Source organism: Microbacterium sp. GCM10027623 (genome assembly GCF_042666935.1).
Classification (GTDB): Bacteria; Actinomycetota; Actinomycetes; order Actinomycetales; family Microbacteriaceae; genus Microbacterium.
Map to the genome: position 1 here is coordinate 893816 of NZ_JBHTHE010000002.1, position 54323 is coordinate 948138.

A 54323-nucleotide genomic window follows, 5' to 3' on the forward strand; every position below is an offset into this window, starting at 1 on the left:
CGCAATGCACGCCGCGTCGGCACGCTGCTTCTCGCCCTCGAGACCCCGATGGTGCTGGTGACGCACGATCTGGAGCTGGCTGCGCAGTGCGACGAGGCGGTGCTGTTCGAGGGTGGTCGTGTCCGTGCCGTCGGCGCGCCGGATGCGGTGATCGACGAGTACCGGAGGAGTTGCTCATGATCTCGCTCTACCGTCCGGGGACAGGCCCGCTGCATCAGCTCCCGGCGCTCGCGAAACTCGGCGGGCTGGCTGTGATCGCACTCGTGCTGTCGTTCGCACCGATCCAGGCGGCGGGCGCACTGGTGCTGGTGGTCGCTGTATCCGCGCTGTACCCGCTGGGGGCTCTACCGGCAGCGGCGCTCGGCGAGGGCTGGTGGCGGCTGCGGTGGCTCGTGCTCGTACTCGGAGGCGCGCTCTGGGTGTTCACCTCTTGGCAGTCCGCAGTCATCAACACCGGCCGCGTGGTCGCGCTGCTCCTGCTGGCCGATCTCGTGACCCGCACCACGCGGATGGGAGATCTGCTGGACGCCCTGCGACGTGTCGTGCAGCCGCTGCGTCGGGTGGGTGCCGACCCCGAGGCCATCGCGATGACGCTCTCGCTGACGATCGCGATGATCCCGGTGATCGCCGCTCTGGCGGCACAGGTGCGCGACGCGCAGCGGGCTCGGGGGACACGGATGGGCCCTCGATCGGCCCTGCCGCTGCTCGTGCTGACCATGAAGCACGCCGACGACGTCGGCGATGCGCTCGTGGCCAGGGGGATCGCACGATGACCGTGCGGGTCGGCGGGCACCCGGTGCGCGGTGCGGTGGTGGACGGTCTGTCGCGGTGTGTGCACTACCGCACCGACCTCGACGTGGTGGCCCTGCGCTTCCGCTGCTGCGGTGAGTGGTACCCGTGCGTGCACTGTCATGACGAGACCGTCTCTCATCCGCGCGTCGTGTGGGAGCCGGAGGCAGGCGACGTGCATGCGGCGCTGTGCGGCGCCTGCGGGACGACGATGTCGATAGCGCAGTACCGCAGCAGCGCCGCGTGCCCCGCGTGCGGCGCGAGATTCAACCCGGGATGCGCACGACATCACGCGCTGTATTTCGGATGACCGCGGGCACGGGGAGCGGAGTCCTGCGCATCCCCGTGATGCGCAGGGCGAGCAGCCAGAATCCGACGGCGAGCGCCGCCGTCACGGGTGACGTGCCCGCCACGAGCAGGAGGCCGACGGCTGCTGCGCCGACGAGCACGGCCACGGCGGCGCGGGCTGGCGTGGTGTCGATCGGAGCGGCGATGCGCTCCAGACGCGACAGCGGCACGGTCAGCAGTGCAGTGGTGCCGAGCGCGAGCACGAGCCACAGCGGGCGGCTGAGCCACCATTCGCCGGAGGTGGGAACCGGCAGCTGATCGCCCGTGACCATCCCGATCAGAGCGGTGACGCCCGCGAGCGTCAGCAGCACCGGCATGTGCCAGAGGTAGACGGTCATGGCCCGAGCGGACATGAACCGGGTGAACGCGGTGACCGGACGGCGGTCGGCGAACGCCGTCAGCTGCTTCTTGAACAGTGAGAACGCCGCGGTCTGGATCACCCCGACCAGCAGCAGGGCGGTCGTGGGCGGGTTGGTGTTCGCGATGAGGTCGGGGGAGTGGAATCCCGTGCCGAACGACACCAGCAGCAGCCCGAGCGCGACGGCTGCGGCGGCGACGCGCGTGCGGGAGGCGAGCGCGTCGATCCGACCGTCGGCGAGCAGGAAGCCCACCTGCTGAATGGTGAGCCAGACGAAGAGCAGGTTGACGTACCCGATTCCGTCGGCGCCGCTGATCACGCGCGCCACGTCGACCACGAGCGACACGGAAGCCAGCGCGGCGAGGGTCTGCAGCGGCGCCCTCTCGTGCAGACGCACCATCGCGGGCAGCAGGGCCTGGAGCACCAGGAAGACGCCGAGGAACCACAGCGGCTGGCCGTAGCGGTAGCCGGCCATGTCCACGAGATCCGTGTCCAGCCCGGCATCCGCCAGCAGCGCCAGCAGGGATCCCGCGGTCGCGACGGAGGCAATGGTCGGGATCAGCAGGCGACGCACGCGGGAGACCGCGAAGGCGGCGCCGCTCGCGCCGCGTCGGCGCTGTGCGCGCAGAGCGGTGATGCCGGCGAAGCCGCCGACGACGAAGAACATCGGCATGACCTGCATGACCCAGCTGACCGGGACGATCCACCACCCGACATCCCCGGCGTTGGCGAACACGGGCCCGTCCGGCGTGAGCGTCACCCCGACCATGAGGGAGTGCAGGGCCACGACTGCGGCTATGGCCAGGGCGCGGACGAAGTCGACCGCGCTGTCGCGGTGCGAGATGAGGGTGTGCATGGAGTTCTCCCGGTCTGTTGCCAGGAGAATAAGGACGCGGTGGTTCGCCCCGCATCACACCAGGGAGCCGGCCGCTCTCATACCGTGGAGCGGGATCGCGGTCAGGCGGGCTCCACGAGCCCGGCGTCGTAGGCGAGGATGACGGCCTGCACCCGATCGCGCAGGCCCAGCTTGGCGAACACCTTGCCGACGTGCGTCTTGACGGTCTGCTCGGCGATGAACAGTTCTGCTCCGATCTCGGAGTTCGAGCTGCCACGGCCGATCAGGGTGAGCACCTCGAGCTCGCGCTCGGTGAGATCCTGCAGCCGTGCGCGAGCCTGCGGGGTGCGGGGCCGGCGTTCGGCGAAGTGCTCGATCATCCTCCGGGTGACCCGTGGCGCGAGCAGGGCGTCACCGGCGGCGATCACCCGCACGGCCTGCACCAGCTCGTCGGGCAGTGCATCCTTGAGCAGGAAGCCGCTCGCGCCGGCCTGCAGGGCGTCGTACACGTAGTCGTCGATATCGAACGTCGTGAGCATGAGGATCCGGGGGATCTTCGCGGCCGGGTATCCGGGGCCGAGGATGCGCCGCGTCGCCTCGATGCCGTCGAGCTCCGGCATGCGCACGTCCATCAGGATCACGTCGGGATCCAGACGCGCCGACAGCGTCACCGCCTCGAGCCCATCGGCGGCCTGTCCGGTGACGTGGATGCCCTCATGGGCATCCAGGAGCGCGGCGAAGCCCGCACGGACCATGGCCTGATCGTCGGCGATGAGGACCTCGATCGTCACGGTTCTCCTCTCCGGAGATCATCGGTGGGATGGCGGGGGATGCGCGCGACGACGGACCAGCCGCCGTCCTCCGGGCCGGCCTGCAGGTCTCCGCCGAGCAGCGTCGCTCGCTCGGTCATGCCGCGCAGCCCATGACCGGGGGTCTCCGACGGGGAGGCGGGGGCCGGAGTGTTGTGGACGCGGACGCGGACATCGTCGGCGTCCGCGCTGATCCTCACCTCGATCGCGGAGGACGGAGCGTGACGCACGGCGTTGCTGAGGGACTCCTGCACGATCCGGTAGAGGGCGATCTGGGTCGCGGTCGAGACCTCGCCGCTGACGACCTGCGTGAGCGCGACCGAGGCCCCCGCGCGGCGCGTCGTCTCGATCAGCGCGGGGATGTCGTCGACGCCGCGCTGCGGTGCCAGTTCGGCCGCGTGATCCTCGGTGCGCAGCACGCCCAGGATGCGGCGCATCTCGGTCAGCGCGCCGCGCGCGGACGCCGCGATCGACTCGAACTCGGCGACCGCTTCATCGGACAGTTCGGGGGCGCGATACCGCGCAGTGGACGCCTGCACCTGGATGAGCGACATGCTGTGCGCGACCACGTCGTGCAGTTCGCGGGCGATGCGCGTGCGCTCTTCTGCGAGCTCGCGTCGGGACTGCTCGAGAGCGGCGTTCTTGCGCTCGCGGGTGAGTTCCGCACCCAGTCGGATGCGCCCGGCGAGCACCACGCCGACGACGTATGCGGCGCCGGCGAGCGACGCCGTCACGATCAGGTCCGCCCCCGCCGCGTTCGCGCTGGCGGCGTCGGGCAGCAGCAGGGGAGAGGTCAGGGTGACGAGCAGTCCCAGCAGCAGCGCCAGCGCTCCCAGGCGCCAGCCCTGCCGCACCGTGACGGTCAGCACGAAGACGACGAACACGATCAGCGCCGGAACGGACCAGGGCCAGGGCCAGAACTGATCACGATCGGGCGAGACCACGAGCGGCAGAGTGAAGGCGGCGACCGCGAACACCGCGATGCTCGATCGCGCATACCGGAGGGCGAGGGCGGGGGCGGCGCTCAACCCGGCACCCAGCAGGAACGCGACCGGCAGGCTCACCCCGTAGAGCACGGTGTGGATCGGGACCATGATCGCGTACAGCGCGACCAGGACGACCCCGAGCGACCAGAGTGCGAAGCGGCGCCCAGGGCGGCGACGTCGAGAGGCGCTCATGTCCATCATCCTGCCACTGTCGCGTCGAGCCGGGCCGCTTCGGCGTCGGCGACCGCGGTCTCCTGCGTCTCGCGAGCGCGACGACGCCAGGCGATGACCCGGTCGATCAGGAAGCCGATCGCCAGGGCGATGGCGATGCCGAGCAGCACGCTGAAGAAGGGATTGCCCTGCAGCCAGTTCCCGGCGACCATCCCGATGAGCGTGCTGTAGGCGGCCCACGTGAAGCCGCTGATGACCGACAGCGGCAGGAAGCGAGGCCAGGGGTAGTGCACCGCCCCCGCCGTCATGTTCACCGCGACGCGCCCCACCGGGATGTAGCGAGCACCCAGGATGAGTCCGGCGCCGCCGCGCTCGAGTGCCCGAGCGGAGGTGTCGAACGCTCTCACGACCCGTGGCCGATGCATCCATCGGAAGCGGTCGGTGCCGACCGCACGCCCGAGACGATACGCGATGTTGTCTCCGATGGCGGCGCCGAGCCCGCCCACGACCCCGAGGAGGATGACGTTGACATCGCCGCCGGATGCCGCCACCGCGGCCGCGGCGATCAGCACGGTCTCGCTGGGCACAGGGGGGAAGAAGCCGTCGATGACCGCCACGGCGAAGAGCACGAGGTACAGCCACGGAGAGGCGACAGCCTGCGTGATGAGGTCGTTGATGATGTCCACCCGAGAAACCTACGAATCGGGTGCACGAGTGCACATCGCCCTGCGGTATCGACCGTGTCATACCGCAGAGGGGTCTTGCATCGTTCGCGAACTATACTGGGAGGCTGGCCATTCGGCCGACTCCCCCCTGACGAACGGAATACCGCTGTGCTCGCCGTGCATGAACTCGAGATCCGCGTCGGAGCGCGCGTGCTCATGTCGGACGTGTCGTTCCGCGTAGCCGATGGCGACAAGATCGGTCTCGTGGGCCGCAACGGAGCGGGCAAGACCACCCTCACCAAGGTGCTCGCGGGCGACCTGCTCCCGTCGGACGGCAAGGTCACCACCTCCGGCGACCTCGGATACCTGCCCCAGGATCCGCGGACCGGCGATCCCGAGATGCTCGCACGCACCCGCATCCTCGATGCTCGTGGGCTGGGCACCCTGCAGCTCGGCATCGCGCAGGCGTCGCACGACATGGCATCCGACGACCCCAAGATCGCCGAGCGCGCGATGCGGAAGTTCGGCAACCTCACCGAGCGCTTCGAAGCGCAGGGCGGCTACGCCGCCGAGGCGGAGGCGGCATCCATCGCGAACAACCTGTCGCTGCCCGACCGCATCCTCGATCAGCCGCTGAAGACGCTGTCCGGCGGCCAGCGGCGCCGCATCGAGTTGGCGCGCATCCTGTTCTCGGATGCGCGGACCATGATCCTCGACGAACCCACCAACCACCTCGACGCCGACAGCGTCGTGTGGCTGCGGGAGTTCCTCAAGAACTACAAGGGCGGGCTGATCGTGATCAGCCACGATGTCGAGCTGGTCGGAGAGACCGTCAACCGGGTGTTCTATCTGGACGGCAACCGCCAGGTCATCGACATCTACAACATGAACTGGAAGAACTACCTGCGCCAGCGCGTCGCCGATGAGGAGCGACGCAAGAAGGAGCGCGTCAACGCCGAGAAGAAGGCCACTCAGCTGCAGATGCAGGCCGCGCGCTTCGGTGCGAAGGCTTCCAAGGCGGCCGCGGCGCACCAGATGGTTGCGCGGGCCGAGAAGCTGCTGGCGGGTCTGGATGAGGTGCGCGCCGTGGATCGGGTGGCGAAGCTGCGCTTCCCGAAGCCGGCACCGTGCGGAAAGACGCCCCTGATGGCCTCAGGACTCTCGAAGTCCTACGGGTCGCTGGAGATCTTCACCGATGTCGATCTCGCGATCGACCGCGGTTCGAAGGTCGTCGTGCTGGGGCTGAACGGTGCCGGCAAGACGACGCTGCTGCGCATTCTGGCCGGCGTCGACGAGCCCGACACCGGGCAGCTGGAGCCGGGCCACGGGCTGAAGGTGGGCTACTACGCGCAGGAGCATGAGAACCTCGACGTCGACAGGTCTGTGCTGGAGAACATGATGTCGGCAGCCCCGGACATCACCGAGACCGAGGCGCGCAAGGTGCTCGGCTCGTTCCTGTTCACCGGCGACGACGTGCTCAAGCCCGCCGGGGTCCTCTCCGGTGGTGAGAAGACCCGGCTCTCACTGGCGACGCTGGTGGTGTCGTCCGCGAACATGCTGCTGCTCGACGAGCCCACGAACAACCTCGACCCCGCCTCGCGCGAGGAGATCCTCGGCGCGCTCGCGCACTACGAGGGCGCGGTCGTGCTCGTCTCGCACGACCCCGGCGCGGTCGAGTCGCTCAACCCCGAGCGCGTGCTCATCCTGCCCGACGGTGTCGAGGACATCTGGAGCAAGGAGTATCAGGAGCTCATCGAGCTGGCCTGAGCGCCCGCCCGTCGCGCAACCCCGCAGATCTGCACCCCTCCGCAGGGATCGGTGCGATCGCTGCGGAGTTGTGCAGATCTGCGATCCTGCACTGCTGTCCCCAACTGCGCGGGATGACGAGTTGTCCACATCTACCGGGGTGGAGCGGGTTTCGGATGTCAGCGGGAGGGCACTCTCGGATGCATGCGCAGCGGAGAACGGGCTCAACGGGCCATGCTGATGACGCGTGCTCTCGGCGGAGTCGCGAGAGTTCGGACGCTGCAGAGCCGGCGCGTCAGCCGGCATGACATCGGACTCGCGCTCGGGGTGGGGCTCCTGCAGCGAGTGCGACGGGGATGGGTGGCGGAGCCCACGGCGGACCGGATGCTGGTGGATGCGGCACGATACGGGGCCGTGCTCTCATGCGTGACGCAGGCCGGAAGGCTCGGCCTGTGGGTGCACGACGAGATGCCGGGCCTGCACTGGGGTGTCACGCCGGGATCCTCGGGCGGCCAGCCAGCGGAGGTGCACGTGCACTGGGCGAAGCCCCTCATCCCGCGGCACCCAGACGCGCTGGAGGACCCGATCGAGAACGTCCTCGCGCTCGTGGCCGATTGTGCGCCGCACGAGCAGGCGCTCGCGACCTGGGAGTCGGCGCTGAACAAGGGAGTCGTCAGACGGGAGGTTCTGGAGCGACTGCCGTTGAAAAGGGTCGCCAGAGATCTGCTGCTGGAGGCGATTCCCTTCGCCGACTCCGGCCTGGAGACCTATCTGCGCACACGCCTCGCCTGGATGGGACTGCCGCTGACCTTCCAGACATGGATCGCCGGGCACCGTGTCGATCTGCTGATCGGCGATCGCCTCGTCCTCCAGGTCGACGGGGCCACCCACACCGGCGCGCAGCGCAGCGAGGACATCCGGCACGACGCCGAACTGCGGCTGATGGGCTACCACGTCATCCGGGTCGGATACCGCCAGGTGATGGATCAGTGGCACATGATCCAGGACCTCATCATGCGTGCCGTGGCACAGGGGCTGCACCGGATGCCGCGTCGTTGACTCGCAGTTCTGCATGATTCCGCAGAATCTCGATGATTCGCTGCGGGAATGTGCGGATCTGCGGGGTCATGAGGTGTCGCCACGGCGGGCGGTGATGAAGTCCTGCTTGCCGTCGATGTAGGCAAGGCGGTCGGACGGATGCTGAGCCGCAAGGGCGTGTTTGAGCGCTCCGTAAGCGTCGCGGTCGGCAGGATGCGCGCGGAGGTGATCGCGGAAGGCGAGGTAACGGCGCAGGTCATCGGAGTCCGCATCGACGACGTGAATGTTGGCCAAGCGGATCATCGGTTCGAGTTCGAAGCCGTACATGCGGTCCGGGCGGACGTCGTCGCCATCGCCGCGGAGGAGCATGCCGAGGTCCGTCAGCCAGCTGTCCAACGTGGACAGAATCGTGCGGGGCTGCACGGCGATGGCCATGTCCAGGATCGGCTTGGCGTCCAGCCCGGGGACCGAAGTCGATCCGATGTGCTCGATCGCGACGACGGATGCCGGCGCCGTGTCGGCGAGCACCGCCCGCACCTCCGCGAAGGCCGGCCCCCAGGCATCCGAGGCCGGTGCAAGACCCACGACCCCGCGACGCAGACCGAGGTCGGCGTCATGGAACGCCGCGGCGAACCGGGATGCAGGCTTCGGACGCGGCATCCCGCCACGCTATCAATCGACGGACCGGCGGCGTGCGACCGCAGATCTGCGCAATCCCGCAGCAATATGCAATCGGTCTGCGGGATCCGGCCGATCTGCGGAGTTATGCTGCGGCGGGCCGACGGCTCAGCGGGCCACAGCGTCGAGCAGGGCGTCCTCGTCGTCGGCGTCGTGATCGCGGCGGCGCTTCGCACGCCGGGGGCGCTCGCCCGCGTCCTCCTCGGCCTTCACGATCTCCGTCCGGATGATGTATCCGATGAAGGCGAAGCCCATGACCGCGAAGATGATCCACTGGATGGCGTACGACAGGTGCGGACCCGGATCCTCGGTGGGGGAGTCGAAGCCGCCGAGATGCTTGGCCGGTGCGGGATCCTCCGACGCCAGCTGCCCGTAAGCGCCCGTCACGAGCCCCGGGTTCATGAGCTCGGCGATCGTGGGCAGGTTGATGGTCGGCACCTGACCCTCGGGGGCTCCGCGCCCCGAGGCGGGGAGCTGCTCGCCGGGGCGCAGCCGCACGATGACCGTGACCTCGCCGGACGGCGGAGCGGGCACGACACCGGGTGAGGAATCCTCCGCGGGCGGTACCCATCCGCGATCGACGAGCAGCACGTGACCGCTGCGATCCTGGAACGGGACGAGAACCTCGAAAGCACTGGTCCCGCCGTGCGGGCGGTTGCGCGCGAGCAGCTGCTGATCCGACAGGTACTGTCCGCGCAACTCCACGGGGTGCCACTCGGCCGCGTCCGGAAGGCGCCCGTCCGGACCGATCAGATCATCGAGCGGCACCGGGGGCGCGTCGTAATTGCGCTCCACCAGGGCGATCTGCTTCGTGGTCTGCTCGTTGCGGTCGAACTGCCACTGGGACAGCAGAGCGCAGACCACGGCGAACGCGCCGGCGACCAGGAGGTACGCACCCCAGCGCAGCAGACGCTGCCTCACTCCGGCAGCCCATCGTGGACCTCGACGGGAAAGTCCCGCGTCCGCAGGTAGTCGCTGAGGAAGCCGATGTGCTCGTCGCACGCCAACCAGATCTTGCGGCGATCCTCGCTGTGGATCCGAGGGTTGCGCCACACGATGTGATGGGTCGCGGGCGCGCGGCACGAGGCGCGTGCGCATTCGAGAGGAGCGCTCACTGCTGTCCGTTCCCGTCTTCACCGGCGTCCGTCGTGTCGGACCGCTGCTCGTGGATCGTGATCACCGGCGGCGTCTCCGCGGTCGCATCCGGGGCGGACGCGGCGACGTCCAGCTCCAGGACAGGCGACTCCACGGTCATCGGAACGCTGTCGCTGCCGGCGTTCGCAGCGATCACCGCGATGTAAGGCAGGAAGATGGCACCGGCCGCGAACACGAACGTCCACCAGCCCACGGGGTACACGACGGCCATCAGGATGAAGCACACTGTGCGGATGCCCATCGTGATCGCGTAATGGCGCACGCGACTGCGCGCCTCGTCCTGCGGCGACTGCGGGAGCGAGGTGACAGAAGGGGCATTCCTGGTGTGTCTCACGGTGCCTCCAGCCTACGCCGCGCGGGGCTGAGCGGGGTGCCGCCGGGCGGCGAATCCGGGCGCGCGCCCGGGCTCGCCGAGACCTCCGCGACGACGGCGTCGGAGCCAGCCAGGTCGATCGGTAGGATGGCCTGCGACCGTTCCCCCAGGCAGGAGTTCCATGAGCACTGATCGCGTCGTCCTCGTCACCGGTGGAAACCGCGGAATCGGCCGCGCGATCGCCGAGCGCTTCGTGCGCGACGGATACCGGGTCGCCGTGACGGCGCGCAGCGGGGAGGGGCCCGAGGGCACCCTGACCGTCCGAGCTGACGTCACGGATGCGGCGGCCGTGGATGCGGCGTACACCGAGATCGAGCAGAAGCTCGGACCCGTCGAGATCGTCGTGGCCAACGCCGGCATCACCAAGGACACCCTGCTGATGCGCATGAGCGAAGACGACTTCGACAGCGTCGTCGCGACCAACCTCGGCGGCTCGTTCCGGGTGGTCAAGCGCGCCTCGAAGGGGATGCTGCGAGCCCGCTTCGGCCGCGTGATCCTGATCTCCAGCGTGGTGGGACTCTACGGCTCGGCCGGGCAGGTGAACTACGCGGCGTCCAAGAGCGCCCTGGTCGGCTTCGCCCGTTCGCTCACGCGGGAGCTGGGCGGCCGCGGCATCACGGCGAACGTCGTCGCGCCCGGCTTCATCGAGACCGACATGACCGCGGAACTGCCGGAGGAGACTCAGAAGCAGTACCGAGCCAGCATCCCCGCCGGTCGCTTCGCGACCCCCGACGAGGTGGCTGCGGCGGTCACCTGGCTGGCCGGCGACGAGGCGGGATACATCTCCGGAGCGGTGATCCCCGTCGACGGCGGCCTGGGCATGGGTCACTGAGCCAGGCGGACAGCGCGCGCGATTCAGCCGGAGACGGCCTGCGCGATCAGGTCGCCCAGACGGCCGGGCACGGAGAACTGAGGCCAGTGGCCTGAACCGATCGTCGTCACCGCCGCATCGGCGATCGACCGGTACTCGTCACCGTACGGCCCCCACTCGGAGACCTCGGCTTCGAACTCGGACTGACCGTACGAGCCCATCAGCAGCGTGACCGGGACGGTGAAGCGTCGTGCCGAGGTCAGTCGCACAGGATCCGTCGGGACCCGCGCGGGGACGGACCTCGTCAACGGTGCCGTGCGTGCACGGGTGGCGGCGTCGAGGTCGTGGACATCGGATTCGGGGAAGAAATCCCACCCGGGGAAGGGCACGACGCCGTCGACGACCGGGAACTCACTGATGCTGCTTCCCGGTGCCGGAGGGATCGTGTCGATGAGGACCACGCGGGCGACTCGGTCGGGGCGCGCATCCGCCGCCGCCCAGGCGACGTTGCCGCCGCCCGAGTGGCCCACCAGGACGAGCGGCCCGCCGAGCTCATCCATCTTCGCGGTCACGGCCGCCACCCAGTCGGAGAGGCGGATGTCGGAGGGCGGCCCGCCCACGCCGGGCAGGGTGAGCGCGTGCACGTGGTGCCCCGCTCGGGTCAGCGCGGGGGAGACGTCGTCCCAGCTGGAGGCGTCCAGCCACAGTCCCGGGATGAGGATGATGTCCATGTGCACGACGCTAACGAGCGCCTCCGACATCGACAAGGCTCAGCACCGCGCCAGGGCTCAGCACCGCGCCAGGGCTCAGGCACCGCGACAGGGCTCAGGCGCCGCCGACAGCCGACGGCTCTGCGCGGTCAGGGCAGCAGCGGGATGACCTCGGACAGATCCTGCGGCCCCACGACGAGTGCGGCCGCTTCACGGACGGCGGGCTTGGCGTTGAACGCGATGCCGAGGCCGGCGACCGCCATCATCTTCAGGTCGTTGGCGCCGTCGCCGATCGCGATCGTCGCGCGCGGGTCGACGCCGAGCTCGGCCGCCCATTCGCGCAGAGAATCCGCCTTGACCCTGGCGTCCACGATGTCGCCGTCGACTTCGCCGGCCAGCGCGCCGTCCGTGACGCGCAGCCGGTTCGCGCGCCAACGATCCACGCCCAGACCCGGTGCGATCTGATCGAGGATCTCGTGGAATCCGCCGGAGACCACGCCGACGACGCCGCCGCGTCGGTGCACGGCGGCGGTGAGGTCGCGCACGCCGGGCGTCGGCCGGATGCGGGAGATCACCCGGGCGAACGAGTCGGTGGGCACGCCCTTCAGCGCCGCCACCCGGGAGCGCAGGCTCGCAGCGAAGTCGACTTCCCCGCGCATGGCCGCCTCCGTCGCGGCCTGGACCTCGGCGCGCCGACCGGCCTCGTCCGCGAGCAGTTCGATCACCTCGTCGCGGATGAGGGTGGAATCGGCATCGAGGACGACGAGGAAGCGCGCGGAGGTCACCCGACGAGCGTATCGGTCAGGAGCGGCCCGGCACGCCGTGCGTCATCGTGCGATATGCACGCCCTTGCCGACGACCGTGATCCCGGACTCGGTCACCGTGAATCCGCGCGCCAGATCGCGTTCACGATCCACGCCGACGGTGGCGCCGTCGTCGAGGACGACGCTCTTGTCGAGCACGGCCCGGTGCACCCGCGCGCCCAGACCCACCTGCACCTGGTCCAGGAGCACCGAGTCCGTGATCGTGGAGCCGCCCGCAGCCACGGTTCCCAGGCTGACGACGCTGCGTTCGAGGTGCGTGCCGGAGAGCACCGATCCGGCTGACACGATCGAATCGATGGTGTTGCCGATCCGTCCCACCGCGTCGCGGACGAACTTCGCGGGAGGCATGTTCACACTCTGAGTGCGGATCGGCCAGGCCCTGTTGTACAGGTTGAAGATCGGCAGCGTGGAGATCAGGTCCATGTGCGCATCGAAATAGGAGTCGATGGTTCCCACGTCGCGCCAGTAGGAGCGGTCGCGCGGCGACGACCCCGGCACGTCGTTCTGCTTCATGTCGTAGTACCCCGCCTCTCCGCGACCCACGAAATACGGGATGATGTCGCCGCCCATGTCGTGCCCGGAGCTCGCCGCCTCTCCGTCGGCTTCGACGGCGGCGATGAGCGCATCGGTGTTGAAGACGTAGTTGCCCATCGACACCAGAACCTCACCGGGGGAGTCGGCCAGTCCCGTCGGGTTGCTGGGCTTCTCGAGGAAATCGCGGATCCGCCCCGTCTCGGCGTCGGCGTCGATCACGCCGAACTGCGAGGCCAGTGCCAGCGGCTGGCGGATGCCGGCGACGGTGGCCGGTGCGCCGGATTCGACGTGCGCGTCGATCATCTGCTGGAAGTCCATCCGGTACACGTGGTCGGCGCCGATCACGACGACGATGTCGGGCTTCTCGTCGTTGATCAGGTTCAGGCTCTGCAGGATGGCGTCCGCCGAACCGGAGAACCACCGCTTGCCCAGCCGCTGCTGGGCGGGGACGGAGGTCACGTACGAGTCGAGCAGAGCCGACATCCGCCAGTTCTGCGACACGTGCCTGTCGAGGCTGTGCGACTTGTACTGGGTGAGCACCACGACCTGTCTCAGGCCCGAGTTGATGAGGTTCGAGATCGCGAAGTCGATGAGCCGGTACTGGCCTCCGAACGGCACGGCCGGTTTGGCTCGGTCCGCCGTGAGGGGCATCAGACGTTTGCCCTCGCCACCGGCGAGGATGATCCCGAATACCTTCTTGGGTGCCGACATGGATCCACAATAGAGCGCGCATCGTCCGATGTACTACCGTGCAGACATGCGAGTCGACGTCATCACCAGGGAGTATCCGCCGGAGATCTACGGTGGTGCCGGTGTGCATGTCGCCGAGCTCGTCGCAGCCCTGCGTACCAGCATCGACGTGCAGGTCAGGGCCTTCGGCGCGGACCGCGACGAGGCGGGCACCTTCGCCTACCGCACGCCGACGGAGCTGGCCGGGGCGAACGCCGCCATCCAGACACTGGGCACGGATCTCGCGATGGTCGGCGACATCGCCGGAGCGGATGTCGTGCACAGCCACACCTGGTACGCGAACTTCGCGGGACACCTCGCGTCTCAGCTGCACGGCATCCCGCATGTGCTCACCGCCCACAGTCTCGAGCCACTGCGCCCCTGGAAGGCCGAGCAGCTCGGCGGCGGATACGCCGTCTCCAGCGGAATCGAGCGCACCGCGTACGAGAACGCCGCCGCGATCGTCGCTGTGAGCGCCGGGATGCGTGCGGACATCCTGCGCAGCTACCCGCGGGCGGACCCGGAACGCGTGCGCGTGATCCACAACGGCATCGACGTGGAGCGCTGGCGCCCCGTGGAGAACCCGGAGTTCCTGCGCAGCATCGGCATGGACCCGGCCCGTCCGTCGGTGGTGTTCGTCGGTCGCATCACCCGGCAGAAGGGCCTGCCGTACCTGCTGCGCGCAGCGCAGCTGCTGCCTCCCGATGTGCAACTGGTGCTCTGCGCGGGCGCGCCGGACACCCCGGAGATCATGACCGAGGTGCAGGAGCTCGTGCGGCTGCTGCAGCAGAGCAGGCAGGGCGTGATCTGGATCGAGCGGATGCTGCCGCGCGACGAGCTCTCCGCGATCCTGACCGCGGCGACGACCTTCGTGTGCCCGTCCGTGTACGAGCCGCTCGGCATCGTGAACCTCGAGGCGATGGCATGCGGCGCCGCTGTCGTCGGCACCCGCACCGGTGGCATCCCCGAGGTGGTCGAGGACGGCGTCACGGGACGGATCGTGCCGATCGATCAGCTGCAGGACGGCACCGGGACGCCCGTCGATCCGGAGCGGTTCGTCGCCGATCTCGCAGAGACGCTCACCGAGGTCAGCGGCGATCCGCACCGCGCGGCGGAGTACGGCGCCGCAGGGCGCGAGCGTGCGCGGAACGAGTTCAGCTGGGCCGCGATCGCCGACACCACGCGCGCGCTCTACGAGGAGCTGACCGCCTGAGCCGATAGGCTTGAGCACATGTCGAGCGCCCTGGAATTCACCGATGTCGTCGTGCGCCGCGAAGGCCGCGACATCGTCGACCACGTCACCTGGCAGGTCTCCGACGAGCAGCGCTGGGTCGTGCTCGGACCGAACGGGGCGGGCAAGACGACGCTTCTGCAGCTGGCGGACACGCTGATGCACCCGACGTCGGGCGTCGTGTCGATCCTGGGGGAGCGGCTCGGCCGCACCGACGTCTTCGAGATCCGCCCCCGCATCGGCTTCGCCTCCTCGGCGATGGCCCGTCGCATTCCGCGGGACGAGACCGTGCTGAACACGGTCATGACTGCGGCCTACTCGGTTCTCGGTCGCTGGAACGAGGACTACGAGGGCATCGACGAGCGACGGGCGAGGCGCGTGCTGGCGGACTGGAAGCTCGAGCACCTGTCCGAGCGCCTGTTCGGCACACTGAGCGACGGTGAGCAGAAGCGCGTCCAGATCGCGCGCGCCGTGATGACCGACCCGGAGCTGCTGCTGCTGGACGAGCCGACCGCCAGCCTGGATCTGGGCTCGCGTGAAGAGCTCCTTCAGCTGCTGAGCGGGTACGCGGCGTCGCCCACCACGCCGGCGATGGTGATGGTGACGCACCATGTCGAGGAGATCCCGGAGGGCTTCACCCACGTCCTGCTGCTGCGCGAAGGACGCGTGGTCGCCGGCGGCCCCATCGAGGAGACGCTGACGGCGGACGCGTTGAGCGAGGCGTTCGGGATGCCGATCGCGCTCACTGCGGACGGCGGGCGGTACGCGGCACGCGCGGCGTGATCTGCTAAACTCGATCCTCGGTGCTCTCGCACCACAGACTTCCCTCGTTCCTGGCACAATCCAGGGCACCATGTAAGGAATCCCATGAAGACTGACATCCACCCCGACTACCAGGCTGTCGTGTTCCGCGACCTCGGATCGGGAGAGACCTTCCTCACCCGTTCGACCGTCACGAGTGACAAGACCATCGAGCTGGACGGCGTGGAGTACCCCGTCATCGACGTGGAGATCTCCTCGGCTTCGCACCCGTTCTACACGGGCAAGCAGCGCATCATGGACTCGGCGGGTCGCGTCGAGAAGTTCAACCAGCGCTTCAAGGGCTTCGGCGGCTCCAAGTAAGCCGTCTTGCCGAGAGCCCCGCTGCGGCGGGGCTCTCGGCATGTCCGGGGGCGTCACACCTCGATGCGGATGCGCTCTCCGTCGATGGTCCAGGGCGGTTCCTCGGCCGCCCGTGCAGGAGCGGTTCGCCTGGTCATGCGATCGCGTTCGAGACCGGCTTCGTGCGCTGTCGGCGAGAACACCGCTTCGAGGCCGCTGGAGAAGCCGCCGGCGAGCCCTCCTCCTCCTCCTCCGGTGCGGTATCTGCGCTCCAACGGCCTTGCCGAGTACTGGACGATGAGCCCGATGCCGCCGACCGCTGTGGCCGCGGCGATGACCAGCATCGCCATCGTCCAGCCGAGGAGCCCGTCGACGATGTCCATCGTCCCAGGCTAGCTGCGCGCGGCTCGGGGCGCACCGGCCTGAGCCTGCGGATCAGCCGCGTATGGGCCAACTGCCGTCCAGCGTCTCCTCGGCGTCGAGTCGGCCGATCTGGACGAAGTACTCGGTCAGGCTGGCGGCCTGATCCCGGGCCCATCCGATCTGACGGGTGTGCAGCTCCTGCGCCGTCTGGGGAAGAAGGAACCGCTGGGCCAGCGCGAGTGCCACACGACCGGCGGCCACGGCGTCCGCGGACGCCTCATGCGCGTCGTCGAGGGGCACCGCGTAGTGATCCGCCACGACGGTGAGGGTGCGCCTGCCCCGTCGATAGCGGTCGTAGTTCTTGTCGATCACGAGCGGATCGATCACCGGTTGCGGGGTGTGCAGCGCGGGTACCCCGTGCCGACGCGCCTCATGGGCGAGAAGCGAGAAGTCGTACGACGCGTTGTATGCGACGATGGGCAGCCCCTGGGCGAAGAGCGCCGACAGGGCGCGGCTGACCTCGGCGACGACTTCGGCGGCCGGACGACCGTGCGCACGTGCGTGTTCAGTGGTCACCCCGTGCACCGCCGAAGCGCCGTCCGGGATCGGGATGCCGGGGTCGGCGAGCCAGTCACGGGCAGCATTCTCACGGCCGTGCCGATCGAGCACGCCGACATGTGCGGTCACGATGCGGTCGGTACGGACATCCACCCCGGTCGTCTCCAGATCGAAGACGCCCACGCGGGAGAGCCAGTGCGGAAGACGCTCGGCGATGCTCATGACCTCACCGTACGATCGGCCACCGACGCCGGTGCGGGGGCCCGCCGCCCAAGCCCTACACTGTGCTGGTGACATGGACGGTCTGGCTCTCCCTGGTGCTCGCGTGCGTCGTCATCAGCCTCACCCCGGGAGCGGGGGCGATCAACACGATGAGCAATGCGCTCACCCAGGGCTGGCGGCGGTCGCTGTGGGGCGTCCTGGGGCAGCAGGCGGCTCTCGTCCTGCATGTGGTCATCGTGGCGGCCGGGGTCGGACTGCTCGTGTCGCAGTCTCCGCTGCTGTTCGAGATCATCAGATACGCCGGAGCCGCGTATCTGATCTACCTCGGCATCCGGCTGATCCTGGCGCGGCCCGAGGCGGACCAGGGCGCGATCGGCGCTCGTCGGCGTGAGCACGCGTGGTCGTTGTTCCGTCGCGGGTTCTGGGTGAACGTGCTCAACCCGAAGGCCATCGTCTTCTTCCTCGCATTCGTCCCGCAGTTCATCCGGCTCGACCGCGACCCGCTGCCGCAGTACCTGATCCTCGTCGGCACGGTGATGGTCGTGGACGTGCTGGTGATGTGGTTCTTCTTCGCAGCGGCGGCCAAGCCGTTCCGTCGATACACGCGCGGCGCCCGCGGGCAGCGGGTGATGAACAGCGTGTTCGGAGTGCTCTTCGTCGCCGTCGCGGGGCTTCTGCTGTTCGTGCACTGAGCCCGCAGGAGAGCATTCATTCCCCCTGCACAGCGGGAGGTCGCAACGAGTTCTCCACCGCTGCCGGGAATCCTTCCTCAGGCGTCGGATGCCGGCGTGCACGCTGTTGTCAACCCGGGTACGCCCCGGCAACAGAGGAGAACGACATGACCATGACCAACGACGTTGTGACGATCAGCGGCAACATCGGCAACGATCCGACGAAGAACGAGACGCGCGCGGGAAAGGCCGTCATCAACTTCCGCGTGGGATCGTCGCACCGGTACCTCGACCAGCGCACCGGCGAGTGGGTGGACGGCGGGACGAACTGGTACGCCGTCTCGGCCTTCGGCAATCTCGCCGAGCACGCCAAGGCGTCGCTGCACCGCGGCGATGCCGTGATCGTCACCGGACGGCTCAAGGTCCGGGAATGGGAGGCGAACGGCAAGAAGGGCGTCGACGTCGAGATCGTCGCCGATGCCATCGGACACGACCTCAACTGGGGCACCAGCGGATTCGCACGTCGGCAGCGCCCGACGACGACGGAGCCCGGCTCGTCCGGTGATGCGCCGCCGGCCGAGGCCGCGGTGGACGACTCCTCCGGGTACGACGAGCCCACGGTCGAGGACCAGGACGCCTGGCGCGCCGCCGGCCTGTCCGTCTCGGAGACCACCGCCGGAGACGATCCCCAGGTGCCGGAGCCGTCGTACGCGTGAGCGACCCGGTCCAGGCGGCGGACGGCGGCTCGAGGGTGCGCCTAGACTTCTCAGCGTGCACTCAGGGTCATCCGCCTCCGCCGCCCGTGTCCATATGACGGGGATGATCGCGGGAGTGCTCGTCTGCGGCGCGCTCCTCGCCGCCTGCACCCCCGCGCGCGATGCCGGACCGGACCGGGCCGGCACCCCGGCGGCATCCGAAGCGCCCCCGGCATCCCCAGGCGCTCCTGTGCTGATCGCCGACGGCACCGCCGCCGAGAATCTGCCGCTGTTCGAAGCGGTCACCGCCCGTGTCTGGGCGTCGGACGGCCGGGCCGAAGGTCGCGCCTACATCGACGCGCTCGTCGCGGCGGGCTTCGCGAAGGAGCGGATGCAGGTGACGGCGGACCGGACCACCGTCGGGAACCCGGTGGAGAGCCTCCAGTTCTCGGTCGCGTGGGGCGACGAGGACTGCCTGGTGGGGCAGGTGGGCCCCTCGACCGGTGACCCCGTGACCGTGGTCGTGCCGCAGCTGGCCGAGGGACGCTGCCTGATCGGGAAGACGCGGCCGATCGACTGGTGATCGGCGCCCCGTGGACACCGGGACTGGGTCGGCGCTCAGGGGAACACGGGTAGGCTGGATAGTCGGCTCCCGCGAGCCGTTTCGCATGCCTGCCGACAGAAGGAGACCTGCTTCGTGGCCGAGTACATCTATTCCATGGTGCGAGCCCGCAAGGCTGTGGGCGACAAGCTCATCCTCGATGACGTCACCATGTCGTTCCTCCCCGGGGCGAAGATCGGCATGGTCGGCCCGAACGGCGCCGGAAAGTCCACCATCCTCAAGATCATGGCTGGTCTGGACACCCCCTCCAACGGCGAGGCGCGGCTGTCGCCGGGGTACTCCGTCGGCATCCTCATGCAGGAGCCGGAGCTCGACGAGTCCAAGACCGTCATCGAGAACATCCAGGACGGCGTCGCGATCAAGGCGAAGGTCGACCGGTTCAACGAGATCTCGGCGCTGATGGCCGACCCCGACGCCGACTTCGACACGCTGCTCGCCGAGATGGGCGTGCTGCAGGAGGAGATCGACGCGGCCGACGGCTGGGATCTGGATTCGCAGCTCGAGCAGGCCATGGACGCGCTGCGCACCCCGCCGGCCGATGCCGAGATCGGCCCGCTGTCGGGCGGCGAGCGACGTCGCGTCGCGCTTGCGAAGCTGCTGCTGCAGAAGCCCGACCTGCTGCTGCTGGACGAGCCGACCAACCACCTCGACGCGGAGAGCGTCCTCTGGCTCGAGCAGCACCTCAAGGACTACAAGGGCGCCGTCATCGCCGTCACCCACGACCGGTACTTCCTCGACCACGTCGCCGAGTGGATCGCCGAGGTCGACCGCGGACGTCTGCTCGGCTACGAGGGCAACTACTCGACCTATCTGGAGCAGAAGGCGGCACGCCTGGACATCCAGGGCAAGAAGGACGCCAAGCTCGCCAAGCGACTCAAGGACGAGCTGGAGTGGGTCCGCTCCAGCGCCAAGGGCCGGCAGACCAAGTCCAAGGCGCGACTCGCGCGCTACGAGGAGATGGCAGCCGAGGCGGAGCGCACCAGGAAGCTCGACTTCGAAGAGATCCAGATTCCCGCCGGCCCCCGGCTGGGCTCGGTCGTCATCGAGGCGAAGAAGCTCGAGAAGGGCTTCGGCGACCGTATGCTGATCGACGGGCTCAGCTTCAGCCTGCCGCCGAACGGCATCGTCGGCGTCATCGGCCCGAACGGCGTCGGGAAGACCACCCTGTTCAAGACGATCGTGGGACTCGAGCCGCTGGACGGCGGCGACCTGAAGATCGGCGAGACGGTCAAGATCAGCTACGTCGACCAGTCCCGCGCCAACATCGATCCGAACAAGACGCTGTGGGAGGTCGTCTCGGACGGCCTCGATTTCATCACCGTCGGCAAGACGGAGATCCCCTCGCGCGCCTACGTGTCGAAGTTCGGCTTCAAGGGCCCCGACCAGCAGAAGAAGGCCGGCGTCCTCTCGGGTGGGGAGCGCAACCGCCTGAACCTCGCGCTCACGCTCAAGGAAGGCGGCAACCTGCTACTGCTCGACGAGCCGACCAACGACCTGGACGTCGAGACGCTGAGCTCCCTCGAGAACGCGCTGCTCGAGTTCCCCGGCTGCGCGGTGGTCATCACGCACGACCGGTGGTTCCTGGACCGCATCGCCACGCACATCCTCGCGTACGAGGGCACCGACGAGAACCCGTCGCAGTGGCACTGGTTCGAGGGCAACTTCGACGCCTACGAGAAGAACAAGATCGAGCGCCTGGGGCCGGACGCGGCACGCCCCCACCGTACGACCCACCGCAAGCTGACCCGGGACTGACGCCCGTGGGCGTGTCCGCGGGATCGGCCCTCGAGCGCGTGCTCGAGGACGGCCGACTGCACATCCCCATCCAATTGCGCTGGGGAGACCTCGACGCGTTCAACCACGTCAACAACACCTCGATGCTCAAGCTCCTGGAGGAGGCGCGCGTCCGCGCCTTCTGGAAGCCGGCACCCGGGGAGCGTGCCCCGGCCACAGCCATCCTGGACTCCAACCTGGCCTCCGGGCTGCTGACACTGATCGCCCGGCAGGAGATCGAGTACCTCGCGCCGGTGCCGTACCAGCGTCATCCGCTGGACATCCAGATGTGGTTCGGCAAGCTCGGCGGCTCGAGCATCGAGGTCTGCTACGAGGTGCGCAGCGACCCCGCCGTCCAGCAGTCCGCGCTGTACGCGCGAGCGACGACGGTCATCGTCCTCGTCGATGCGCAGTCCGGTCAGCCGGTGCGGCTCTCCGCGGAGATGCGTGCGGCCTGGGAGCCGCTGGTCTCCGAGCCGCTGACGTACCGACGCCGCTGACCCGGCGTCTCCTGCTCAGCGGTCCGCCGGCACGCGGATCATGATCTCCTGCGCCACAGTCGCCATCAGCACGCCGTCGCGCGTGTAGATGCGTCCCTGGGCGAGCCCGCGACCTCCGCGGGCGTTGGGCGACTCCTGCACGTACAGCATCCACTCGTCGACGCGCCCGAACCGGTGCCACCACATCGCGTGGTCGAGACTGGCGACCTTCAACCCGGGGGTCTCCCAGGTGATGCCGTGCCGCCGCAGGATCGACTCCTGAATGGTCATGTCGCTCAGGTACGCGAGCGCCGCCCGGTGCAGACGCGGATCGTCCGGCAGCGGCGCCCTCATACGCATCCACACCGCCTGCTGCGGCACCCGCTCGCCTCCCGCGTCGAGGAAGAGCGGGCCGCTGACGTGGCGGATATCGGCGGGACGCTCGGCGAGGAGACGACCCGTGATGGGGTGCACGCGCCCGATGAGCTCGTCGTCGGACGGCAGGGACTCCGGATCAGGGATGCCGGTGGGCAGCGGCTCGGCATGCTCCAGGCCGGGATCCTCATCCTGGAACGAGGAGATCATGGAGAAGATCGGCACGCCGCCCTGGTACGCCTGTGAACGGCGAGTGGAGAAGGAGCGCCCGTCGTGGATGCGGTCCACCGCGAACGTGATCCCCTGGGACGCGTCGCCCGGTCGCAGGAAGTAGCCGTGCATGGAATGCACGACCCGATCCTCCGGCAGGGTGCGTTCGGCGGCGATCAGCGACTGCGCGAGAACCTGTCCGCCGTAGACCCGCCCGGTCGGCATCAGGTGCGACACGCCCGTGAAGATGTCCTCGGTGGTGCGAGCCGTCGACGCGTCGAGGTCGAGGATCGTGAGAAGGTTCTCGATGGAGCGGAGGGCATTGGTCTCTGCGGTCACCAGCCCAGTCTAGAAGCCGCACCCGGTCCGGACCGGACCGCAGTGCGCCGCAAGCCCGCTTCCGGAAGCAGGGGCTAGTTTAGAAGGAGTGACCAGACCTCTTGTTCTCGCCGACCCGCACACCGCGCGCGATGTGCTGACCTTCTCCGGACGCGCCGAGCGCGCCGGGGCGGACGGGGTGCGCCTGCAGGCTGCGGGAGGGGTGCTCGCCGTCACGTCAGCCGCGCTGGCTCCCCAGGGTCTCTTCGACCAGACGCCGACGATTCTCGCCATGAGGATCGTGCGTGCCGACCCCGAACTGCGGTGCGACCTCGTGGTCGAGTCGCTGACGGAGGGCGCCGCACCGACCGAGCTGGCGCTGCCCGACACCGCGATCGCACCAGCCTGGGCCGGCATCTCGCCTCCCCGCGACGGCTGGGAGCACGTCGCCGACCTGTCATCCGAGGTCCTCGCCGAGCGGGCGCAGTGGGGGATCTCCGCCGTCGCCCACGAAAGCCCGGACGGGGCCGGTGAGGAGGCCGTCCGAGCGCTGCGTGCCCGGATCTGGGGCGAACCGGACGAGGATCTGCACGGGTTGCCGCGTGGTGTCGCCTTCGCCGCTCAGGCGTTCGGCTTCATCACTCCGCCTCGCGAAGCTCGCTCAGCACTTCCTCTCGGTGCGGAGCAGGTGCGCGTGACGCAGTCGGGACGGTGGACGCGCCTCGCGTTCGACCGCGGCCATGTGCTCAGCAGAGGGCCGGCTGTCTCCGGACTCACCCGTGTGCGCGAGACGGGCTCACCGTTGACGGACAGCGCCTGAGTTCCTGCGCGCTCCCGGACCTCATCGGCGGGGCACCGTCGCATCGGGTGCCGCTGTTCCGGCGAGCTCACGGACAGTGTCCAGCAGGGGGGCGATCCGCCGCGGACGACTGAGCGCCGGCCAGGCGAGCACGGTCGTGACGGTGGGCGCGTCTACGACCGGCACCGCTGCGTGCTGCGGCCATTGCCATGCCCGGCTCGACTCCGGGATGATGAGGAGCGCCCTGCCGAGCGCGACCAGCTGCGCCAACTGGGACTGAGTGTGCACTTGCGGCCCAGGACCGTCGGGGTAGCTGCCGTCGCGCCGAGGCCAACGCGCGGCGGGCAGGTCCGGCACCCCGTTCGCCTCGGCGAGGGTCAGTTCTGATCGCTGCGCCAGAGGATGCACTGCCGGCACGATCGCCACCTGCTTTTCCGTGAGGATGTCCTCCGTCTCGAAACCGTCGAGGTCGTCGACCGGCCGGTGCATGATCGCAGCATCCGCAAAGCCCGTGCGCAGTAGACCGGCCTGCTCGCCCACCTCGCAGATCGTGACGTCGATCGGTGGAGCGTCCGGATGCTCACGAGCGTAGGTGTCGAGCAGGCGCGAGAGCAGCAAGTGGGACGCGCCCGCTTTCGTCGCGAGTGTCAGACTCGCTTCGGAATCGGCACGGCGCGTGCGTCGTGCGGCAGCTGTGACCGCGTCCAGCGCCACCTGCGCCTCGTGCAGCAGGACCGATCCGGCGGAGGTGAGCGTCACGCCCCGTCGGTCGCGGTCGAGAAGACGCACGCCCAAGCGGCGCTCGAGCTGCTGAATCGCACGGGACAGCGGCGGTTGGGCCATGCCGAGGGCCGCTGCCGCGCGCCCGAAGTGCAGGTTATTTGCGACAGCCAGGAAGTACCGGAGCTCTCGGGTCTCGATGTCGTCCACTGCCGTCAGTCTACGGCTCATACCGCTGAGCTATCACGAGGTACCCCATCGGTGTTGGACGCGCCCCGCCCTGTACCCGCAGGATCGGAGACATGCAAGAGAAGAAGGTGGCGCTGGTGACCGGCGCCAACAAGGGAATCGGATTCGAGATCGCGCGGGGGCTGGGTGAGCGCGGAATGATGGTCGTGATCGGCGCTCGGGATGAGGCCCGACGTGAGGCGGCCGTCGCACGCCTGCGCTCCGAGGGGCACGATGTGGTCGGCGTGGCGCTCGATGTGACTTCCGATCACAGTGCACGGACGACAGCCGAGGCGGTCGCGGACAGAATCGGCCGGTTGGACGTGCTTGTCAACAACGCGGGAATCGGCGGCCGCGTGAACGACGGTGCGCAGGATCCCACCGAACTCGATCTCGACGTGCTGCGCACGGTGCTCGAGACCAATGTCTTCGGGGTGATCCGCGTCACCAACGCTGTGCTCCCGCTGCTGCGGCGTTCACCTGCACCGCGCATCGTGAACATCTCCAGCAACATGGGATCTCTGACTCTGCAGACCGGACCGCAGCTGGCCGCGTACGCAGCATCGAAGACGATGCTCAACAGCATCACCGTGCAGTACGCGCGCCGCTTCGCCGGGGAACCGATCATCGTCAACGCAGTATGTCCTGGCTACGTCGCGACCGACTTCACCGGACACGACGGCACACGCACTCCTCGGCAGGGTGCCCAGATCGCTCTCCGGCTTGCGACTGTCCACGACGACGGTCCCCGCGGTGGCTTCTTCGACGAAGCGGGCTCGGTGCCCTGGTGAGCAGTACACCGGATGGCGACTGCACAGAACCGATCAGCGGCTCGCCGCGCGCCCCGCTTGACGACCCGAGAACAGGCACCCGCCCAGGAAGGTGCCCTCCAGCGCGCGATAGCCGTGCATGCCGCCGCCGCCGAATCCGCTGGCCTCTCCGGCCGCGTACAGGCCGGGGACGGGCGCTCCGGCGGCGTCCAGCGCGCGTCCGTCGAGATCGGTCCGGATTCCTCCCAGTGACTTCCGGGTCAGCACGTGCAGTTTCACGGCGATCATCGGACCCGCGGCCGGATCCTGCAGGCGGTGCGGAGCGGCGGTGCGGATGAGCCGGTCACCGCGGTAGGCGCGCATGGAGCGCAGCATCGAGATCTGCCCGTCCTTGGTGAAGTCGTTGTCGATCTCCCGATCACGGGCGATGACCTCTCGACGTACGCGGTCCAGGTCGAGAGCCTCGCCGCCCGGCATCCGCTGCATTCCTGCGAGCAACGACTCCAGGTCGTTCTCCACCACGAAATCGGCCCCCTCGTCGAGGAAGGCCTGGACAGGACCGGTCGGCCCCTTGGCGAGCCGCGAGGTCAGCAGGAGCTTGACGTCCTTCCCGGTGAGGTCGGGATTCTGCTCGCTGCCGGACAGGGCGAACTCCTTCTCTACGATCTTCAGCGAGGTGATGAACCAGGAGTGGTCGTGCCCGGTGGTGCGCAGGTGCGCAAGTGTGCCCAGCGTGTCGAAGCCCGGGTACAGGGGGCCGGGCAGGCGGGCGCCGTTGCCGTCGAGCCACAGCGAGGATGGGCCGGGAAGGATCCGGATGCCGTGCGCCGGCCAGACCGGGTCCCAGTTCTCGATGCCCTCCACGTAGTGCCACATGCGGTCGCCGTTGATCAGCTGCGCACCCGCCGACTCGGACACGGCATGCATGGAGCCGTCGACGTAGGCGGGCACGCCGGTGAGCATGTGCTGCGGGGGAGTGCCCAGCCGTGCGGGCCACGCGGCGCGCACCAGGTCGTGGTTGCCGCCGATGCCGCCGGAGGACACGATCGTGGCGTCCGCCGTGATCTCGAACTCACCCGCCGTCTCCCGCGACGAGGACACCCCGCGGGGCGTGGAGCTCGCGACCAGCACGTCGCCGCGGGCCCCCGTCACCGCCCCGGCCTCGACGATCAGCTCGGTGACGCGGTGCCTCGGGACGATCGTCACCCGGCCGGAGGCTTCGCCGGCCTCCACGGCGGCGATGAACGGTGCGACGATGCCGGGACCGGTGCCCCAGGTGATGTGGAAGCGGGGCACGGAGTTCCCGGGACCGATCGCGCCGCTGCCGCCGCGCTCGGCCCAGCCGACGACGGGGAAGAAGCCCACACCCCGCTCACGCAGCCAGCTGCGCTTCTCACCGGCGGCGAACGCGAGATACGCCTCGGCCCAGCGACGCGGCCAGTCGTCCTCCGGACGGTCGAATCCCGCGTTGCCGTACCAGTCCTGGGTGGCGAGTTCCAGAGAGTCGCGGATGCCCATTCGACGCTGCTCGGGGGAGTCGATCAGGAAGATCCCGCCGAAGGACCACCACGCCTGCCCGCCGAGGTCGGCCCGCGGCTCCTGGTCGAGGATCGTGACCCGGCGGCCGGCCGCCACGGCCTCTGCTGCGGCGACGAGCCCCGCCAGTCCCCATCCGATGACGAGGACGTCCGTGTCGAGGGTGCGATCTGCCATGGCGACTCCTTCGTCGGTGTGCGGCTGAGGTGCTGAGGGTGCTGCGGTTCTCCGGCGTGCTGTCAGGTGGTGAGACCGAGATCGGGACGGTTCTGCTGCGCCGGGCCGACCCCCGGTGAGGGCTCGAACGTGTTCACGAGCGAGTGCGCGGCGCGGTCCAGGTAGTCCCAGAACGCGGCGTCGTGCATGGGGGACAGCTCCACCTCGTCCAGGGCGGTGCGCATGTGCCTCAGCCAGCGATCCCTGGCATCCGGGTCGACGTGGAAGGGCACGTGCCGCATCCGCAGCCGTGGATGGCCGCGGCGCTCGCTGTAGGTCGTCGGGCCGCCCCAGTACTGCTCCAGGAACATCGTCAATCGCTCCGCGGCCGGACCGAGATCCTCTTCGGGATACATCGGCTTCAGGACCGGGTCGAGCGCGACCTCCCGGTAGAAGACCTCCACCAGCCGCCGGAACGTCTCGTGTCCACCGATCTCGTCGTAGAAGGTCATTTCGCGCGGCCCTCCTCATCACCGGACTTCTTCCGCCGCCAGATGCCGCGCTCGGGCACCCGGGGTACGCCCGTCACGGCGTTGGGGCGCGTCACGGGCGGATTCGCTCCGCGCACCCGCCGTGCGCCCTCGAAGCCCGTCAGGTTGACGGATGCCAGCTGGGGCACCACCACATCCTTCTCTGCCAGCGCGTCACGCAGCCGGCGGCGCAGCTCCTGAGCGACGTCGTCCATCGCGAGGGCACGCGTCTTCATCACCACACGTACGACGAGAGCATCGCCGTCGATCGTGCGCAGGCCCCAGATCTCCGGCCTCTCGATGATGCGGGTGCGCCATTTCGGGTCCTTGGCCAGCCCCAGGGCAGTGTCCAGCATCGTCGTCTCGACGAGGTCGAGGTCCGAGTCGGGCGCGACGCCGATGTCGATGATCGCGCGGGCCCAGCCCTGCGACATGTTGCCGATGCGGGTGACCTCGCCGTTGCGGACGTACCAGAGCGTGCCGTTGACGTCGCGCACCTGCGTGATGCGCACGCTGACGTGCTCCACGACTCCGGATGCCAGACCCAGGTCGACGACGTCGCCGATGCCGATCTGGTCCTCCGCGACGAGGAAGAGGCCGTTCAGCACGTCCTTGACGATGTTCTGCGCGCCGAAGCCGAGCCCGGCGCCGACCGCGGCCGTCAGCAGGGTGAGCGAGCTGAGCAGTTCCGGCGACAGCACCCAGACGATCAGCAGCAGCGCGATCACCACGATGATGACGTTGACGATGTTCTGCAGGATCGACCCGAGCGTCCTGGTGCGCTGGATCAAGCGCATGTCGGCGAGGGGCGAGCGCTCCAGAGCCTGCGTGTCGTCGACTTTGGCCTTGGACTTGGCGGTGTCCACGATCCTGCGCACGATCCGGCGGATGACCAGACGCAGCAGCAGTGCGAGAACGTACGCGGCGACGAGGATGACGGCGATCAACAGGGCCTTCTGGCCGATGTCGCCCAGCGTCTTCAGGATCGCCGCCCAGCCGTCCTCCGGGGGGACGGGTTCGGTGGCGAAGGGCAGAAGTGGCACGTTCCGATCCTAGCGATCGGGCCTCCGCATCGGCCGTGCTGCCGACGCGGAGGCCTGATCGATTCGTTCCTGCAGACCTAGTCCTCGGCGTCGCGAGCCTGCGCGGCCAGCGCGCGCTCCACGTCGGCGAGGTTCTCGTGCACCAGACGTCGCAGCGCCGGTGCGGCATCCTGATTCGATGCCAGCCAGGCGCGCGTCGCGTCGCGCAGCTCGACGCTCGCCAGAGCGCGAGGGAAGAGCCCGACGATGAGGTAGTCGGCGATCTGATAGGTGCGACCCTCCCAGATCGGCACCAGCATGTCGAAGTACTTCGGGACGAACTCCCCGAGCACGTCGACACCGGAGGGGTGCACGAAGCCGAGCGCCGCCGAGCGGACGATCGTGTTCGGCAGGTCGGTGTTGTCGATCAGCGAGGCCCAGGCAGCCCGCTTCGCCTCGGCGGTGGGGAGTGCCGCGCGCGCCTGGGCTGCGAACTCCGCGCCCTTGGACGTGTTGTCCGCGGACAGGGCCGCGTCGATCGCACTCGCATCCGTCGCGCCCGCCGCCGCCAGTCCGTTCAGCAGCGACCAGGACAGGTCGGCGTCGATCTCCAGACCCGGAAGCGTCTCCTCACCGGAGCGCAGGCGTCCGACGATGCCCGCATGCTCGGGGGTGACGAGCGTGTTGGCGAACGCCGTGACCAGCTGCAGCTGGCTGTCGCTGCCGGACTCGGCCTGCTGCGCGAGGGCCCACAGCCCGTCGGCGACCCGCTCGCGTGCGGCAGCCCGCTTGGCGGGGTCGACGTACGCGGATGCGGCGAGCTGAAGCTGCGCGAGCGTGGTGCGCACGGTGGTCGACTCGGTCTCCCGGCCGATGTTGCCGAGGACCAGGTCGATGTAGTCGGACGCCGCGGTCTCGGCATCCCGGGTCTGATCCCATGCCGCGCCCCAGACCAGCGAGCGGGCGAGGGGGTCATGGATGTCCGACAGATGCTCGATGGCGGTGGCCAGCGACCGGTCGTCCAGCCGGATCTTCGCGTACGCGAGATCCTTGTCGTTCAGCAGCACCATGTCGGGGCGCTGCAGTCCCTGCAGCTCGGGGATCTCGGTGCGGTCTCCGTCGACGTCGACCTCGACGTAGTGCGAACGCACCAGCACGCCCTCTTCGAGGTCGTAGAAGCCGATGCCGAGACGGTGCGGCCTGATCGTGGGGTAATCCGCCGGCGCCGTCTGCGTGACCGCGAACCGGGTGATGACCCCGGAGGCGTCCTCGGCGATGACGGGCGCGAGGGTGTTCACGCCGGCGGTCTCCAGCCACTTCTTCGCCCAGCTGGTCAGCTCGCGGCCGCTCGTGTTCTCGAGCTCGACGAGCAGGTCGGCCAGCTCGGTGTTTCCCCAGGCGTGCTTCTGGAAGTACTGCGAGACGCCGGCGAAGAACGCCTCGATCCCCACCCAGGCGGCGAGCTGCTTGAGCACCGACCCGCCCTTGGCGTACGTGATCCCGTCGAAGTTGACCAGCACATCCTGCAGGTCGTTGATCTCGGCCACGATCGGGTGGGTGGAGGGGAGCTGATCCTGACGGTACGCCCAGGTCTTCTCCATGGCGTTGAACGTCGTCCATGCCTCCGACCACTCGGTGGCCTCGGCCGTGGCGATCGTCGACGCCCATTCGGCGAACGACTCGTTCAGCCACAGGTCGTTCCACCACTTCATGGTGACCAGATCGCCGAACCACATGTGCGCGAGCTCGTGCAGGATCGTGACGACGCGTCGCTCCTTGACCGCATCGGTCACCTTGCTGCGGAAAACGTAGGTCTCGGTGAAGGTCACCGCTCCGGCGTTCTCCATCGCCCCGGCATTGAACTCGGGGACGAACAGCTGGTCGTACTTGGCGAACGGGTAGGGCACGCCGAACTTCGACTCGAAATAGGCGAACCCTTCGCGTGTCTTGTCGAAGATGTAGTCCGCGTCCAGGTGCTGCCACAGGCTCTTGCGGCCGTACACGCCGAGCGGGATCACTCGACCGGATGAGCTGGTGAGCTCCGAGAACGTCGCCTCGTACGGGCCCGCGATGAGCGCCGTGATGTACGACGAGATGCGCGGCGTGGGCTCGAAGCCCCAGGTCGCCGTCTGCTGCGTACCGGAGTCCGTCGACGCATCGTGGACGATCGGCTCGGGGGTGGGCGAGTTCGAGACGACCTTCCATGCCGCGGGGGCCGTGACCGTGAACTGGAAGGTCGCCTTCAGGTCGGGCTGCTCGAACACCGCGAAGACGCGGCGGGAGTCGGGCACCTCGAACTGCGAGTACAGATAGACCTCGCCGTCGACCGGGTCGACGAAGCGATGCAGACCCTCGCCGGTGTTCGTGTAGAGGCAGTCGGCATCGACGATCAGCACGTTCTCGGACTGCAGGTCGCTCAGAGCGATCCGCGAGTCGGCGAACGCCACGTTCGGGTCGATCTGCTCGCCGTTGAGTGAGATCTCGCGCACATCGCGCGCGATCAGGTCGATGAAGGTGGCGCTGCCCGGCGTCGCGGTGAAGCGCACCACGCTGCGGGAGCCGAAGACCTCGGGGCCCTTGGTGAGGTCGATCGACACCTCGTAGGACTGCGTGTCGATGAGGCCGCGGCGCTCCTGCGCTTCGGTACGGGTGAGGTTTTCTCCTGGCACAGCTGTATCTCCCAGTGGTGAGGGGCGTCGTCCCGCGTCGGCACGGCTGGCGCCGACGACAACCCTGACAGCCTACGCCAGGGTCGCGCACCGCGACCTCGTCCCGCGGCTCGGCGCCGGCTCATAGACGGAAGTGGGAATATGTCTGACGTGAATCCCGAAGTGACGGACGTCGTACTGCACGCGTCTCCTGCAGCATCCGGAGGCGCCCCATTCATCGAACAGCCGGTCGCGTACGACGCGATCCTGCTGGCCGGATTCGGCGGACCCGAAGGCCAGGACGATGTGATCCCCTTCCTGCGCAACGTGACGCGCGGGCGGGGAATCCCCGATGAACGGCTCGAACAGGTGGCGCATCACTACCGGCACTTCGGTGGAATCAGCCCCATCAACGGCCAGAACCGTGCGCTGAAGGCGGCGCTGGAGGCCGAACTGCGTGCGCGCTCCATAGACCTGCCGGTGTACTGGGGCAACCGCAACTGGACCCCCTATCTCGAAGAGGCCGTGGCCGAGGCGGCGGGCAACGACCACACGACGCTGCTGGCCTTCGCGACGAGCGCCTACAGTTCGTTCTCCAGCTGCCGTCAGTACCGGGAGGATCTGTCGCGTGTGCTGGACGGCACCCCGTACGACGGGAGGGTGACGATCGACAAGATCCGACCGTTCTACGACCACCCCGGATTCGTGCAGTCCTTCGTCGAGGGCGTGCACGATGCGGTGGCCGAGCTCCTCGCCGACGGGGTTCCCGCAGACGCCGTGCAGGTGCTGTTCTCCACCCACAGCATCCCGGTCGCGGATGCCGAGCGCTCCGGACCGCGCGATGTGGACTGGGGTGGCCACGGGGGCGCGTACGCCGCCCAGCATGAGGCCGTCGCCGCCTGGGTGATGGACCGCGTCGCCCAGCTGCTGCCGGCCGCGGCCTCCGTGTCATGGGAGCTCGTCTATCAGTCGCGGTCCGGCCCCGCCTCGCAGGCCTGGCTCGAGCCGGACGTCTGCGATGTCATCGGCGAGCTGCCGGCCCGCGGTCGCCAGGCGGTGATCGTGGTCCCCGTCGGTTTCATGAGCGATCACATGGAAGTGCTCTGGGATCTCGACACCGAGGCGAAGGAGGCTGCGGAAGCCGCCGACCTGCGTTTCGCACGCACACCCACTCCCGGCGTGTCGCCGTCGTTCGTCGCCGGCATCGTCGACCTCATCCAGGAACGGCTGGAGGGACGTCCTTCCGCCGACCGTGCACGCGTGACATCGGTGGGCGGATCGTTCGACGTCTGTCGTCCCGGATGCTGCGAGAACGTGCGGGCGGGGTTCAAGCGCGCCGCCGCCGGCGTCGCGCCCTGATCGCCGCACCCCGGCTGAAATAGGATGGCCCCATGCGCATCCACATCGCCACCGACCACGCGGGACTCGACTTCTCGACCAGGCTGCAGGAGCACCTGCGGTCCGCAGGTCATGACGTCACCGATCACGGGCCGGTGGAGTACGACGCGCTCGATGACTATCCGGCGTTCTGCATCCGCGCCGCGCAGGCCGTCGTCGCCGATCAGCGGTCCGGTGCGCAGGCCCTGGGCGTCGTCTTCGGAGGCTCGGGCAACGGCGAGCAGATCGCCGCGAACAAGGTGGAGGGCATCCGCGCCGCACTGGTGTGGAACACGTCGACGGCCGAACTCGCGCGTGAGCACAACGATGCGAACGTCATCTCCATCGGCGCTCGTCAGCACACCTTCGACGAGGTGATCTCGTTCATCGACACGTTCATCGCCACGCCGTTCTCCGGCGAGGAGCGTCACGCCCGCCGGATCGGGCAGATCGCCGATTACGAACGCGACGGATCGCTGCTGCCGGATCCCCGTCAGGGAGGGACCGGCTCCGCCGACGGGCGGGTCTGACATGCCCGAGGGCCACTCCGTCCACCGCATCGCCCGCCAGTTCGCCCGGAACTTCGTCGGAACGGCGGTGAGCGCCTCCAGCCCGCAGGGACGGTTCGCGGAGGGTGCAGCCGTGCTCGACGGGCGCGAGATGCTCTCGGCCAAGGCCGTCGGCAAGCAGATGTTCCTGGAGTTCGAGGAAGAGATCTGGCTGCGCGTGCATCTCGGGCTCTACGGTGCCTGGGACTTCGCGGGGGAGATCCTCGTCGATCCGACCATCGCCTCGGCCAACGGCCGGATGGGGCAGACGAATCAGCGCGGCACCGATCTGGATGCGGTGTCCGGCGACGAGACGATCCTCGACGAGGCGGGCGAGAACTCGCTGTCTTCGATCGGTGCACCCCGTCGTGCACGCGTGCACGTGCGCATGTCCGAGCAGACGCAGGGGCTGGCCGACGACGGTGAGGACTGGCCGCCGCCCGTGGTTGGGCAGGTGCGCCTGCGCCTGCTGACCGCGTCGACCTGTGCCGATCTGCGCGGGCCGACGGCGTGCGCCCTGCAGACGCCGGACGAGATGCTGGCGACGGTCGCGAAGCTGGGACCGGATCCACTGGTGGGGGACCCCGCGGAGGGCGAGGAGCGGTTCGTCAGCATCGTGCGCCGCAAGCCGACGGCGATCGCCCTGCTGCTCATGGACCAGTCCGTCGTCAGCGGAATCGGCAACGTCTACCGCGCGGAGATGCTGTATCGCGCACGCCTGAACCCGCACACCCCCGGCCGCGACGTGCCGGAAGAGGTCGTGCGCGAGCTGTGGCGCGACTGGGTGCGCTTGCTGTCGATCGGCGTCGAGACCGGGCAGATGATGACCATGGATGGCCTGTCGGGAGACGCGTATCGCGCCGCGATGGCCAATCGGGACGACCGGCACTGGGTGTACCACCGCGCGGGCCTGCCGTGCCGGATCTGCGGCACCGAGATCGCACTGGAGGAGATAGGAGCACGCAAGCTGTACTGGTGCCCGTTCTGCCAGCGCTGACGACCTTCTTCGGCGCTTCGTCTCGAACCTGATCGTGGGCTGTGAATAGGATGGCTGAGTCCGTTCGCAACGATGCACGACAGGAGAAGCCATGGATCTGTCAGGACTGCAGTCCGTCCTCGAGAACATCAGCTCATGGATCTGGGGGCCATGGGTCCTCATCCCGCTGCTCCTCGGCACCGGCCTCTATCTCACGATCCGTCTCGGCGGGATCCAGTTCCTCAAGCTCGGCGCGGCCCTGCGTCTCGGCCTGTTCACCCGACGCGATCCCGGCTCGGACGGCGACATCTCCCAATTCCAGGCCCTGACCACCGCCCTGGCGGCCACGGTCGGGACGGGCAACATCGTCGGCGTCGCCACCGCCATCGGCATCGGCGGACCCGGTGCGCTGTTCTGGATGTGGGTGACGGGTCTGCTCGGCATGGCGTCCAAGTACTCCGAGGCGTTCCTCGGCGTGCGGTTCCGCACCACCGACGCCGCCGGCGAGAAGTCCGGTGGCCCTCAGTACTATCTCGAACGCGGCATCAAGAACCGCTTCGGCCGGTTCCTCGCGATCTTCTTCGCCATCTCGGCCGTCATCGCCTGCTTCGGCATCGGCAACATGACCCAGGGCAACTCGATCTCCGCGAACATGGAGTCCAGCTTCAACGTCCCCACCTGGGTCACCGGCATCGTGCTGACGGTGTTCGCGATGCTCGTGCTCGTGGGCGGCATCAAGTCCATCGGTCGCGTGACGGCGGGACTCGTGCCGGTGATGATCATCTTCTACGTCCTCGGGGCCATCTACATCCTCATCGCCAACATCGCCGGCGTGCCGGCCGCATTCGCCCAGATCTTCACCGAGGCCTTCACCGGCACCAGCGCCGTGGGCGGGTTCGCCGGATCCCTGATCATCGTGGCCGTGCAGATGGGCGTCGCGCGCGGCATCTTCTCCAACGAGTCGGGCATGGGCTCCGCCGCCATCGCGGCAGCCGCGGCCAAGACGAGCCACCCGGTGCGCCAGGGACTGGTCTCCATGACGCAGACCTTCATCGACACGATCATCGTGGTGACCTGCACAGGCCTGGTCATCATCACCACCGGCACCTGGAACCAGGTCGATCCGGAGACCGGCGAGCAGATCAGCGCGGCGCTCATGACCGGTGAGGCCTTTTCCCACGGACTTCCGGGGGAGTGGGGACACTACATCGTGACGATAGGCCTGGTGCTGTTCGCCGGCTCCACCATCCTCGGCTGGTCGTACTACGGCGAACGCAGCCTGGAGCGCCTGCTCGGCGTGAAGGCCATCATGCCGTTCCGCGTCATCTTCTCGCTGGTCGTCTTCGTCGGCTGCACCGTGCAGCTGGGTGTCGTGTGGGCTTTCTCCGACGTGATGAACGGACTGATGGCACTGCCGAACCTCATCGGTCTGCTCGTGCTGTCGGGGCTCGTCGCGCGTGAGACGAAGAAGTACCTCGACAACGACCCGAAGCTGACGGCGACAACCGAGGAGGTCAACGCCTTCATGGCCGACGATGCGGCCTTCGACGACTGGAAGACGCAGTCGATCCCGGTGGTGGGCCAGATCCGCTGAGCGGCGACGACGACGGGCCTCGAGCACGAGCTCGGCCCGTCGTCGCGGTCGTAGGGTGGTCTCATGCGCCAGAATCCCAGCTTCGCCATGACCGACGTCGCCGAGTTGCGGAGAGTGATCGCCCAGAATCCGTGGGCGACGGCCGTCGCGACCGGGGATGACGGCCTGGTGGCCTCGCACTATCCGGTGCTGCTGGACCCGGACCGCGAGGATCTGACCGTGGTGGGACACGTGGGCAAGCCCGACGACCAGGTGCTGCACCTGGGAGAGCAGGAGCTGCTGCTGATCTTCCAGGGCCCCAACGGCTACATCTCACCGGGCTGGTACGGCGATGTGCGGGCGGTCCCGACCTGGAACTACACCGCTGTGCACCTGGCCGGTGTGCCGGAGATCGTCGACACCCGCGCGAACCTGAAAGTGCTCGACGACCTGGTCTCCCATTTCGAGGGAAGGCTCCCGCAGCCGCGGATGATGTGGCAGGCTCCCAACACCGAGGAGTTCATCACCGCGTTGGAGGCCGGCACCGTCGGCTTCCGCCTCACTCCCACACGCGTATCCGCCAAGCGCAAGCTCAGCCAGAACAAGCCGGACAGCGTCGTGGAGACCGTGATCGCCGAGCTCGACGGAGACGGGGAGTACGCGAATCCGATGCTGGCGGCCGAGATGCGGCGCGCGCACCAGGCACGACTGGCGCATCGCGGATGAGCGGGGACCTGCTGCTGCGGTCGGTCCGCGTCGCCGGCCCCGGCCGTGAACTCCTCCCGACGGAGGAGCCGGTCGACATCCTCATCCGTGCGGGTCTGATCGCCGACATCGCGCCGACGGGCAATCTCCGCGTCGCGGCCGAGACACTGGACGGCGATGGCATGTGGGTGATCCCGGGGCTCTGGGACCATCACGTGCACACGGTCCAATGGGCGCTGAACGCGCAGCGGGTGCAGCTGGGTGCTTCGACGAGTCCCGCGGAGGCCGCCCGCCTGGTGGCGGATGCGGTCGCCCTGCCCGACGGCAGGGTGGTCGGAGCGGGCTTCCGCGACGGGCTGTGGGCGGAGCGTCCGTCACGCGCCCTGCTGGACGCGATGACGGGCGAGCGCCCCGTCTACCTGATCAACGCCGATGTGCACAGCGTGTGGCTGAACTCGGCGGCACTGCGCCGGGAGGGCTTCGAGGGCATCGACGACGACGGGATGCTGCGCGAGGAAGACGCCTTCGAGATATCCCGACGCCTGAATGCGACCGACGATGCGACCGCGGACGCCGCGATCCGCACCGCCGCCCAGCGTGCGGCTGCCCGCGGCATCACAGGCCTCGTCGACTTCGACATGGCGTGGAACGCCGACTCGTGGCGTCGCCGCGTCGCCGCGGGCTTCGACGCGCACCGCGTCGAGTTCGCGTTCTATCCCGCGGGTCTGGAGCGCGCGATCGGCGAGGGGATGCGCAGCGGCGACGAGCTGGACGGAACCACCGGACTGGTGCGAGTGGGTCCGCTCAAGCTCATCACCGACGGCTCACTGGGCACCAGGACCGCGGCGTGCTCGCAGCCCTACGCGGGTGACCCCGCCGACTTCGGCGCTTTCACCATCGCGCCCGACGAGGTGCGGGAACTGCTCACGCTCGCCACCGGCTCCGGCCTCGACGTGGCCGTGCATGCCATCGGTGACCGCGCCGTGGCATCCGCTCTCGACGCCTTCGCGTACTCGCAGGCGCGCGGCACGATCGAACACGCGCAGCTGGTGCGGCACGCCGACCTGGCTCGCTTCGCCCGCCTGGGCGTGGTCGCCAGCGTGCAACCCGCGCACGCGGTCGACGACCGGGACATGGTGGACGATCTGTGGCGGTATCAGCAGGCGATCAGCTACCCGCTGGCGGCCCTGCTGGAGTCAGGAATCCCGGTGAGGTTCGGCTCCGACGCCCCGGTCGCTCCGCTGGACCCGTGGCGGACGATCGCCGCGGCCGTCCACCGCACGGACGATGAGCGCGAGGCCTGGCATCCCGAGCAGCGGGTCGGCATCGATGCGGCGCTGCGGGCCAGCAGCCGGCACGGGGAGGCGTCGATCGAGTTGGGAGCCGTCGCCGACCTGGTGGTCTGCGGGGCGGATCCGACGAGCGCCGATCGTGAGATGCTGCGCACGATGCCGGTCGCCGCGACCATTCTCGGCGGGCGTGTCACCTTCCAGGCGTGAAAAGACCGTCTATGGGGCGCAAAAGCCAGCTTCGCGGTCGACGAAGGGTGCGTTCACGCCCCACAGACGGTCTGTGAGCCGGTCAGGCGGCGATGTGCGAGACGAGGAACCAGCGGTCCTTCTCAAGGCCGCGCTGGATCTCGATCGCCACATCCTGGCTGGTGAGGTCGACCGCGTCGAGCCCGTCGACGGCGGCCTTCACATCGGCGAGGATCACGTCGATGTCCGAGACGACCGCGCGGATCAGCTCGTCGGACTGGGCGAAACCGGCGGGTACCGCTGTCGCGGCGACCTTCTCAGCCACGGTTCCGAGGCGCGAGTCGACCGGCAGACCCAGGGCGACGATGCGCTCCGCGGCCGTGTCGGCGAAGCCGCCGGCGTTCGCGACGATCGTGTCGAGCAGCTCGTGGACCCCGACGAAGTTCGCACCGCGGACGTGCCAGTGCGCCTGCTTGCCGTTCACCGTCAGAGCCTCCAGACCGAGGACGACGGGGGAGAGGAACTGGGCCGCCGCGGCTGCCACGGTCGGGTCGACGGCGGTGGTGGGGACGGTCTGCGCCTTGCTCATGAAATCCTCCGATAGTGGTCGTGGCGGGCTTACTGGGGACAACGCTACTCAGCACGAGACATTCCGCAAGCAAGCGAAGGCAACGCTTACCCGCCCCTCACGACCGCGTGATCACGCGGTCGTGAGGGTAGTCTCGCCTGCATGAGCATCGCCGTGACAGCATCCGTCCTCGCCCTCGCCGACCGTTCGCCCGAGGTGGCGGAGGATGCCTTCGTGGCCGATGGCGCGCGCATCATCGGCGGCGTGACGCTGGGTTCGCGGGCGAGCGTCTGGTACAACGCCGTGCTGCGGGCGGACTCGGCGGCGATCGTCATCGGTGCAGGCAGCAACGTGCAGGACAACGCGTCGGTGCACGTCGACAGCGGGCATGGCGTGCAGATCGGCCGTGACGTGTCGATCGGGCACAACGCCGTGGTGCACGGCTGCACCATCGGCGACGGCTCGCTCATCGGGATGGGAGCCGTCGTGCTCAGCGGCGCCGTCATCGGCAGCGGATGTCTCGTCGCCGGCGGCGCGGTGGTGCTCGGCGGGACGGAGGTGCCCGACGGGTCGCTCGTCGCGGGCGTGCCTGCGAAGGTCCGGCGCGCGCTGAGCGAGGAGGAGCGTCGGAGCCTGCGCAACAACGCGCAGATCTACCTCGAGCACATCCGCACCCACAGCACGTCGCGGACGATCTGACCGCACCGGTAGGCTGTTGCTCTACGGGGCGGTGGCCAAGCTGGTGAAGGCAGTGGGCTCATAACCCAACGATCGCGGGTTCAAGTCCCGCCCGCCCTACTCGTTCTCGTCGTCGTCATCGAGCTGATCGGCGATGCTCTGCGGACCGCCGATCACGCCGATGCCCACAGCATGGTGACTCGGCTCCGGATCATGCGGCTTCTCGGCTTTCGGCTCCTCGCCGACCTCCTTCTCGGTGCTGGGCTCCTGGAGCTCCTCCGTGCTGGGCTCCTCACCGTCCGCCGGCTCGGAGTTCGGGTCCGGCTCGCGGATGGGTTCCTGGGTCTCTGCCGGTTCCTGGGTCTCTGCCGGTTCCTGGGTCGCATCACTCATGGCTGCACTCTCGCTCATCCACGGCGGGGCGCCCAGGGGCTTGACAGGCGGTTAGCACCGACGCGCGACCGGGGTCAAGGAAGATGTCCGATGACGGAGATGCGGCGATACTGTGAGGATGGGGATGCAAGCAGACGGACATGCGACGCGGCGCGAGGGCATCCGTGCACAGGCGCAGTTCATCATCGTGCGGGTCGCGCGGGGATTCTTCCGCGCCTCCGGCGCGGACGCCGCCGCCGGTCTCACCTTCTACGCCGTCCTGGCGGGGATACCGGCCGTCATCGCCGCATTCTCGCTGATCGGCATGATCGGAACGAAGCGGGACGTCGTCGCAGACGTGCTGGCCGCCGGCAAGGAGGTGCTGCCCCCTGACGTGATCCAGGCGATCAGCGAGCCGGTGGAGCGCGCCGCAGACATCGCCGGCGGCGGATGGCTGCTGGTCCTCTCGCTGCTGCTGGCGCTCTGGTCGGTCGCCCGCTATGTCACCGCCCTCGGCCGCGCCATCAACCGCGCCTACGGCGTGCTCGAGGGGCGGGTGTTGTGGAAGATGAAGCCGTCGCAGCTGCTGGTCACGCTGCTCGTGTTCGTGCTCGTGTGCATCGCCGGCCTGCTCGCGGCGGTGAGCTGGCCCGCCGCACAGGCGCTCGGACACGCGATGGGTGCCGGCGAGGTGACCCTGACGATCTGGAGGATCGCACGCTGGCCGGTGATCGTGCTCGTGGTGGTTCTCGTGGTCGCGATCCTGTACTACTTCGCGCCCAACATCCAGCATGCGCACTTCCGGCTCGTGAGCGTCGGCGCCCTCGTCGCGATCCTTCTGTTCGCAGCGGCATCCGTCGGCTTCGGGTTCTATGTCGCCAACCTGGCCGACTACGACCGCGTGTACGGCTCGTTCGCCGGCATCGTGATCTTCCTGGTGTGGCTGTGGATCGGCAACATGGCCCTGGTCATCGGGGCGCATCTCGACGCGGAACTGGAGCGCATCCGTGAGCTCCGTCGTGGCATCCCCGCCGAACGAGAGCTGCAGGTGCGGCTGCGCGACACCGAACGGCTGGAGCGCAATGCCGAGAACGACGTGCGCGACGAACAGCGTGCGAGGCGGTTCCGGCGTTCACGCCGCTGAGACGACTCACGCGTGCCGGGTGGGGTAGCGGTCGCGGATGCGCTGCGTGAAGAACCGGCCGGCGCTCGGCGCCGCGAGCAGGCCGGCGTGCACCGAGGGCGGCACCGCGAAGTAGCGGTAGACCTCGCCGCTGCGGAACTCCAGTTCGAGCACGGCGATGCCGGGATCGTAGCCCGCGCTGGCGATCACGGACGACTCGAGCGGCAGGCGTCTCACGGGTGCTCTCCGAGCAGGTTCGCCGGGCCGTCCTCCATGAGGCGGGCGAGGGCGAGCGCGTCGTGCGGGGCATGCCCACGGGCATCGTTGTCGAAGTACACGTACACGTCGCGCGGCTCGCCATCGGAGCCGCGCGACCAGCGCAGGCAGTTCCGGGCCCAGGTGTGCAGTTCTGCGGGGGAGTATCCACTCGTGTACAGCTCGGACGCTCCGTGCAGCCGCACGTAGACCAGACCGGCATCCGTCGGTTGGAATGTCGGCCATCGTCCCGCGGTGTCCGCGACGGCCAGCGCGACGCCGTGCTGGTCGAGCAGATCGCGGACTGCCGGGTCGTGAAAGCTGTCGGAACGGGGTTCCAGTGCGTAGCGCAGCGGGCGGTCGACGTCCTGCTTCAGCCAGGCGCGCCCGTCGAGGCGGTCGTCGTGCCCGCGAGCCAGCTCGAGCGCCTGGTCGGTGGAGCGTGGCAGCGCTGCGAGGAAGGCCGAAAGCACCTCGGCGTCGAATCGATGCCGCTCGGGCAGCTGCCAGAGGATCGGGCCCAGAGCCGGACCGAGGGCGAGCAGACCGGATGCGAAGAAGTTCGCCAGTGCCTCGCGCGCATCGCGCAGGGCCAGCATGTGCGAGATGAACCGGGATCCCTTGACCGCGAAGACGAAGCCGTCGGGAACGGCGGCGCGCCACCGCAGGTAGCTCTCGGGACGCTGCAGGGAGTAGAACGAGCCGTTGAGTTCGACGGTCGAGAACCGCTCGCCGATGAAGGCCAGCTCCCGGCGCTGCACGAGCCCGCGTGGGTAGAAGTCTCCGCGCCATGACCGGTATCGCCAGCCCGAGGTCCCGATCCGGATCCGGCCGGCGGCCTCGCGTGCGGATTCCTGTTGCGTCATCATCTCCGTCAGAGTACGACTCGGCCGCCGCCGACGGCACGGGGTTGACTCGCTCGTCGAGACGGTCCGCGCACGCGGATGCAACCCTCTTCCCTCAGGCGCCCCGCGCAGGAGAGGGTGGTGTGTACGACGAGGAGAGGATTCGACATGACACGCGAGAACGAGACGCCGGCGGCTGGAGCCGAGGCCGCGGAAGCGGACAGGATGGACCAGGAACGGGACGTGCTGGTCGATCCCCAGGATCCGGAGACAGCGGTGACCTCGCCGCTGCCGGACGGCGTTCACGCGGACCCGGCCGACGTGCTCGATCAATCGATCGAGGTGCCCGAGGACGACGAACACGATCCCCGCGCGGAGTAGGCGCTCCGCGCGACAGCGGGCTCAGCGCACGCGGCGGTCGTCTGCGAGGTCGAGGAGGTGCCGGAGCACGGGGCCGGAGCGCAGGCCGTTGTGCTCGTGTTCGCTCGTGACCCAGAGGCGCAGATCCGGCAGCAGGCGGGCGGTCTCCAGCGAGTACTCCAGAGGCACGTACACGTCGCCGACATACACGGCCGCGGCACCGCGGGCACCCGAGGCCTGGAGTGCTTCTCGGTCGTAGACCGACGGCCATTCATGTTCGGCGAGGATCATCGCCACGTCGCGCCACGGCCGGAAGGCGGGCACCGTCTCGGTCCACTCGGACCGGATGTGCTCGCCGGTGAACAGGGTCGGGTCTTCCCGGAAGGCGGCCGGCTCGACGCGTTGGGCCGACCAGCGCGTGGCGTGGCCCGACGCGTAGCTGGACTCGTGGAAGGCGAAATAGAGCGGGTTGCGGCCGCGGAACGGCATGGCGGCAGCCAGGTCGTATCGGAACGCGTTGGACCGCGGGTCGAGTTCGAGCAGTGACCAGACGCTCTGCCAGCCGTCGTTCGTGCCGAGCACCGAGCCGACCGAGCGCAGCCTCGACGGCGAGACGACCTCACCGTCCGGGAGCACGATCTCGCCGTCGGCTGCCAACCCGACCAGCCGTCGCATCCGCTCGCGGTGCTCGGGGAATCGCCGGTAGTAGCGCTCGGAGGCGTCGCGCATCCGCTCGTAGCAGGCCGTGTACACCTCGTCGGGGTGACGGTCGACCGTGCTGAGGCCGCCCGTGATGAACACCCTGTCCACGGAGTCCGCATCCGTCGACAGATAGGCGAGGGTGGTGAACCCTCCGAAGGACTGCCCCAGCAGGCTCCACCGCGTCGCACCGAGTTCCCGGCGCAGCGCCTCCGCGTCGCGGACGATGGAGTCCGCGCGCAGGTGGGTGAGGCGCTCTGCCGCAGCCTCGGCACCGAGTGACAGGAGGTCGTCGCCCACGGGCGTCGACCGGCCGGTGCCGCGCTGATCGAGCAGCACGACCCGGTGGTGCTCGAGGGCGGCGTCCAGCCACGAGGGGGAGGAGGGGGCGTGGAACGGGCGGGGCGCCTCGACGCCCGGACCGCCCTGCAGGAAGAGCAGGTACGGCAGATCCTCTCCGCCGTCCCTGCTCACCACGGCGGCGAACACGTCGATCGTGCGGGTGTCCGTCGGGTCCGACCACACCAGCGGGACGGTGAGGGTGTGCTCCTCCACCGTGAGGTCCATCATGCGGCGCACCAGCGTGGTCGAGGTCATCACATCACGTTCCCTATGTAGGAGTACTTCACGAACACCTCGGCAGCGATGCCCGATTCCTCCAGCACGCCCTGCAGCGCCGTCATCATGTAGTTCGAGTCCCAGCCCATGTAGAGGTGGCTGTCCTCGGCGAGAGTGTCCCACTGGCCCTTCCACGCCATCGAGTCGTACAGCGGCCCGCCGTGGCGGGCGCTGTAGGCGAGGGCGGCCTCGCGGTCATCGGTCCACGCTCGGCGGAACACACGATTGAAGAGCGCCTTGACGTCCTTGACCTCCCAGTGCTCGCCGCGGTACTCGCAGTAGTCGAACTCCCGCTCCCAGCCCGTCGGCCAGCCGCGGCGCCGTACGGCGTCGAGCACCGGGGTCAGGCCGTCGTCGTCGATCTCGGTGAGAGTGGGGCGTGCCCAGATCCGCAGCAGCTCGCCGGTCAGCCGCACGGTGCGGGCCGAGATCGCCGCGGTGCCCCACGCATCGGTCTCCGCGAGCTCCCGGGTGGCCGGCACGGCGCTGCGCGCGTACGCCGCGTCCCGCTTCTCGGGGAACGAGGCTCCGAACACCCGCTCGGTGAGCGACTGCTCCAGCAGGGTGAGGTTGCCCAGTGTCGGCGCAAGCGCACGGTGACTGTTCTGTTCGTCCTCCGAGAACTCTCGCCAGGGGCGCACGCCGTCACCGCTCCAGCCGTCACCGGGAGCAGCAGGCACGATGCTCTCGACGTCGAAGTCGCCCGTGTCGTCGACACCTTCGATGCGCCCCAGCACGTAAGCCGGGTGCGGGAGCTCGCCGTACTTCAGCACCGCGCGGACGCGCTCGTCGGACGGAGTGATGCGCGAGATCGCTCGCATCAGGTGATCCCCGCCCTGCTGCCGGGCTCGGCAGAGGCGCGCGATGAGTCGCTCGGTGGGCAGGCCGACGATCGCTCGGCGCAGGAACAGCGCCTGCACCCACTCGAGCACGTCGAAGAGCTCACTGCGCGTGATCGTACCGTGACGGTGGTCACGGTACGCGCTCATCACCAGCGGGAAGGTCGCACGCCCGAACGTGCTCAGATGCTGCAGCTGCAGGCGGATCTCGGCATCCGTCTCCCGTTCGGGGTTCAGGAGGATGCCGTAGATCTCGGCGTTCTCGCGCCACACGTCCGCGTCGGCGTGAAGATGGGCGGCGTCCAGGCGCGGAAACGAGTCGCGGAACGCGGCATACACGCCGTGCTCACCCGAGACATCGATCTCGCGTCCCGTGGTCATCATCAGGTAGTGCCGCCAGAACGCCCCGATGCTCTCGCCGGTGTGCTCCTCGATCGGGATCCAGTACTCCTCCTCGATGCGCAGCTGCTCGGCGTGCGAGAGGCCCATCAGGATGTAGTTGTGGATCAGCTCGTGATCGCGCAGTGGTTGTCCCGTGGAGTTCAGGCTCTCGAAGATCTGCTGGGCGTTCGCGGAGGCGCCGAGGGTGATCGACACGTGCTCGAGCTTCTGCAGGCCTCGCCAGATCACCGGGACCTCGTCTGCGTGGACCTGACTGCGGAAGAAGGCGTAGTTGTCGTCGAACCGCGACTCCCGCTCGGCGTCGTCCCGGCGGTCCAGGACGACGGACTCGTACAGGCCCGCCCAGGCGTCGTGAGGACGCAGCTTGGTGCGGCCGGCATCGTCGGAGCGCACGAGGACGCGCGCCAGCTCCGCTGCGAGCACCGCATCCGTCTCGCGCACCGCGTGATGCAGAGCGGCGATGAGGAGCATCACCGTGGTGATGCGCTGCTGGCCGTCGATGAGGATGAGGTCTCCGCCGGTGGTGTCCTCGGCCGAGAGGATCGAGCCGATGAAGTGGCGATGCGCGTCATCCTCGCCGGCGACCGTGCGCACGTCCGAGAGCAGCTTCTCGCACGCGCCGATGTCCCAGCGGTATTGGCGCTGGTAGACGGGGACGACGATGTTCGTCGTGGGGGCGGCGAGCCATTCGACGGTGCCCGTTGCGGTCGCTTCGACATTGGTCGCCGTTGCCATCACTGCGTGAATCCTCCGATTGGCGGACAGCGGGAAGCCGCCGGAACGAGTCTAGTCCGCGGGGATTTTCTCCGGTCGGCCCCCGGGGCGTGTCCAGATCACCGAGGTAGGCTTGCCTAAGTAGGGCCTGTTAAAACGTGCTGGCCCATTACGAAAGGACATGACTCGGATCATGGGATACATCAAGTCCGAAGCCCTCGAAGACAAGGGATTCGTCGTTCTCGACCGCTACGCCCAGGAGCTGGACCCCAAGGAGTGGCTGGACCTCGAGTACAACGACTGGAAGTCCTCCGGTGACACCCGGTTCGCTCCGCTGGCCAGCGCCAAGGGCGAGATCGAGTGCAACGGCTTCTGGAACCACAAGCCGCCGCGCACGGACAAGGACGGCGTCTGGATCGAGTCGCAGGTCGCGAAGGCGCCGAATCTCGCCCGCCGCGCGCAGGAGCCCGGCGCCAACGTCGGTCGCTGCCGCGTCATCGAGCTGCAGCCCACCCCCTACGGCGAATGCCTCTACAACCTCCACCAGGACGACAACAACCGTCTGAACCCGGACGGAACCGGCTGGGTGGTGCGCGGGTTCTTCAACCTGACCGACGACAAGGACAGCTTCTTCGTGCTGCGTGAGAACCGCACGGACCCGGAGGGCGAGGTGCGCATCGCGCTTCCCGCCGGGGCCCAGCTGATCATCGACACGCAGCGTCTCTGGCACGCGACCACGCACAACGGCACCGAGCCGCGCTACAACCTCATCACCTCGTGGACCTCCGGTCCCGAACTGGACGCCTACATCGAGAAGTACCACGGCACCGATCAGCACGAGCAGGTCGAGGTCCCGCAGGACGTCCTCGAGCAGGGCTATGCCGAGCAGGCCCGCAAGGACGCCGCGCGGGCGGCGTACTACGCGGCCAAGGGTCAGCAGGCCAAGCTCGCCATGAGCGAGGCCTGAGCCCGAGGGCTGCCCTCACCCGTCTGCAGCGGCACCGATCCTCGGATCGGTGCCGCTGTGCGTTTCCGGGCGAATCACACGCTTGTGATTCGCGCGGAACTGAGCGATAATCGCCGTACAACCGCATAGTTCGCCGAGTTGCTTCGATCAGGTCGTTGGGGAAGACGCACCTGATGAACGGAGAGAACATGGCGACGGGATACGCACGCGGAGTGGTGTACATCCACTCCGCACCTCGCGCGCTCTGCCCGCACCTCGAATGGGCGGTGGGACGCGCTATCGGTCGCGCGGTCAACTTCGACTGGAGCGACCAGCCGGTCCAGCAGGGCACCCGGCGAGCCGAGTTCTACTGGGACGGCCCAGTCGGAACCGGTGCCGCTCTGGCGACGGCCATCCGCGGATGGGAGCATCTGCGCTTCGAGGTCTCCGAGGACCCGACACCGGGCAACGACGGCGGCCGCTGGCTGCACACGCCCGACCTGGGCATCCACTACGCGCAGACCGACAGCGCGGGGAACATCGTCATCGGTGAGGACCGCATACGCTACGCGATGGAGATCGCGGCGGGCAGCATGGCAGAACTCCAGCGCGAGCTCGACGTCGCGCTGGGCGCCGCCTGGGATCAGGAGCTCGAACCGTTCCGTCATGCCGGTGACGACGCCCGCGTCGTCTGGCTCCACAAGGTCGGCTAGCCCTTCGACGGGCCTACTGCAGGCTTGCGGAGGAGGCGTGAGTAACGGGGTCAGGTGAGCATCTCCCGGACGCCGAGAAACCGAATCACCCGCATCAACGATCGAAGCCCCCTGCGAGGACGCAGGGGGCTTCGATCACGATGCGGGTCAGTCCGCGCTGCGGAAGGCGACGACGGCGTTGTGGCCGCCGAACCCGAAGGAGTTGCTGATCGCCAGCAGGTCTCCGTCGCCGAGCGGCTGCGACTGTCCGGAGAGCTTGAAGGGCACCGCCGGGTCGGGTTCGGTCATGTTGATGGTGGGCGGAGCGACGCGGTCGCGCAGCGCCAGGACGGTGTAGATCGCCTCGAGTGCGCCCGTGCCGCCGAGCAGGTGACCTGTGGAGGCCTTGGTGGCGGAGACGGGGATCTCGTCGATCCGCTCGCCGAAGACGCGCTTGAGCGCCTCGTACTCGTTGGGGTCGCCGACCGGCGTCGACGTGGCGTGCGCATTGATGTGCGAAACGTCATCCGCGGTGGCTTCGGCCTGAGCGAGTGCGGCTTCGACGGCGCGCGCCGCGCCCGCACCCTCCGGGTCGTTTCCGGTGATGTGGTACGAGTCCGCGGTCACGCCACCCCCGACGAGGTAGGCGTAGATCTTCGCCCCGCGTGCCTTCGCGTGCTCCTCGGTCTCCAGGACCAGCGCGGCGCCGCCCTCGCCCATGACGAACCCGTCGCGGTCGATGGCGCCAGGACGCGAAGCGGTGGCCGGGTCGTCGTTGCGGCGGGAGAGCGCCTGAGCGGACGAGAAGGACGCCATGGTGATCGGGTGGATGGCGGACTCCGCTCCACCGGCGATGACCACGTCGGCCAGCCCGTCCTGAAGGTGCTCGTAGGCGTTCGCGATGGACTCCGTGCTGGAGGCGCACGCGCTGACGACCGTGCGTGCGAAGGCACGCGCGTTGAACTGCAGCGACAGGTTGCCGGCGCCCGCGTTCGGCATGAGCATGGGCACGGTGAGCGGCATGACCCGGCGCGGGCCCTTCTCACGCAGGGTGTCCCAGGCATCCAGCAGCGTCCAGACCCCGCCGATGCCGGTGGCCCAGTCGATCCCGAGGCGCTCCGGGGCGACCTCCGGCGAGCCGGCGTCCTCCCAGGCCTCCCGCGCGGCGATCAGCGCGAACTGCGTCGACGGGTCCAGGCGCTTGGCCTCGTGGCGGGGCAGGACCTCCTCGGGACGGACCACCGCCTCGGCGGCGAAGTGCACGGGGATCTGGTACTTCTCGACCCATTCGTGCGTCAGGGTGCGGGTGCCGGACATGCCGTCGAGCAGATTGGCCCAGTTCTCGGGGGCCGTGCCGCCCAGAGCGGACGTGGCGCCGATACCGGTGACGACGATGCGCTTGGTCATTGAGAGGGTCCTTCGTGAGGAGAGAGGATCAGGGGAGGAGGATGCCACGACCCGCCGTCGACGGGCGTGGCACCCGCGGGATGCTACTCCTGGCCGGCGACGATGAAGTTGACGGCGTCGGCGACGGTCTTGAGGTTCTTGACCTCGTCGTCGGGGATGGTGACGCCGAACTTCTCCTCGGCGTTGACGACGATCGTCATCATCGAGATGGAGTCGATGTCGAGGTCGTCGGTGAACGACTTCTCCATTGCGACCTCGGATGCGTCGATGCCGGTCTCGTCAGTGACCAGCTCGGCAAGTCCTGCGAGGACCTCGTCTGTGGTGAGAGCCATGATGTTTCCTCTTTCTCGGAATGGTTACGGAACCGCTGAACAGTCTAGGGAGATTACGCGCCCGATCAGGGCAGCACGACGACCTGCGCGCCGAAGACGAGCCCCGCCCCGAAGCCGATCTGCAGCGCCAGTCCACCGCTGAGCTCGGGGTGCTCCTCGAGCAGGCGGTGTGTGGCGAGCGGGATCGAGGCCGCTGACGTGTTGCCCGTCGTCTCGATGTCGCGGGCGATGGCGACGGAGTCCGGCAGCTTCAGCTGCTTCGCGAACTCGTCGATGATGCGCATGTTCGCCTGGTGCGGGATGAAGGCGGCGAGATCGGACGCCTCGATTCCGGCGACCTCCAGCGCGCGACGCGCGACCTTCGCCATGTCCCACACAGCCCAGCGGAACACCGTCTGACCCTCCTGCCGGAGCGTGGGCCAGTTGGCGTCGCCGTCGCGGTAGTCGATGAGGGTGGAGTTCATGCCCACGGCGTGCGCCTTCGACCCATCCGATCCCCACACGGTCGGCGCGATCGCGGGGAAGTCGCTCGGACCGATCACGACCGCGCCGGCCCCGTCTCCGAGCAGGAACGAGATGCTCCGATCGGTGGGGTCCACGACATCCGACAGCTTCTCGGCTCCGATGACGAGCGCGTAGTGTGCGCTGCCCGCCCGGATCAGCGCGTCGGCCTGAGTGACGCCGTAGGCGAAGCCCGCGCACGCGGCGTTGGAGTCGTAGGCCGCCGCCGGGTTGGCGCCGACACGATCCGCAACGACGGCCGCGGCCGACGGCGTCTGCTGCACGTTGCTGATGGTCGCGACGATCACCAGGTCGATCTCGGCCGGGTCGACGCCCGACTTGGCGATGGCCTCCTGGGCGGCATCGGTCGCCAGATCGACGGCGAGGATGCCGGCGGACGCCCGGGTGCGCGTGATGATGCCGGTGCGCTGACGGATCCATTCGTCGCTCGAGTCGATCGGACCCACGAGCTCCTCGTTCGGCACGGACAGGTCGCCGCGGGCGGCGCCGTAGCTGTAGATGCGCGTGTAGGGCACACCCTGAGACTGCTTGAGAGTGGCGGTCATGCTGCTTCTCCGTTCAGCAGCGCGACGGCTGCCTCGAGGTCATCGGGGGTCTTCACTGCGACATTCGGGATGCCGGCCATACCGCGCTTGGCCAGGCCGACGAGGGCGCCCGCCGGCGCGACCTCGATGAATCCGGTGATCCCGGCGGCCAAGAACGACTCCATGCACAGATCCCAGCGCACGGGCGAGGAGACCTGGGTCACGATGCGGTCCAGCGCGTCCCGGCCGTCGGTGACGACGGTGCCGTCGCGGTTCGACCAGAGAGTGCGGACGGGATCCGTGTGCTCGACCTCGGCGATCGCGGCGCGCAGCGTCTCGACGGCAGGCGTCATGTAGGAGGTGTGGAACGCGCCGGCGACCTGCAGCGGCATGACGCGCACGCCGCGGGGGGCGCGCTCGGCGAGCCTGGCGAGGTCGTCCAGCGCTCCCGCAGCCACGATCTGTCCGGCGACGTTGTAGTTCGCCGGGGTGAGGTCCAGTTCGCTCAGCAGTGCGAGAACCTCGTCCTCCTCACCGCGCAGCACGGCGCTCATGCCCGTCGGGGTCTGCGCGGCGGCATCCGCCATCGCCCGACCGCGGACGCCGACCAGACGCATCGCGTCCGCGGCGCTGATCACACCCGCGCCGTTCAACGCGGCCAGTTCGCCGACGGAATGTCCCGCGACGCCGTCCGCGGAGCGCTGCGCGCGTGCGGCCACCTGACTCATCGCGATCATCGAGGCGGCGACGATCAGCGGCTGCGCGATGCGCGTGTCGCGGATGGTGTCGGCATCCGATGTGGTGCCGTGCGCGATCAGGTCCACCTCCGCGGCCTCCGAGTACGCGGCCAGCTGTTCGGCCACGCCGTCCAACTCCAACCAGGGTGCGAGGAATCCGGGGGTCTGGGAGCCCTGTCCAGGGCAGGCGACGACGATCACCTGTCCATCTTTGCCAACGATTCGCGAAACTCGGTGGATGAACCATCACAAGAATCGTCGATTCGTTTGTGCGTGGCGGACAGTGCCCGCGGGGTCGCGGTTCAGCGACGGCGCGGTTGCGGCCGGCGACGGGCGGTCTCTGCCGACCCGATGGAGCCGAGGATCAGCGCCGTCTGCAGGATCAGCGCCTCGCGTGGGCCGGTGGCATCCCAGCCGATGACCTCACTGACGCGCTTCAGGCGGTAGCGCACGGTGTTCGGATGCACGAAGAGCTCGCGCGCCGTGGCTTCCAGGGAACGGCCGTTGTCCAGGTAGCTCCACAGCGTGGTCACCAGATCCGGCGAGTGCGCCTGCAGCGGACGGAAGATGCGTTCGATGAGCGTCACCTTGGCCAGGGTGTCGCCGGCGAGGGCGCGCTCGGGAAGCAGATCGTCCGCCTCCACCGGGCGCGGGGCACCGCGCCAGGCGCGTGCGACCGCGAAACCTGCCAGCGCGGCGCGCGCACTCTGACCGGCGTCGACGAGCGCCGCGACGGGGGGTCCGAGCACGACGTACCCGGGGCCGAACGACTCCTCCAGACGCTGGGCGATCTCGGAGAAGGGCAGTTCATCACCCTCGACATCCTTGCCCGGTGGTCGCGCGCGACCGATGACCAGGACGAGCCGCGAACCCTGCACGCCGATCAGCACGTCCACGGACAGTCGCCGCGCGGTGCGCCGCACCTGGTCGACGTCGAACTGCGGCGGAGTCGTGCCGACGAGCACGCAGACCTCGCCGTGGCCGTGCCAGCCCAGGGCCGCGATCCGGCTGGGCAGCTCCTCATCGGCCTCGCCGGTGAGGATGGAGTCGACGACCAGCGCCTCGAGCCGGGCGTCCCAGAGCCCGCGCGCCTCCGCGGCCCGCGCGTACACGTCCGCCGAAGCGAATGCGACGTCGCGCGAGTAGAGCAGGATCGCCTCGCGCAGGTCGTCTCCGCGGCCGGCGACGCGCTCCTCCGTCACCTCGACCGTGACGCGGATCAGCTGCAGTGTCTGCTGCAGGCTGACGCTGCGCAGCAGCTCGCGCGGAGCGGCGGCGAAGATGTCCGCCGCGATCCACGGCGTGGATGTCGGGTCCTCGTACCACTGGATGAAGGAGGTGATGCCCGCCTGCGCCACCAGCCCGACGGAGGACCGCCGTGCCGGCGGCATGTCGGCGTACCACGGAAGCGTATCCTCGAGCCGCTTGATCGTCACCGTCGCGATGTCGCCGGAGATGCGTCGCAGCCAGGCGAGCGTGGCGGCCTTGTCCATGGCCGGCTTCGAGGATCCGGTCACAGGGTCAGCTCTCGCCGCCTGCGTTCCCGCTGGTGCCCGCGTTCACATCGTGCAGCGCGTACTTCTGGATCGCCTGCGCGACCGTCGAGCGCTCGATCTTGCCCTCGTCGGCCAGGGCCTGGAGGGTGCGGACCACCATCGACGGGCCGTCGATGTGGAAGAAGCGGCGCGCTGCGGCGCGGGTGTCCGAGAAGCCGAAGCCGTCGGCACCCAGCGTGTAGTACCTGTTCGGGACCCACGGGCGGATCTGGTCCTGCACCGCGTTCATGTAGTCGCTGACCGCGATGACCGGTCCTTCCGCGCCCTGCAGCTTCTGCGTGAGATAGGCCGTGCGGGGCTCATCCTCGGGGTGCAGGAAGTTGTGCTCGTCCACGGCGAGCCCGTCGTTGCGCAGCTCGCCCCACGAGGTGACCGACCAGACATCCGCGCTCACGCCCCAGTCGTCGCGCAGCAGGTTCTGCGCCTCGAGCGCCCACGGCACTCCGACACCGGAGGCGAACAGCTGCGCCTTGGGGCCATCGGCGGTGGCGGGGGAGATGCGGTGAAGACCGCGGATGATGCCGTCCACGTCGACATCCTCGGGCTCAGCGGGCTGCACGAGCGGCTCGTTGTAGACGGTGATGTAGTACATGACGTCGGGGTGCTCGTGCTCGCCGCCGTACATGCGCTCCAGACCCGAGCGCACGATGTGGGCGATCTCGTACCCGTAAGCGGGATCGTACGAGACGGTGGCGGGGTTCGTGGACGCCAGCAGCGGCGAGTGGCCGTCGGCGTGCTGCAGTCCCTCGCCGGTCAGCGTGGTGCGACCGGCGGTGGCGCCGATGACGAATCCGCGTGCCATCTGGTCGCCTGCCGCCCACAGGGCGTCGCCGGTGCGCTGGTATCCGAACATCGAGTAGAAGATGTAGATCGGGATCAGCGGTTCGCCCTGGGTCGAATACGAGGTGCCTGCGGCGGTGAACGCCGCGACGGCACCGGCCTCGTTGATGCCGACGTGCACGATCTGACCCTGCGGGCTCTCCTTGTACGCCAAGAGGAGCTCGCGGTCGACGGAGGTGTACTGCTGGCCGTTCGGGTTGTAGATCTTCGCCGTCGGGAAGTAGGCGTCGATGCCGAAGGTGCGGGCCTCGTCGGGGATGATCGGCACGATGCGGTTGCCGAAGTCCTTCGAGCGCAGCAGGTCCTTGAGCAACCGGACGAACGCCATGGTGGTGGCGATCTCCTGGGTACCGGATCCCTTCTTGGGAAGCGCGTAGGTCGCATCCCCCGGCAGCGTGATCTCGGTGTGCTTCGTGCGGCGCTCGGGGATGAATCCGCCGAGGGCGCGGCGTCGATCCAGCATGTACTGGATCGTCTCGTCCTTCTCGCCCGGGTGGTAGTACGGCGGCAGGTACGGGTTCTCCTCGAGCTGCGCGTCCGTGATCGGGATCTGCATGGTGTCGCGGAACGTCTTCAGATTGTCCAGCGTCATCTTCTTCATCTGGTGGGTCGCGTTGCGGCCCTCGAAGTGCGGGCCGAGGCCGTAGCCCTTCACCGTCTTGGCGAGGATGACCGTGGGCTGACCCTTGTGCGCGAGCGCCGCCTGGTACGCCGCATACACCTTGCGGTAGTCGTGGCCTCCGCGGCGCAGCTGCCAGATCTGCTCGTCGGTGTAGTCCTTCACCAGGGCGGCCGCGCGCTCGTCCTTGCCGAAGAAGTTCTCGCGGATGTACGCGCCGGATTCCGCCTTGTAGGTCTGGTAGTCGCCATCGGGGGTGACGTTCATGATGTTCAGCAGTGCGCCGTCGGTGTCGCGCTCGAGCAGGTCGTCCCACTCCCGGCCCCAGATGACCTTGATGACGTTCCAGCCCGCGCCGCGGAAGAACGATTCCAGTTCCTGGATGATCTTGCCGTTGCCGCGGACGGGACCGTCCAGACGCTGCAGGTTGCAGTTGATCACGAAGGTGAGGTTGTCCAGGCCCTCGTTGGCGGCGACCTGCAGCTGGCCGCGGCTCTCCACCTCGTCCATCTCACCGTCACCCAGGAACGCCCACACGTGCTGGTCGCTGGTGTCCTTGATGCCGCGGTTCGTCAGGTACTTGTTCGCCTGCGCCTGGTAGATCGCGTTGATCGGACCGAGACCCATGGACACGGTCGGGAACTGCCAGTAGTCCGGCATCGAGTGCGGGTGCGGGTAGGAGGGCAGTGCGTGGCCCTTCTGCGACTTCTCCTGGCGGAACCCGTCCAGATCTGCCTCGCTCAGACGCCCCTCGAGGAACGAGCGGGCGTAGATGCCGGGGGAGGCGTGGCCCTGGATGAAGATCTGGTCTCCGCCGCCGGGGTGGTCCTGGCCGCGGAAGAAGTGGTTGAAGCCGACCTCGTAGAGCGAGGCCGCGCCGGCGTAGGTGGAGATGTGGCCGCCGACGGCGATGCCCGGGCGCTGAGCGCGATGCACGGTGATGGCGGCGTTCCAGCGGATCCAGTGCCGGTACCGGCGCTCGATCTCCTCGTCGCCGCCGAACTCCGGCTCGTTCTCCGGGGCGATCGTGTTGATGTAGTCCGTGGTCGGAACCATCGGCACGCCCAGGTGAAGCTCCTTCGAGCGCTTCAGCAGGCTGAGCATGATCTCACGGCCTCGGCCGTGTCCCTTGGCTTCCACCAGCTCATCGAGCGACTGCTGCCACTCGCCGGTCTCCTCCGGATCACTGTCGAGGGGGCCCTGAGAGTACGGATCCTGGTCGTGAACGGTCACGTGGAGCCTTTCGTCAAGCTGGCAGGTCTTGCCAAGGAAACGGGATGCGACGTGGGGGAGCCTTGTCTGCTCCGCACAACACGTGCTGTCCTCAGCCTATATCCGTTCGCGGACGCGGCGCCGCAATCGCATCCCGTTAGACTGATGCGATCCAGGGCCTTTAGCTCAGCTGGTAGAGCGCCACGTTTACACCGTGGAT

The 54323-nt window shown here is 68.7% G+C and carries 58 protein-coding genes and 2 tRNA genes (2 of these 60 running past the window's edge); 29 read left to right on the forward strand and 31 right to left on the reverse strand.

The annotated features are described in order from the left end of the window. The 3 genes in view from ACFQY2_RS11620 to ACFQY2_RS11630 are tightly spaced (each overlapping or abutting the next) and all read left to right on the forward strand, a layout consistent with a single transcriptional unit that may run on beyond the window. Nucleotides 1-180, forward strand: the end of a protein-coding gene (locus ACFQY2_RS11620) for an energy-coupling factor ABC transporter ATP-binding protein (RefSeq protein WP_378745968.1). Its footprint begins 516 nt before the window's first position; the window shows 180 of its 696 coding nt (coding positions 517-696); its start codon lies off the left edge, out of view; its stop codon occupies nucleotides 178-180. After that, nucleotides 177-773: an energy-coupling factor transporter transmembrane component T family protein gene (locus ACFQY2_RS11625; protein ID WP_378745969.1), complete on the forward strand. Its 597-nt coding sequence runs from the start codon at nucleotides 177-179 to the stop codon at nucleotides 771-773. The genes ACFQY2_RS11620 and ACFQY2_RS11625 overlap by 4 nt, the downstream gene beginning before the upstream one ends. Beyond that, on the forward strand, nucleotides 770-1099 hold the full coding sequence (locus tag ACFQY2_RS11630) for a CHY zinc finger protein (protein WP_378745970.1): 330 nt from the start codon (nucleotides 770-772) through the stop codon (nucleotides 1097-1099). Before ACFQY2_RS11625 ends, ACFQY2_RS11630 begins: the two co-directional genes overlap by 4 nt. On the opposite strand, the gene ACFQY2_RS11635 is transcribed toward ACFQY2_RS11630, so the two are convergent. The 4 genes from ACFQY2_RS11635 to ACFQY2_RS11650 form a co-directional block, all read right to left on the reverse strand. Beyond that, nucleotides 1056-2351, reverse strand: coding sequence for an acyltransferase (locus ACFQY2_RS11635; protein ID WP_378745971.1), 1296 nt, complete (start codon nucleotides 2349-2351; stop codon nucleotides 1056-1058). The genes ACFQY2_RS11630 and ACFQY2_RS11635 overlap by 44 nt on opposite strands. Before the next feature lie 101 nt (nucleotides 2352-2452). After that, complete coding sequence (locus tag ACFQY2_RS11640) at nucleotides 2453-3121, reverse strand: response regulator (protein WP_378745972.1); 669 nt, start codon at nucleotides 3119-3121, stop codon at nucleotides 2453-2455. Continuing rightward, complete coding sequence (locus ACFQY2_RS11645) at nucleotides 3118-4317, reverse strand: sensor histidine kinase (RefSeq protein WP_378745973.1); 1200 nt, start codon at nucleotides 4315-4317, stop codon at nucleotides 3118-3120. The genes ACFQY2_RS11640 and ACFQY2_RS11645 overlap by 4 nt, the downstream gene beginning before the upstream one ends. Before the next feature lie 5 nt (nucleotides 4318-4322). Further along, nucleotides 4323-4982, reverse strand: a complete 660-nt coding sequence (locus ACFQY2_RS11650) for a DedA family protein (RefSeq protein ID WP_378745974.1) — start codon at nucleotides 4980-4982, stop codon at nucleotides 4323-4325. Nucleotides 4983-5129: 147 nt separating this feature from the next. Between ACFQY2_RS11650 and ACFQY2_RS11655 the strand changes: the two genes are divergently transcribed. Further along, nucleotides 5130-6728 (forward strand): ABC-F family ATP-binding cassette domain-containing protein, encoded by a 1599-nt coding sequence (locus ACFQY2_RS11655; RefSeq protein ID WP_378745975.1) that lies wholly within the window; start codon nucleotides 5130-5132, stop codon nucleotides 6726-6728. 183 nt (nucleotides 6729-6911) lie between these two features. After that, a complete protein-coding gene (locus ACFQY2_RS11660) occupies nucleotides 6912-7766 on the forward strand; it encodes an endonuclease domain-containing protein (protein WP_378745976.1) in 855 nt (284 codons plus the stop codon). 66 nt (nucleotides 7767-7832) lie between these two features. On the opposite strand, the gene ACFQY2_RS11665 is transcribed toward ACFQY2_RS11660, so the two are convergent. From ACFQY2_RS11665 to ACFQY2_RS11680, 4 genes are all read right to left on the reverse strand, one after another. Next, complete coding sequence (locus ACFQY2_RS11665; protein WP_378745978.1) at nucleotides 7833-8405, reverse strand: GrpB family protein; 573 nt, start codon at nucleotides 8403-8405, stop codon at nucleotides 7833-7835. Nucleotides 8406-8531: 126 nt separating this feature from the next. Beyond that, nucleotides 8532-9344, reverse strand: a complete 813-nt coding sequence (locus ACFQY2_RS11670; RefSeq protein ID WP_378745979.1) for an SURF1 family protein — start codon at nucleotides 9342-9344, stop codon at nucleotides 8532-8534. Beyond that, entirely contained in the window at nucleotides 9341-9478 is a 138-nt protein-coding gene (locus tag ACFQY2_RS11675) for a hypothetical protein (protein ID WP_378745980.1), read from the reverse strand. Before ACFQY2_RS11675 ends, ACFQY2_RS11670 begins: the two co-directional genes overlap by 4 nt. Before the next feature lie 56 nt (nucleotides 9479-9534). Beyond that, entirely contained in the window at nucleotides 9535-9912 is a 378-nt protein-coding gene (locus ACFQY2_RS11680; protein WP_378745981.1) for a DUF3099 domain-containing protein, read from the reverse strand. Between the two features lie 160 nt (nucleotides 9913-10072). On the opposite strand from ACFQY2_RS11680, the gene fabG reads away from it, so the two are divergent. Then, nucleotides 10073-10783 carry a 3-oxoacyl-ACP reductase FabG gene (fabG, locus tag ACFQY2_RS11685; protein WP_378745982.1) on the forward strand — a complete coding sequence of 237 codons (711 nt, stop codon included), beginning with the start codon at nucleotides 10073-10075 and terminating at the stop codon, nucleotides 10781-10783. A gap of 23 nt (nucleotides 10784-10806) precedes the next feature. On the opposite strand, the gene ACFQY2_RS11690 is transcribed toward fabG, so the two are convergent. The 3 genes from ACFQY2_RS11690 to ACFQY2_RS11700 all read right to left on the reverse strand — a co-directional run bounded on the left by ACFQY2_RS11690 (nucleotide 10807) and on the right by ACFQY2_RS11700 (nucleotide 13541). Beyond that, nucleotides 10807-11493 carry an alpha/beta fold hydrolase gene (locus ACFQY2_RS11690; protein ID WP_378745983.1) on the reverse strand — a complete coding sequence of 229 codons (687 nt, stop codon included), beginning with the start codon at nucleotides 11491-11493 and terminating at the stop codon, nucleotides 10807-10809. 128 nt (nucleotides 11494-11621) lie between these two features. Continuing rightward, nucleotides 11622-12257 carry a phosphoserine phosphatase SerB gene (gene serB / locus ACFQY2_RS11695; protein WP_378745984.1) on the reverse strand — a complete coding sequence of 212 codons (636 nt, stop codon included), beginning with the start codon at nucleotides 12255-12257 and terminating at the stop codon, nucleotides 11622-11624. Nucleotides 12258-12299: 42 nt separating this feature from the next. Next, nucleotides 12300-13541: a glucose-1-phosphate adenylyltransferase gene (locus ACFQY2_RS11700; protein WP_378745985.1), complete on the reverse strand. Its 1242-nt coding sequence runs from the start codon at nucleotides 13539-13541 to the stop codon at nucleotides 12300-12302. Nucleotides 13542-13587: 46 nt separating this feature from the next. Between ACFQY2_RS11700 and glgA the strand changes: the two genes are divergently transcribed. The 3 genes from glgA to ACFQY2_RS11715 all read left to right on the forward strand — a co-directional run bounded on the left by glgA (nucleotide 13588) and on the right by ACFQY2_RS11715 (nucleotide 15912). After that, the gene (glgA, locus tag ACFQY2_RS11705; RefSeq protein ID WP_378745986.1) at nucleotides 13588-14772 is read left to right on the forward strand and encodes a glycogen synthase; all 1185 of its coding nucleotides are present in this window, start codon (nucleotides 13588-13590) and stop codon (nucleotides 14770-14772) included. Between the two features lie 18 nt (nucleotides 14773-14790). Beyond that, on the forward strand, nucleotides 14791-15573 hold the full coding sequence (locus tag ACFQY2_RS11710) for an ABC transporter ATP-binding protein (RefSeq protein WP_378745987.1): 783 nt from the start codon (nucleotides 14791-14793) through the stop codon (nucleotides 15571-15573). 84 nt (nucleotides 15574-15657) lie between these two features. After that, complete coding sequence (locus ACFQY2_RS11715) at nucleotides 15658-15912, forward strand: type B 50S ribosomal protein L31 (RefSeq protein WP_045258427.1); 255 nt, start codon at nucleotides 15658-15660, stop codon at nucleotides 15910-15912. 53 nt (nucleotides 15913-15965) lie between these two features. Here the strand turns inward: ACFQY2_RS11715 and ACFQY2_RS11720 are convergent, their stop codons facing one another. Further along, entirely contained in the window at nucleotides 15966-16274 is a 309-nt protein-coding gene (locus ACFQY2_RS11720) for a hypothetical protein (protein ID WP_378745989.1), read from the reverse strand. A gap of 52 nt (nucleotides 16275-16326) precedes the next feature. Continuing rightward, nucleotides 16327-17034: a 3'-5' exonuclease gene (locus ACFQY2_RS11725; RefSeq protein ID WP_378745990.1), complete on the reverse strand. Its 708-nt coding sequence runs from the start codon at nucleotides 17032-17034 to the stop codon at nucleotides 16327-16329. Between the two features lie 68 nt (nucleotides 17035-17102). On the opposite strand from ACFQY2_RS11725, the gene ACFQY2_RS11730 reads away from it, so the two are divergent. From ACFQY2_RS11730 to ACFQY2_RS11750, 5 genes are all read left to right on the forward strand, one after another. Beyond that, entirely contained in the window at nucleotides 17103-17726 is a 624-nt protein-coding gene (locus ACFQY2_RS11730) for a LysE family transporter (RefSeq protein ID WP_378745991.1), read from the forward strand. A 146-nt stretch (nucleotides 17727-17872) separates the two neighbouring features. Continuing rightward, complete coding sequence (locus ACFQY2_RS11735; RefSeq protein ID WP_378745992.1) at nucleotides 17873-18421, forward strand: single-stranded DNA-binding protein; 549 nt, start codon at nucleotides 17873-17875, stop codon at nucleotides 18419-18421. A gap of 55 nt (nucleotides 18422-18476) precedes the next feature. Beyond that, a complete protein-coding gene (locus tag ACFQY2_RS11740; RefSeq protein ID WP_378745993.1) occupies nucleotides 18477-18983 on the forward strand; it encodes a DUF6993 domain-containing protein in 507 nt (168 codons plus the stop codon). Nucleotides 18984-19097: 114 nt separating this feature from the next. Continuing rightward, on the forward strand, nucleotides 19098-20777 hold the full coding sequence (gene ettA / locus ACFQY2_RS11745; RefSeq protein ID WP_378745994.1) for an energy-dependent translational throttle protein EttA: 1680 nt from the start codon (nucleotides 19098-19100) through the stop codon (nucleotides 20775-20777). 5 nt (nucleotides 20778-20782) lie between these two features. Then, a complete protein-coding gene (locus ACFQY2_RS11750; protein ID WP_378745996.1) occupies nucleotides 20783-21295 on the forward strand; it encodes an acyl-CoA thioesterase in 513 nt (170 codons plus the stop codon). 15 nt (nucleotides 21296-21310) lie between these two features. Here ACFQY2_RS11750 and ACFQY2_RS11755 read toward each other — a convergent pair whose 3' ends face one another. Further along, nucleotides 21311-22198: an acyl-CoA thioesterase gene (locus tag ACFQY2_RS11755; RefSeq protein ID WP_378745997.1), complete on the reverse strand. Its 888-nt coding sequence runs from the start codon at nucleotides 22196-22198 to the stop codon at nucleotides 21311-21313. A gap of 88 nt (nucleotides 22199-22286) precedes the next feature. Between ACFQY2_RS11755 and ACFQY2_RS11760 the strand changes: the two genes are divergently transcribed. Then, entirely contained in the window at nucleotides 22287-22997 is a 711-nt protein-coding gene (locus tag ACFQY2_RS11760; protein ID WP_378745998.1) for a hypothetical protein, read from the forward strand. 21 nt (nucleotides 22998-23018) lie between these two features. On the opposite strand, the gene ACFQY2_RS11765 is transcribed toward ACFQY2_RS11760, so the two are convergent. Next, nucleotides 23019-23906: a LysR family transcriptional regulator gene (locus ACFQY2_RS11765; protein WP_378745999.1), complete on the reverse strand. Its 888-nt coding sequence runs from the start codon at nucleotides 23904-23906 to the stop codon at nucleotides 23019-23021. Between the two features lie 92 nt (nucleotides 23907-23998). Here ACFQY2_RS11765 and ACFQY2_RS11770 point away from each other — a divergent pair, with 92 nt between their 5' ends. Further along, a complete protein-coding gene (locus ACFQY2_RS11770) occupies nucleotides 23999-24715 on the forward strand; it encodes an SDR family oxidoreductase (protein ID WP_378746000.1) in 717 nt (238 codons plus the stop codon). 33 nt (nucleotides 24716-24748) lie between these two features. On the opposite strand, the gene ACFQY2_RS11775 is transcribed toward ACFQY2_RS11770, so the two are convergent. The 4 genes from ACFQY2_RS11775 to pepN form a co-directional block, all read right to left on the reverse strand. Continuing rightward, nucleotides 24749-26407: an FAD-binding dehydrogenase gene (locus tag ACFQY2_RS11775; RefSeq protein WP_378746001.1), complete on the reverse strand. Its 1659-nt coding sequence runs from the start codon at nucleotides 26405-26407 to the stop codon at nucleotides 24749-24751. Nucleotides 26408-26469: 62 nt separating this feature from the next. Beyond that, nucleotides 26470-26898: a globin gene (locus ACFQY2_RS11780; protein ID WP_378746003.1), complete on the reverse strand. Its 429-nt coding sequence runs from the start codon at nucleotides 26896-26898 to the stop codon at nucleotides 26470-26472. Then, complete coding sequence (locus tag ACFQY2_RS11785) at nucleotides 26895-27959, reverse strand: mechanosensitive ion channel family protein (protein ID WP_378746004.1); 1065 nt, start codon at nucleotides 27957-27959, stop codon at nucleotides 26895-26897. Before ACFQY2_RS11785 ends, ACFQY2_RS11780 begins: the two co-directional genes overlap by 4 nt. A gap of 77 nt (nucleotides 27960-28036) precedes the next feature. Beyond that, nucleotides 28037-30607: an aminopeptidase N gene (gene pepN, locus ACFQY2_RS11790; protein ID WP_378746005.1), complete on the reverse strand. Its 2571-nt coding sequence runs from the start codon at nucleotides 30605-30607 to the stop codon at nucleotides 28037-28039. Between the two features lie 141 nt (nucleotides 30608-30748). Here pepN and ACFQY2_RS11795 point away from each other — a divergent pair, with 141 nt between their 5' ends. From ACFQY2_RS11795 to ACFQY2_RS11820, 6 genes are all read left to right on the forward strand, one after another. Then, nucleotides 30749-31945: a ferrochelatase gene (locus ACFQY2_RS11795; protein ID WP_378746006.1), complete on the forward strand. Its 1197-nt coding sequence runs from the start codon at nucleotides 30749-30751 to the stop codon at nucleotides 31943-31945. A 32-nt stretch (nucleotides 31946-31977) separates the two neighbouring features. Further along, a complete protein-coding gene (locus ACFQY2_RS11800) occupies nucleotides 31978-32493 on the forward strand; it encodes a ribose-5-phosphate isomerase (protein WP_378746007.1) in 516 nt (171 codons plus the stop codon). A 1-nt stretch (nucleotide 32494) separates the two neighbouring features. After that, the gene (locus tag ACFQY2_RS11805; protein ID WP_378746009.1) at nucleotides 32495-33508 is read left to right on the forward strand and encodes an Fpg/Nei family DNA glycosylase; all 1014 of its coding nucleotides are present in this window, start codon (nucleotides 32495-32497) and stop codon (nucleotides 33506-33508) included. A 91-nt stretch (nucleotides 33509-33599) separates the two neighbouring features. Next, nucleotides 33600-35081: an alanine/glycine:cation symporter family protein gene (locus ACFQY2_RS11810; protein WP_378746010.1), complete on the forward strand. Its 1482-nt coding sequence runs from the start codon at nucleotides 33600-33602 to the stop codon at nucleotides 35079-35081. Nucleotides 35082-35144: 63 nt separating this feature from the next. Beyond that, on the forward strand, nucleotides 35145-35786 hold the full coding sequence (locus tag ACFQY2_RS11815; RefSeq protein WP_378746012.1) for an FMN-binding negative transcriptional regulator: 642 nt from the start codon (nucleotides 35145-35147) through the stop codon (nucleotides 35784-35786). Further along, entirely contained in the window at nucleotides 35783-37264 is a 1482-nt protein-coding gene (locus ACFQY2_RS11820; RefSeq protein WP_378746013.1) for an amidohydrolase family protein, read from the forward strand. Before ACFQY2_RS11815 ends, ACFQY2_RS11820 begins: the two co-directional genes overlap by 4 nt. An 82-nt stretch (nucleotides 37265-37346) precedes the next feature. Here the strand turns inward: ACFQY2_RS11820 and ACFQY2_RS11825 are convergent, their stop codons facing one another. Beyond that, nucleotides 37347-37832 (reverse strand): Dps family protein, encoded by a 486-nt coding sequence (locus tag ACFQY2_RS11825; RefSeq protein ID WP_378746014.1) that lies wholly within the window; start codon nucleotides 37830-37832, stop codon nucleotides 37347-37349. Between the two features lie 141 nt (nucleotides 37833-37973). Between ACFQY2_RS11825 and ACFQY2_RS11830 the strand changes: the two genes are divergently transcribed. After that, nucleotides 37974-38510, forward strand: a complete 537-nt coding sequence (locus ACFQY2_RS11830) for a gamma carbonic anhydrase family protein (RefSeq protein WP_378746015.1) — start codon at nucleotides 37974-37976, stop codon at nucleotides 38508-38510. Nucleotides 38511-38535: 25 nt separating this feature from the next. Then, a tRNA-Ile gene (locus tag ACFQY2_RS11835) sits at nucleotides 38536-38609 on the forward strand. Here the strand turns inward: ACFQY2_RS11835 and ACFQY2_RS11840 are convergent. Beyond that, on the reverse strand, nucleotides 38607-38882 hold the full coding sequence (locus tag ACFQY2_RS11840; protein WP_378746016.1) for a hypothetical protein: 276 nt from the start codon (nucleotides 38880-38882) through the stop codon (nucleotides 38607-38609). The genes ACFQY2_RS11835 and ACFQY2_RS11840 overlap by 3 nt on opposite strands. Before the next feature lie 118 nt (nucleotides 38883-39000). On the opposite strand from ACFQY2_RS11840, the gene ACFQY2_RS11845 reads away from it, so the two are divergent. Then, nucleotides 39001-40005, forward strand: a complete 1005-nt coding sequence (locus ACFQY2_RS11845) for a YihY/virulence factor BrkB family protein (protein ID WP_378746018.1) — start codon at nucleotides 39001-39003, stop codon at nucleotides 40003-40005. Nucleotides 40006-40011: 6 nt separating this feature from the next. On the opposite strand, the gene ACFQY2_RS11850 is transcribed toward ACFQY2_RS11845, so the two are convergent. Continuing rightward, complete coding sequence (locus tag ACFQY2_RS11850; RefSeq protein ID WP_378746019.1) at nucleotides 40012-40221, reverse strand: KTSC domain-containing protein; 210 nt, start codon at nucleotides 40219-40221, stop codon at nucleotides 40012-40014. Continuing rightward, entirely contained in the window at nucleotides 40218-41108 is an 891-nt protein-coding gene (locus ACFQY2_RS11855) for a DUF72 domain-containing protein (RefSeq protein ID WP_378746020.1), read from the reverse strand. The genes ACFQY2_RS11850 and ACFQY2_RS11855 overlap by 4 nt, the downstream gene beginning before the upstream one ends. 144 nt (nucleotides 41109-41252) lie before the next feature. Between ACFQY2_RS11855 and ACFQY2_RS11860 the strand changes: the two genes are divergently transcribed. After that, entirely contained in the window at nucleotides 41253-41465 is a 213-nt protein-coding gene (locus ACFQY2_RS11860) for a hypothetical protein (RefSeq protein WP_378746021.1), read from the forward strand. 21 nt (nucleotides 41466-41486) lie between these two features. On the opposite strand, the gene ACFQY2_RS11865 is transcribed toward ACFQY2_RS11860, so the two are convergent. Together ACFQY2_RS11865 and ACFQY2_RS11870 are read right to left on the reverse strand one after the other, a co-directional pair. Continuing rightward, a complete protein-coding gene (locus tag ACFQY2_RS11865; RefSeq protein WP_378746022.1) occupies nucleotides 41487-42740 on the reverse strand; it encodes an alpha/beta fold hydrolase in 1254 nt (417 codons plus the stop codon). Next, complete coding sequence (locus ACFQY2_RS11870) at nucleotides 42740-44737, reverse strand: DUF262 domain-containing protein (protein ID WP_378746023.1); 1998 nt, start codon at nucleotides 44735-44737, stop codon at nucleotides 42740-42742. Before ACFQY2_RS11870 ends, ACFQY2_RS11865 begins: the two co-directional genes overlap by 1 nt. Before the next feature lie 172 nt (nucleotides 44738-44909). On the opposite strand from ACFQY2_RS11870, the gene ACFQY2_RS11875 reads away from it, so the two are divergent. Together ACFQY2_RS11875 and ACFQY2_RS11880 are read left to right on the forward strand one after the other, a co-directional pair. Continuing rightward, nucleotides 44910-45683, forward strand: coding sequence for a hypothetical protein (locus ACFQY2_RS11875; protein ID WP_378746167.1), 774 nt, complete (start codon nucleotides 44910-44912; stop codon nucleotides 45681-45683). Nucleotides 45684-45871: 188 nt separating this feature from the next. Continuing rightward, nucleotides 45872-46375 (forward strand): DUF3145 domain-containing protein, encoded by a 504-nt coding sequence (locus tag ACFQY2_RS11880; RefSeq protein WP_378746168.1) that lies wholly within the window; start codon nucleotides 45872-45874, stop codon nucleotides 46373-46375. Nucleotides 46376-46522: 147 nt separating this feature from the next. On the opposite strand, the gene ACFQY2_RS11885 is transcribed toward ACFQY2_RS11880, so the two are convergent. The 6 genes from ACFQY2_RS11885 to aceE form a co-directional block, all read right to left on the reverse strand. Continuing rightward, nucleotides 46523-47761: a beta-ketoacyl-[acyl-carrier-protein] synthase family protein gene (locus ACFQY2_RS11885; RefSeq protein ID WP_378746024.1), complete on the reverse strand. Its 1239-nt coding sequence runs from the start codon at nucleotides 47759-47761 to the stop codon at nucleotides 46523-46525. An 83-nt stretch (nucleotides 47762-47844) separates the two neighbouring features. Then, nucleotides 47845-48093: an acyl carrier protein gene (locus tag ACFQY2_RS11890; RefSeq protein WP_193596127.1), complete on the reverse strand. Its 249-nt coding sequence runs from the start codon at nucleotides 48091-48093 to the stop codon at nucleotides 47845-47847. Between the two features lie 65 nt (nucleotides 48094-48158). After that, a complete protein-coding gene (locus ACFQY2_RS11895) occupies nucleotides 48159-49160 on the reverse strand; it encodes a beta-ketoacyl-ACP synthase III (protein ID WP_378746025.1) in 1002 nt (333 codons plus the stop codon). Beyond that, nucleotides 49157-50077, reverse strand: coding sequence for an ACP S-malonyltransferase (locus tag ACFQY2_RS11900; protein WP_378746027.1), 921 nt, complete (start codon nucleotides 50075-50077; stop codon nucleotides 49157-49159). Before ACFQY2_RS11900 ends, ACFQY2_RS11895 begins: the two co-directional genes overlap by 4 nt. A gap of 101 nt (nucleotides 50078-50178) precedes the next feature. Further along, nucleotides 50179-51369 carry a PucR family transcriptional regulator gene (locus tag ACFQY2_RS11905; RefSeq protein WP_378746169.1) on the reverse strand — a complete coding sequence of 397 codons (1191 nt, stop codon included), beginning with the start codon at nucleotides 51367-51369 and terminating at the stop codon, nucleotides 50179-50181. A gap of 28 nt (nucleotides 51370-51397) precedes the next feature. Beyond that, complete coding sequence (aceE, locus tag ACFQY2_RS11910) at nucleotides 51398-54124, reverse strand: pyruvate dehydrogenase (acetyl-transferring), homodimeric type (RefSeq protein WP_378746028.1); 2727 nt, start codon at nucleotides 54122-54124, stop codon at nucleotides 51398-51400. Between the two features lie 154 nt (nucleotides 54125-54278). Here aceE and ACFQY2_RS11915 point away from each other — a divergent pair. Next, nucleotides 54279-54323: transfer RNA gene (locus ACFQY2_RS11915), tRNA-Val, on the forward strand; it runs 28 nt beyond the window's last position.

Excerpts from the sequence above, each read along its gene's own strand:
- ACFQY2_RS11625 (WP_378745969.1), top strand. The coding sequence starts at position 177 with ATGATCTCGCTCTACCGTCCGGGGACAGGCCCGCTGCATCAGCTCCCG.
- ACFQY2_RS11630 (WP_378745970.1), top strand. The coding sequence starts at position 770 with ATGACCGTGCGGGTCGGCGGGCACCCGGTGCGCGGTGCGGTGGTGGAC.
- ACFQY2_RS11635 (WP_378745971.1), bottom strand. The coding sequence starts at position 2,351 with ATGCACACCCTCATCTCGCACCGCGACAGCGCGGTCGACTTCGTCCGC.
- ACFQY2_RS11645 (WP_378745973.1), bottom strand. The coding sequence starts at position 4,317 with ATGAGCGCCTCTCGACGTCGCCGCCCTGGGCGCCGCTTCGCACTCTGG.
- ACFQY2_RS11660 (WP_378745976.1), top strand. The coding sequence starts at position 6,912 with ATGCGCAGCGGAGAACGGGCTCAACGGGCCATGCTGATGACGCGTGCT.
- ACFQY2_RS11665 (WP_378745978.1), bottom strand. The coding sequence starts at position 8,405 with ATGCCGCGTCCGAAGCCTGCATCCCGGTTCGCCGCGGCGTTCCATGAC.
- fabG (WP_378745982.1), top strand. The coding sequence starts at position 10,073 with ATGAGCACTGATCGCGTCGTCCTCGTCACCGGTGGAAACCGCGGAATC.
- ACFQY2_RS11690 (WP_378745983.1), bottom strand. The coding sequence starts at position 11,493 with ATGGACATCATCCTCATCCCGGGACTGTGGCTGGACGCCTCCAGCTGG.
- ACFQY2_RS11700 (WP_378745985.1), bottom strand. The coding sequence starts at position 13,541 with ATGTCGGCACCCAAGAAGGTATTCGGGATCATCCTCGCCGGTGGCGAG.
- glgA (WP_378745986.1), top strand. The coding sequence starts at position 13,588 with ATGCGAGTCGACGTCATCACCAGGGAGTATCCGCCGGAGATCTACGGT.
- ACFQY2_RS11710 (WP_378745987.1), top strand. The coding sequence starts at position 14,791 with ATGTCGAGCGCCCTGGAATTCACCGATGTCGTCGTGCGCCGCGAAGGC.
- ACFQY2_RS11715 (WP_045258427.1), top strand. The coding sequence starts at position 15,658 with ATGAAGACTGACATCCACCCCGACTACCAGGCTGTCGTGTTCCGCGAC.
- ACFQY2_RS11720 (WP_378745989.1), bottom strand. The coding sequence starts at position 16,274 with ATGGACATCGTCGACGGGCTCCTCGGCTGGACGATGGCGATGCTGGTC.
- ACFQY2_RS11725 (WP_378745990.1), bottom strand. The coding sequence starts at position 17,034 with ATGAGCATCGCCGAGCGTCTTCCGCACTGGCTCTCCCGCGTGGGCGTC.
- ACFQY2_RS11735 (WP_378745992.1), top strand. The coding sequence starts at position 17,873 with ATGACCATGACCAACGACGTTGTGACGATCAGCGGCAACATCGGCAAC.
- ACFQY2_RS11770 (WP_378746000.1), top strand. The coding sequence starts at position 23,999 with ATGCAAGAGAAGAAGGTGGCGCTGGTGACCGGCGCCAACAAGGGAATC.
- ACFQY2_RS11775 (WP_378746001.1), bottom strand. The coding sequence starts at position 26,407 with ATGGCAGATCGCACCCTCGACACGGACGTCCTCGTCATCGGATGGGGA.
- ACFQY2_RS11780 (WP_378746003.1), bottom strand. The coding sequence starts at position 26,898 with ATGACCTTCTACGACGAGATCGGTGGACACGAGACGTTCCGGCGGCTG.
- ACFQY2_RS11795 (WP_378746006.1), top strand. The coding sequence starts at position 30,749 with ATGTCTGACGTGAATCCCGAAGTGACGGACGTCGTACTGCACGCGTCT.
- ACFQY2_RS11800 (WP_378746007.1), top strand. The coding sequence starts at position 31,978 with ATGCGCATCCACATCGCCACCGACCACGCGGGACTCGACTTCTCGACC.
- ACFQY2_RS11805 (WP_378746009.1), top strand. The coding sequence starts at position 32,495 with ATGCCCGAGGGCCACTCCGTCCACCGCATCGCCCGCCAGTTCGCCCGG.
- ACFQY2_RS11810 (WP_378746010.1), top strand. The coding sequence starts at position 33,600 with ATGGATCTGTCAGGACTGCAGTCCGTCCTCGAGAACATCAGCTCATGG.
- ACFQY2_RS11815 (WP_378746012.1), top strand. The coding sequence starts at position 35,145 with ATGCGCCAGAATCCCAGCTTCGCCATGACCGACGTCGCCGAGTTGCGG.
- ACFQY2_RS11820 (WP_378746013.1), top strand. The coding sequence starts at position 35,783 with ATGAGCGGGGACCTGCTGCTGCGGTCGGTCCGCGTCGCCGGCCCCGGC.
- ACFQY2_RS11825 (WP_378746014.1), bottom strand. The coding sequence starts at position 37,832 with ATGAGCAAGGCGCAGACCGTCCCCACCACCGCCGTCGACCCGACCGTG.
- ACFQY2_RS11830 (WP_378746015.1), top strand. The coding sequence starts at position 37,974 with ATGAGCATCGCCGTGACAGCATCCGTCCTCGCCCTCGCCGACCGTTCG.
- ACFQY2_RS11840 (WP_378746016.1), bottom strand. The coding sequence starts at position 38,882 with ATGAGTGATGCGACCCAGGAACCGGCAGAGACCCAGGAACCGGCAGAG.
- ACFQY2_RS11845 (WP_378746018.1), top strand. The coding sequence starts at position 39,001 with ATGGGGATGCAAGCAGACGGACATGCGACGCGGCGCGAGGGCATCCGT.
- ACFQY2_RS11855 (WP_378746020.1), bottom strand. The coding sequence starts at position 41,108 with ATGATGACGCAACAGGAATCCGCACGCGAGGCCGCCGGCCGGATCCGG.
- ACFQY2_RS11860 (WP_378746021.1), top strand. The coding sequence starts at position 41,253 with ATGACACGCGAGAACGAGACGCCGGCGGCTGGAGCCGAGGCCGCGGAA.
- ACFQY2_RS11865 (WP_378746022.1), bottom strand. The coding sequence starts at position 42,740 with ATGACCTCGACCACGCTGGTGCGCCGCATGATGGACCTCACGGTGGAG.
- ACFQY2_RS11870 (WP_378746023.1), bottom strand. The coding sequence starts at position 44,737 with ATGGCAACGGCGACCAATGTCGAAGCGACCGCAACGGGCACCGTCGAA.
- ACFQY2_RS11875 (WP_378746167.1), top strand. The coding sequence starts at position 44,910 with ATGGGATACATCAAGTCCGAAGCCCTCGAAGACAAGGGATTCGTCGTT.
- ACFQY2_RS11880 (WP_378746168.1), top strand. The coding sequence starts at position 45,872 with ATGGCGACGGGATACGCACGCGGAGTGGTGTACATCCACTCCGCACCT.
- ACFQY2_RS11885 (WP_378746024.1), bottom strand. The coding sequence starts at position 47,761 with ATGACCAAGCGCATCGTCGTCACCGGTATCGGCGCCACGTCCGCTCTG.
- ACFQY2_RS11890 (WP_193596127.1), bottom strand. The coding sequence starts at position 48,093 with ATGGCTCTCACCACAGACGAGGTCCTCGCAGGACTTGCCGAGCTGGTC.
- ACFQY2_RS11895 (WP_378746025.1), bottom strand. The coding sequence starts at position 49,160 with ATGACCGCCACTCTCAAGCAGTCTCAGGGTGTGCCCTACACGCGCATC.
- ACFQY2_RS11905 (WP_378746169.1), bottom strand. The coding sequence starts at position 51,369 with ATGGACAAGGCCGCCACGCTCGCCTGGCTGCGACGCATCTCCGGCGAC.